Origin of the sequence: Blastococcus saxobsidens DD2, assembly GCF_000284015.1 — a bacterium.
GTDB classification, from domain to species: domain Bacteria; phylum Actinomycetota; class Actinomycetes; order Mycobacteriales; family Geodermatophilaceae; genus Blastococcus; species Blastococcus saxobsidens_A.
In genome coordinates this window covers 3,195,438-3,249,902 of the sequence record NC_016943.1, presented here as the reverse complement: position 1 = coordinate 3,249,902, position 54,465 = coordinate 3,195,438, and the positions used below count along the sequence as shown (strand labels likewise).

60 protein-coding genes (2 of these 60 running past the window's edge) are annotated in these 54,465 nt (G+C 74.1%); 30 read left to right on the top strand and 30 right to left on the bottom strand.

Features of this window, described 5'->3' with window-relative positions:
* A protein-coding gene (locus BLASA_RS15455) for a glycosyltransferase family 39 protein (protein WP_014377128.1) crosses the window boundary here: on the bottom strand, positions 1–1,288 show its 5' portion. It extends 161 nt beyond the left edge of the window; the window shows 1,288 of its 1,449 coding nt (coding positions 1–1,288); its start codon is at positions 1,286–1,288; the stop codon falls past the left edge of the window.
* Between the two features lie 118 nt (positions 1,289–1,406).
* Between BLASA_RS15455 and BLASA_RS15450 the strand changes: the two genes are divergently transcribed.
* The gene (locus tag BLASA_RS15450) at positions 1,407–1,652 is read left to right on the top strand and encodes a hypothetical protein (protein ID WP_014377127.1); all 246 of its coding nucleotides are present in this window, start codon (positions 1,407–1,409) and stop codon (positions 1,650–1,652) included.
* Positions 1,653–1,670: 18 nt separating this feature from the next.
* Here BLASA_RS15450 and BLASA_RS15445 read toward each other — a convergent pair whose 3' ends face one another.
* Positions 1,671–1,940 (bottom strand): DUF2277 domain-containing protein, encoded by a 270-nt coding sequence (locus BLASA_RS15445; protein ID WP_014377126.1) that lies wholly within the window; start codon positions 1,938–1,940, stop codon positions 1,671–1,673.
* A gap of 38 nt (positions 1,941–1,978) precedes the next feature.
* Here BLASA_RS15445 and BLASA_RS15440 point away from each other — a divergent pair, with 38 nt between their 5' ends.
* Both BLASA_RS15440 and BLASA_RS15435 read left to right on the top strand, forming a co-directional pair.
* Positions 1,979–2,389: a hypothetical protein gene (locus tag BLASA_RS15440; protein ID WP_014377125.1), complete on the top strand. Its 411-nt coding sequence runs from the start codon at positions 1,979–1,981 to the stop codon at positions 2,387–2,389.
* Positions 2,390–2,450: 61 nt separating this feature from the next.
* Entirely contained in the window at positions 2,451–3,350 is a 900-nt protein-coding gene (locus tag BLASA_RS15435) for an SDR family NAD(P)-dependent oxidoreductase (protein WP_014377124.1), read from the top strand.
* 48 nt (positions 3,351–3,398) lie between these two features.
* Here BLASA_RS15435 and BLASA_RS15430 read toward each other — a convergent pair whose 3' ends face one another.
* The 3 genes from BLASA_RS15430 to BLASA_RS15420 are packed head-to-tail and all read right to left on the bottom strand — an operon-like array spanning position 3,399 to position 6,504.
* The gene (locus tag BLASA_RS15430) at positions 3,399–4,994 is read right to left on the bottom strand and encodes a tripartite tricarboxylate transporter permease (protein WP_014377123.1); all 1,596 of its coding nucleotides are present in this window, start codon (positions 4,992–4,994) and stop codon (positions 3,399–3,401) included.
* Positions 4,994–5,506 (bottom strand): tripartite tricarboxylate transporter TctB family protein, encoded by a 513-nt coding sequence (locus BLASA_RS15425; protein WP_014377122.1) that lies wholly within the window; start codon positions 5,504–5,506, stop codon positions 4,994–4,996. Before BLASA_RS15425 ends, BLASA_RS15430 begins: the two co-directional genes overlap by 1 nt.
* Positions 5,503–6,504 (bottom strand): Bug family tripartite tricarboxylate transporter substrate binding protein, encoded by a 1,002-nt coding sequence (locus tag BLASA_RS15420; RefSeq protein ID WP_014377121.1) that lies wholly within the window; start codon positions 6,502–6,504, stop codon positions 5,503–5,505. The genes BLASA_RS15425 and BLASA_RS15420 overlap by 4 nt, the downstream gene beginning before the upstream one ends.
* Before the next feature lie 182 nt (positions 6,505–6,686).
* Between BLASA_RS15420 and BLASA_RS15415 the strand changes: the two genes are divergently transcribed.
* From BLASA_RS15415 to BLASA_RS15405, 3 genes are all read left to right on the top strand, one after another.
* The gene (locus BLASA_RS15415) at positions 6,687–8,306 is read left to right on the top strand and encodes a sensor histidine kinase (RefSeq protein ID WP_014377120.1); all 1,620 of its coding nucleotides are present in this window, start codon (positions 6,687–6,689) and stop codon (positions 8,304–8,306) included.
* Positions 8,303–8,989, top strand: a complete 687-nt coding sequence (locus BLASA_RS15410) for a response regulator (RefSeq protein ID WP_014377119.1) — start codon at positions 8,303–8,305, stop codon at positions 8,987–8,989. Before BLASA_RS15415 ends, BLASA_RS15410 begins: the two co-directional genes overlap by 4 nt.
* Positions 8,990–9,063: 74 nt before the next feature.
* Positions 9,064–9,456, top strand: a complete 393-nt coding sequence (locus tag BLASA_RS15405) for a universal stress protein (RefSeq protein ID WP_014377118.1) — start codon at positions 9,064–9,066, stop codon at positions 9,454–9,456.
* 2 nt (positions 9,457–9,458) lie between these two features.
* On the opposite strand, the gene BLASA_RS15400 is transcribed toward BLASA_RS15405, so the two are convergent.
* Both BLASA_RS15400 and BLASA_RS15395 read right to left on the bottom strand, forming a co-directional pair.
* Entirely contained in the window at positions 9,459–10,175 is a 717-nt protein-coding gene (locus BLASA_RS15400; protein ID WP_014377117.1) for a GntR family transcriptional regulator, read from the bottom strand.
* Positions 10,172–11,239, bottom strand: a complete 1,068-nt coding sequence (locus BLASA_RS15395; protein ID WP_014377116.1) for an Ldh family oxidoreductase — start codon at positions 11,237–11,239, stop codon at positions 10,172–10,174. Before BLASA_RS15395 ends, BLASA_RS15400 begins: the two co-directional genes overlap by 4 nt.
* Before the next feature lie 49 nt (positions 11,240–11,288).
* Here BLASA_RS15395 and BLASA_RS15390 point away from each other — a divergent pair, with 49 nt between their 5' ends.
* The 3 genes from BLASA_RS15390 to BLASA_RS15380 are packed head-to-tail and all read left to right on the top strand — an operon-like array spanning position 11,289 to position 13,152.
* Positions 11,289–11,600 carry a putative quinol monooxygenase gene (locus tag BLASA_RS15390; protein WP_014377115.1) on the top strand — a complete coding sequence of 104 codons (312 nt, stop codon included), beginning with the start codon at positions 11,289–11,291 and terminating at the stop codon, positions 11,598–11,600.
* Positions 11,597–12,067 carry a cupin domain-containing protein gene (locus BLASA_RS15385; protein WP_014377114.1) on the top strand — a complete coding sequence of 157 codons (471 nt, stop codon included), beginning with the start codon at positions 11,597–11,599 and terminating at the stop codon, positions 12,065–12,067. The genes BLASA_RS15390 and BLASA_RS15385 overlap by 4 nt, the downstream gene beginning before the upstream one ends.
* Positions 12,064–13,152: an isocitrate/isopropylmalate dehydrogenase family protein gene (locus tag BLASA_RS15380; protein WP_014377113.1), complete on the top strand. Its 1,089-nt coding sequence runs from the start codon at positions 12,064–12,066 to the stop codon at positions 13,150–13,152. The genes BLASA_RS15385 and BLASA_RS15380 overlap by 4 nt, the downstream gene beginning before the upstream one ends.
* 12 nt (positions 13,153–13,164) lie before the next feature.
* On the opposite strand, the gene BLASA_RS15375 is transcribed toward BLASA_RS15380, so the two are convergent.
* Together BLASA_RS15375 and BLASA_RS15370 are read right to left on the bottom strand one after the other, a co-directional pair.
* Positions 13,165–14,343 (bottom strand): MFS transporter, encoded by a 1,179-nt coding sequence (locus tag BLASA_RS15375; RefSeq protein ID WP_014377112.1) that lies wholly within the window; start codon positions 14,341–14,343, stop codon positions 13,165–13,167.
* Entirely contained in the window at positions 14,340–15,044 is a 705-nt protein-coding gene (locus tag BLASA_RS15370) for a GntR family transcriptional regulator (RefSeq protein ID WP_014377111.1), read from the bottom strand. The genes BLASA_RS15375 and BLASA_RS15370 overlap by 4 nt, the downstream gene beginning before the upstream one ends.
* A gap of 74 nt (positions 15,045–15,118) precedes the next feature.
* On the opposite strand from BLASA_RS15370, the gene rraA reads away from it, so the two are divergent.
* Positions 15,119–15,607 carry a ribonuclease E activity regulator RraA gene (rraA, locus tag BLASA_RS15365; protein WP_014377110.1) on the top strand — a complete coding sequence of 163 codons (489 nt, stop codon included), beginning with the start codon at positions 15,119–15,121 and terminating at the stop codon, positions 15,605–15,607.
* A 10-nt stretch (positions 15,608–15,617) separates the two neighbouring features.
* Here the strand turns inward: rraA and BLASA_RS15360 are convergent, their stop codons facing one another.
* On the bottom strand, positions 15,618–15,851 hold the full coding sequence (locus BLASA_RS15360) for a hypothetical protein (protein ID WP_014377109.1): 234 nt from the start codon (positions 15,849–15,851) through the stop codon (positions 15,618–15,620).
* 17 nt (positions 15,852–15,868) lie between these two features.
* Here BLASA_RS15360 and BLASA_RS15355 point away from each other — a divergent pair, with 17 nt between their 5' ends.
* Positions 15,869–16,498, top strand: a complete 630-nt coding sequence (locus BLASA_RS15355) for a hypothetical protein (RefSeq protein ID WP_014377108.1) — start codon at positions 15,869–15,871, stop codon at positions 16,496–16,498.
* A gap of 5 nt (positions 16,499–16,503) precedes the next feature.
* Here the strand turns inward: BLASA_RS15355 and BLASA_RS15350 are convergent, their stop codons facing one another.
* Positions 16,504–17,217, bottom strand: coding sequence for a dihydrofolate reductase family protein (locus BLASA_RS15350; protein ID WP_231839471.1), 714 nt, complete (start codon positions 17,215–17,217; stop codon positions 16,504–16,506).
* Positions 17,218–17,388: 171 nt separating this feature from the next.
* On the opposite strand from BLASA_RS15350, the gene BLASA_RS15345 reads away from it, so the two are divergent.
* Complete coding sequence (locus BLASA_RS15345; protein WP_014377106.1) at positions 17,389–18,813, top strand: NADP-dependent succinic semialdehyde dehydrogenase; 1,425 nt, start codon at positions 17,389–17,391, stop codon at positions 18,811–18,813.
* 39 nt (positions 18,814–18,852) lie between these two features.
* On the opposite strand, the gene BLASA_RS24600 is transcribed toward BLASA_RS15345, so the two are convergent.
* From BLASA_RS24600 to BLASA_RS15310, 7 genes are all read right to left on the bottom strand, one after another.
* A complete protein-coding gene (locus tag BLASA_RS24600; protein WP_014377105.1) occupies positions 18,853–19,047 on the bottom strand; it encodes a hypothetical protein in 195 nt (64 codons plus the stop codon).
* Positions 19,048–19,225: 178 nt separating this feature from the next.
* Positions 19,226–21,556, bottom strand: coding sequence for a heavy metal translocating P-type ATPase (locus BLASA_RS15335; RefSeq protein WP_014377104.1), 2,331 nt, complete (start codon positions 21,554–21,556; stop codon positions 19,226–19,228).
* The gene (locus BLASA_RS15330) at positions 21,553–22,485 is read right to left on the bottom strand and encodes a hypothetical protein (RefSeq protein WP_014377103.1); all 933 of its coding nucleotides are present in this window, start codon (positions 22,483–22,485) and stop codon (positions 21,553–21,555) included. Before BLASA_RS15330 ends, BLASA_RS15335 begins: the two co-directional genes overlap by 4 nt.
* A gap of 13 nt (positions 22,486–22,498) precedes the next feature.
* Positions 22,499–22,711 (bottom strand): heavy-metal-associated domain-containing protein, encoded by a 213-nt coding sequence (locus BLASA_RS15325; RefSeq protein WP_014377102.1) that lies wholly within the window; start codon positions 22,709–22,711, stop codon positions 22,499–22,501.
* Positions 22,712–22,735: 24 nt separating this feature from the next.
* Complete coding sequence (locus tag BLASA_RS15320; RefSeq protein WP_193345699.1) at positions 22,736–23,005, bottom strand: metal-sensitive transcriptional regulator; 270 nt, start codon at positions 23,003–23,005, stop codon at positions 22,736–22,738.
* Between the two features lie 96 nt (positions 23,006–23,101).
* Positions 23,102–23,455, bottom strand: coding sequence for a MerR family transcriptional regulator (locus BLASA_RS15315; protein ID WP_014377100.1), 354 nt, complete (start codon positions 23,453–23,455; stop codon positions 23,102–23,104).
* Between the two features lie 94 nt (positions 23,456–23,549).
* On the bottom strand, positions 23,550–24,047 hold the full coding sequence (locus BLASA_RS15310) for an Hsp20/alpha crystallin family protein (protein WP_014377099.1): 498 nt from the start codon (positions 24,045–24,047) through the stop codon (positions 23,550–23,552).
* A 186-nt stretch (positions 24,048–24,233) separates the two neighbouring features.
* Between BLASA_RS15310 and BLASA_RS15305 the strand changes: the two genes are divergently transcribed.
* The 4 genes from BLASA_RS15305 to BLASA_RS15290 are packed head-to-tail and all read left to right on the top strand — an operon-like array spanning position 24,234 to position 26,943.
* Positions 24,234–24,638, top strand: a complete 405-nt coding sequence (locus tag BLASA_RS15305; protein ID WP_014377098.1) for an STAS domain-containing protein — start codon at positions 24,234–24,236, stop codon at positions 24,636–24,638.
* 49 nt (positions 24,639–24,687) lie between these two features.
* The gene (locus BLASA_RS15300; RefSeq protein WP_014377097.1) at positions 24,688–25,956 is read left to right on the top strand and encodes a YibE/F family protein; all 1,269 of its coding nucleotides are present in this window, start codon (positions 24,688–24,690) and stop codon (positions 25,954–25,956) included.
* Between the two features lie 14 nt (positions 25,957–25,970).
* Complete coding sequence (locus tag BLASA_RS15295) at positions 25,971–26,624, top strand: class I SAM-dependent methyltransferase (protein ID WP_231839470.1); 654 nt, start codon at positions 25,971–25,973, stop codon at positions 26,622–26,624.
* On the top strand, positions 26,614–26,943 hold the full coding sequence (locus BLASA_RS15290) for a TraR/DksA family transcriptional regulator (RefSeq protein ID WP_014377095.1): 330 nt from the start codon (positions 26,614–26,616) through the stop codon (positions 26,941–26,943). The genes BLASA_RS15295 and BLASA_RS15290 overlap by 11 nt, the downstream gene beginning before the upstream one ends.
* Positions 26,944–26,949: 6 nt before the next feature.
* On the opposite strand, the gene BLASA_RS15285 is transcribed toward BLASA_RS15290, so the two are convergent.
* From BLASA_RS15285 to BLASA_RS15265, 5 genes are read right to left on the bottom strand one after another with little or no spacing between them, the layout of a single operon-like run.
* The gene (locus tag BLASA_RS15285) at positions 26,950–27,894 is read right to left on the bottom strand and encodes a glycosyltransferase family 2 protein (RefSeq protein ID WP_014377094.1); all 945 of its coding nucleotides are present in this window, start codon (positions 27,892–27,894) and stop codon (positions 26,950–26,952) included.
* The gene (locus BLASA_RS15280; protein WP_051005024.1) at positions 27,891–28,772 is read right to left on the bottom strand and encodes a glycosyltransferase family 2 protein; all 882 of its coding nucleotides are present in this window, start codon (positions 28,770–28,772) and stop codon (positions 27,891–27,893) included. Before BLASA_RS15280 ends, BLASA_RS15285 begins: the two co-directional genes overlap by 4 nt.
* Entirely contained in the window at positions 28,769–29,911 is a 1,143-nt protein-coding gene (locus tag BLASA_RS15275) for a prenyltransferase (protein ID WP_014377092.1), read from the bottom strand. The genes BLASA_RS15280 and BLASA_RS15275 overlap by 4 nt, the downstream gene beginning before the upstream one ends.
* Positions 29,871–30,662, bottom strand: a complete 792-nt coding sequence (locus BLASA_RS15270) for a class I SAM-dependent methyltransferase (protein ID WP_014377091.1) — start codon at positions 30,660–30,662, stop codon at positions 29,871–29,873. The genes BLASA_RS15275 and BLASA_RS15270 overlap by 41 nt, the downstream gene beginning before the upstream one ends.
* Positions 30,656–31,909 (bottom strand): glycosyltransferase family 4 protein, encoded by a 1,254-nt coding sequence (locus BLASA_RS15265; RefSeq protein WP_014377090.1) that lies wholly within the window; start codon positions 31,907–31,909, stop codon positions 30,656–30,658. The genes BLASA_RS15270 and BLASA_RS15265 overlap by 7 nt, the downstream gene beginning before the upstream one ends.
* Before the next feature lie 98 nt (positions 31,910–32,007).
* Between BLASA_RS15265 and BLASA_RS15260 the strand changes: the two genes are divergently transcribed.
* The 3 genes from BLASA_RS15260 to BLASA_RS15250 all read left to right on the top strand — a co-directional run bounded on the left by BLASA_RS15260 (position 32,008) and on the right by BLASA_RS15250 (position 34,321).
* Entirely contained in the window at positions 32,008–32,301 is a 294-nt protein-coding gene (locus BLASA_RS15260) for a Dabb family protein (RefSeq protein WP_014377089.1), read from the top strand.
* Positions 32,302–32,350: 49 nt separating this feature from the next.
* Entirely contained in the window at positions 32,351–33,109 is a 759-nt protein-coding gene (locus BLASA_RS15255) for a hypothetical protein (protein WP_014377088.1), read from the top strand.
* Between the two features lie 93 nt (positions 33,110–33,202).
* Complete coding sequence (locus BLASA_RS15250; RefSeq protein ID WP_014377087.1) at positions 33,203–34,321, top strand: DUF4192 domain-containing protein; 1,119 nt, start codon at positions 33,203–33,205, stop codon at positions 34,319–34,321.
* A gap of 15 nt (positions 34,322–34,336) precedes the next feature.
* Here the strand turns inward: BLASA_RS15250 and BLASA_RS15245 are convergent, their stop codons facing one another.
* Together BLASA_RS15245 and BLASA_RS15240 are read right to left on the bottom strand one after the other, a co-directional pair.
* Complete coding sequence (locus BLASA_RS15245; RefSeq protein WP_014377086.1) at positions 34,337–36,709, bottom strand: alpha/beta hydrolase family protein; 2,373 nt, start codon at positions 36,707–36,709, stop codon at positions 34,337–34,339.
* Between the two features lie 25 nt (positions 36,710–36,734).
* Complete coding sequence (locus BLASA_RS15240) at positions 36,735–37,460, bottom strand: metal-dependent transcriptional regulator (RefSeq protein WP_014377085.1); 726 nt, start codon at positions 37,458–37,460, stop codon at positions 36,735–36,737.
* A 152-nt stretch (positions 37,461–37,612) separates the two neighbouring features.
* Here BLASA_RS15240 and BLASA_RS15235 point away from each other — a divergent pair, with 152 nt between their 5' ends.
* Entirely contained in the window at positions 37,613–38,794 is a 1,182-nt protein-coding gene (locus BLASA_RS15235; protein WP_014377084.1) for an acetoin utilization protein AcuC, read from the top strand.
* Positions 38,787–41,486, top strand: a complete 2,700-nt coding sequence (locus tag BLASA_RS15230; RefSeq protein WP_014377083.1) for a bifunctional GNAT family N-acetyltransferase/acetate--CoA ligase family protein — start codon at positions 38,787–38,789, stop codon at positions 41,484–41,486. The genes BLASA_RS15235 and BLASA_RS15230 overlap by 8 nt, the downstream gene beginning before the upstream one ends.
* Positions 41,487–41,645: 159 nt before the next feature.
* On the opposite strand, the gene sigB is transcribed toward BLASA_RS15230, so the two are convergent.
* Both sigB and dtd read right to left on the bottom strand, forming a co-directional pair.
* Complete coding sequence (sigB, locus tag BLASA_RS15225; protein WP_014377082.1) at positions 41,646–42,632, bottom strand: RNA polymerase sigma factor SigB; 987 nt, start codon at positions 42,630–42,632, stop codon at positions 41,646–41,648.
* 281 nt (positions 42,633–42,913) lie between these two features.
* Positions 42,914–43,345 carry a D-aminoacyl-tRNA deacylase gene (gene dtd / locus BLASA_RS15220; RefSeq protein WP_014377081.1) on the bottom strand — a complete coding sequence of 144 codons (432 nt, stop codon included), beginning with the start codon at positions 43,343–43,345 and terminating at the stop codon, positions 42,914–42,916.
* A 261-nt stretch (positions 43,346–43,606) separates the two neighbouring features.
* On the opposite strand from dtd, the gene BLASA_RS23570 reads away from it, so the two are divergent.
* Entirely contained in the window at positions 43,607–44,965 is a 1,359-nt protein-coding gene (locus BLASA_RS23570) for a LysM peptidoglycan-binding domain-containing protein (protein ID WP_083878023.1), read from the top strand.
* A gap of 273 nt (positions 44,966–45,238) precedes the next feature.
* On the opposite strand, the gene BLASA_RS15200 is transcribed toward BLASA_RS23570, so the two are convergent.
* A complete protein-coding gene (locus tag BLASA_RS15200) occupies positions 45,239–46,621 on the bottom strand; it encodes a sensor histidine kinase (RefSeq protein WP_014377079.1) in 1,383 nt (460 codons plus the stop codon).
* Positions 46,618–47,295, bottom strand: a complete 678-nt coding sequence (locus BLASA_RS15195; RefSeq protein ID WP_014377078.1) for a response regulator transcription factor — start codon at positions 47,293–47,295, stop codon at positions 46,618–46,620. Before BLASA_RS15195 ends, BLASA_RS15200 begins: the two co-directional genes overlap by 4 nt.
* A 168-nt stretch (positions 47,296–47,463) precedes the next feature.
* Between BLASA_RS15195 and BLASA_RS15190 the strand changes: the two genes are divergently transcribed.
* The 5 genes from BLASA_RS15190 to BLASA_RS15170 all read left to right on the top strand — a co-directional run bounded on the left by BLASA_RS15190 (position 47,464) and on the right by BLASA_RS15170 (position 51,271).
* A complete protein-coding gene (locus BLASA_RS15190) occupies positions 47,464–47,796 on the top strand; it encodes a PepSY domain-containing protein (protein ID WP_014377077.1) in 333 nt (110 codons plus the stop codon).
* A 48-nt stretch (positions 47,797–47,844) separates the two neighbouring features.
* Positions 47,845–48,216 carry a hypothetical protein gene (locus BLASA_RS23565; RefSeq protein WP_014377076.1) on the top strand — a complete coding sequence of 124 codons (372 nt, stop codon included), beginning with the start codon at positions 47,845–47,847 and terminating at the stop codon, positions 48,214–48,216.
* Between the two features lie 261 nt (positions 48,217–48,477).
* A complete protein-coding gene (locus BLASA_RS15180; protein ID WP_014377075.1) occupies positions 48,478–49,662 on the top strand; it encodes a zinc-dependent alcohol dehydrogenase in 1,185 nt (394 codons plus the stop codon).
* Positions 49,659–50,633, top strand: coding sequence for an SDR family oxidoreductase (locus BLASA_RS15175; RefSeq protein WP_014377074.1), 975 nt, complete (start codon positions 49,659–49,661; stop codon positions 50,631–50,633). The genes BLASA_RS15180 and BLASA_RS15175 overlap by 4 nt, the downstream gene beginning before the upstream one ends.
* Positions 50,634–50,908: 275 nt before the next feature.
* Positions 50,909–51,271, top strand: a complete 363-nt coding sequence (locus BLASA_RS15170; RefSeq protein WP_014377073.1) for a nuclear transport factor 2 family protein — start codon at positions 50,909–50,911, stop codon at positions 51,269–51,271.
* A gap of 54 nt (positions 51,272–51,325) precedes the next feature.
* Here the strand turns inward: BLASA_RS15170 and BLASA_RS15165 are convergent, their stop codons facing one another.
* Positions 51,326–51,826: a winged helix-turn-helix transcriptional regulator gene (locus BLASA_RS15165; RefSeq protein ID WP_014377072.1), complete on the bottom strand. Its 501-nt coding sequence runs from the start codon at positions 51,824–51,826 to the stop codon at positions 51,326–51,328.
* 53 nt (positions 51,827–51,879) lie between these two features.
* On the opposite strand from BLASA_RS15165, the gene BLASA_RS15160 reads away from it, so the two are divergent.
* The 3 genes from BLASA_RS15160 to BLASA_RS15145 all read left to right on the top strand — a co-directional run.
* Positions 51,880–52,911, top strand: coding sequence for an LLM class flavin-dependent oxidoreductase (locus tag BLASA_RS15160; RefSeq protein ID WP_014377071.1), 1,032 nt, complete (start codon positions 51,880–51,882; stop codon positions 52,909–52,911).
* Positions 52,881–53,405: an SRPBCC family protein gene (locus BLASA_RS15155; protein WP_231839469.1), complete on the top strand. Its 525-nt coding sequence runs from the start codon at positions 52,881–52,883 to the stop codon at positions 53,403–53,405. Before BLASA_RS15160 ends, BLASA_RS15155 begins: the two co-directional genes overlap by 31 nt.
* A 247-nt stretch (positions 53,406–53,652) precedes the next feature.
* On the top strand, positions 53,653–54,465 hold the start of the coding sequence (locus BLASA_RS15145) for a BTAD domain-containing putative transcriptional regulator (RefSeq protein ID WP_014377069.1). It continues 2,214 nt past the right edge of the window; the window shows 813 of its 3,027 coding nt (coding positions 1–813); the start codon lies at positions 53,653–53,655; its stop codon lies beyond the right edge, outside the window.

Here is a 54,465-nt window from a genome sequence, read left to right as displayed (position 1 = left end):
CCGGGGCGTCGTCCGGGGGCAGGACGACGTCGGGCCGCAGCTGCGGGGCGGACGTGCGGACGTAGTGGTCCAGGCCGATCGCCGAGCGCTGGTCGGCGGCGACGATCGGCTCGCCGGCCTCGTGCAGCTCGGTCAGCAGCGCCACCACCTCGTCGGCCCGCTCGCGCGGCTCCCGTTCCGCCAGGGGCGCGGCGGCGAGCAACGAGCAGCCGAGCAGGACGACCGCGGCCGGCACCCGGGCCGCGCGCGGCAGGGACATCGCACCGGCGGCAGCGAGCACGCCCAGCCCCAGCAGGCCGGCCAGCAGGTAGCGGGGGAGGTAGACCGGCCGCACCAGCTCGGCGGCGAGCAGCAGCAGCAGCGGCACCACCACCCAGCTGGTGGCGACGACGCGGGCACCGCGGGCACGGACCGCGCCGATCACCGCCAGGACGAGGGCGACGTAGAGCAGGGGAGTGCGCCCGCCCGCCCACGCCTCCGCGGCCATCCCGACCAGCCGGCCGTCGGTGTCGCGCAGGTGCTCGGCGTTGCGCGCGCCGGTGCCGTTGAGCACGGCGAGGGCCACGAAGCCCACGGCCGGCAGGGCGGCCAGCGCCCCGGCGAGCACGACCGGGACCGCCCGCCGTCCACGCAGGAGCACTGCAGCGGTCACGAAGGCGGCCAGCACGGTGACCGCGTACCAGTGCGCCAGCCCCATGCCGGCCCCGGCCAGCCCGAACAGCAGCAGCCCCCGCGGCGCCTCCTGCAGCCAGCGGACCAGCCCGAGCGCCGTCGCTCCGGTGGCGAGCACGGCCAGCCCGTAGCTGCGGGCCTCGACGGACTGCTCGAGCACCAGCGGGTTCGCCGCGAGGACCAGACCGGCGAGGACCCCGGTGGCCCGGCCGGCGAGGCGGGTGAGCGCCCGGGTGAGCAGGGTGAGCCCACCCGCCGTGGCCAGGAGCGAGAGCACCCGCAGCGACGTGTCCCCGCCGAGCCCCGGGACGGCGTTCCACAGGTACATGACGAGGTAGTAGGGGGCGTTGTACGACGGCGGGACGTCGGCCAGGTAGCTGGTGGTGCCCACTCCGGTGGCGATCGCGGTGAGGATCTCGCCCAGCGGCAGGCGGCCCACCTCGGCGGTGAAGAGCTCGTCGAACCACAGGCCGTGCCCGGGCGCGAGCAGCACCACGCCCAGGACGGCCACGAGGAGCGCGGGCAGCAGCTCGACCGGCGACCAGCGGACCCCGGCATCGGCTCCGGCGCCGGCTCCGGCAGCGGCCTGTGATCTTACGTCCGTCGCCGTCGTCACCCCTGCAGGTTAGGCGACCCTCTCCTGGCCGCCGGGCACCCGGCCCGGCATGGTGCGGCAGCGGACGGTCCGCGAGCGCGAGGTGAACGCGTCGCCGTGGCGGGGTAGGAGCCCGAGCATGTCGATGTCCAGCCCGTTCGAACCGCACCTCGGCCGTCCCGACGACGGCATCCCCGCCGCCGACCCCGGGGCGGGCGCACCCCCGCCCGCCGAGGGATTCGGTCCCGCCGGGGAGGAACCCGACCGTCCCGCCGAGGCGACCCGGCTCCCGGCGGAGGGGGACGACGCGCCCGTCGACCCGCCGGAGGACCCGCCGTTCCGGACGCCGGACCCGCACGACATCGGGCCGGCGTCGGAGAACTGACCGACGCCGGCCGGACGGTCAGCTGCCGAAGCGGGCCGCTGACCGGGCGCGGGCCTTGGCCGCCTCGACCTCGCGGTCCTTGGGCGGTGCGGTGGTCACCAGGGCGTCCAGCAGCCGGGCCGAGGCGGCGGCCACCTCGGCCACCGCGCGGTCGAACGCCTCGGCGTTGGCCCGCGACGGCGTGGCCGTGCCGCTGATCTTGCGGACGTACTGCAGCGCGGCGGCGAGGATCTCGTCGTCGGCGGCGGGCGGCTCGAAGTGGGCCAGCGGGCGGATGTTGCGGCACATGCGCCGCAGCGTAGGAGTCGGGGAGGGAGGGGAGCGCGGTGCTCGTCGTGGTGGATGTCGCGAACGTGGTGGGCAGTCGTCCCGACGGCTGGTGGCGCGACCGGGCCGGGGCCGCCGGGCGGCTGCTGGCCCGGCTGGCCCGGCTGCCGGGTGCCACCGTGGCGGGGCCGGACGGGACGCCGCTGACCTGCACCGGCGTCGTGGCCGTCGTGGAGGGCGCGGCGCGGGACGTGGCGGCGCCGGACGGCGTCCGGGTGGTGCGGGCGGCCGGGAGCGGCGACGACGCACTGGTCGCGGCGGTGGCGGAGCTCGAGTCCCCGGTGCTGGTCGTGACCGCCGACCGGGGGCTGCGGGGGCGGCTGCCCGAACGGGCCGACCCGGCCGGTCCGGGCTGGCTGCTGGCGTGTCTCGACCGGCTCGACGGCATGATCGGCCGCACGACCGGGTAGCCCGCGACCCACATCGGGGCGGCCGGCGATGCGGCCCCCTTCCTGCTGGCGAGGAGAATCCGTGCCGATCCCCGAGGACACCGGAAGCCCGCTCACCGTCCTGGTCACCGGTGGTTCCAGCGGCATCGGCCGGGCCACCGCGGTGCAGCTCGGCGCGCGCGGCTTCCGCGTGGTGCTCGTCGCCCGCGGGCGGGAGGCGCTGGAGGCCGCCGCCGACGAGGTGCGGGTCGCCGGCGCCGCCGCGGTGCGCGTCTGCCCGGCCGACGTGCTGGACGAGGAGGCGGTCGCGGGGGTCGTCGCCGCGACGGTGGCGGAGTTCGGTCGCCTCGACGTCGTCGTGCACTCCGCCCAGGTGATGGCCTACGGCCGGATCGAGGACGTGCCCAAGGACGTCTACGAGCGGGTCGTCGCCACGTCGCTGAACGGCACCGCGACCGTGGCCCGGCAGGTGCTCCCGGTGTTCCGCCGGCAGCACACCGGGCACCTGGTGGTCGTCAACTCGCTGCTCGGCACCGTGACGACGCCGCTGCTGGGCAGCTACGCCGTCGCCAAGTGGGGGCAGCTGGCGCTGGCCCGGGTGCTGCAGCAGGAGACCCGGGACGAGCCCGGCATCTCCGTGTCGATCGTGCAGCCCGGCGGGGTCGACACCCCGATCTACGTGCAGGCCGCCACCTACGCCGGGGTCCACGGGTCGCCGCCGCCACCGGTGTACTCGGCCGAACGGGCGGCGCGGCGGATCCTCTCGACGATGGACCGGCCTCGCCGGGTCGTGCAGGCGGGGGTGTTCAACCCGCTGATCACCGCCGGCTTCCGGCTGCTGCCCGGCGTCTACGATGTGCTGGTCGAGCCGCTGCTGCGGCGGCTGGCGATGGCCGACGAGCCGGTCGGGCCCACGGAGGGCAACGTCTTCCGGTCGAATCCGGCCGGCAACGCCGTCGACGGGCGTTCGGGTGCCCGCTGAGTGACGGCCGGGGACGGCGGGCGCACCCGCCTTCCCCGGCCGTGGAGCTCAGGGCCGGCGGTCGTCGCCGCCGTCGCCCCGCTCGACCGACACCGACTCCGTCAGCCCGTGGTGGTGATGTGACTCGTCGATCACGTGCGCCGCCTCGGAGAGGACGGACCCCGCGGCCCTGCGGGGCAGCAGGCGGCGGACCAGCGGCCAGAGCAGCACCAGGACGACGATCACGTAGACGGTCACCGAGAGCGGGGTGACGAGCCCACCGAGGTCCCCGTCGCTGATCTGCAGCGCGGTGCGGAGCCGCTCCTCGGCGAAGGGCCCGAGGATCACCCCGATGATCGCCGGCAGCACCGGCAGCCCGTAGCGCCGCATCATGAAGCCCAGGCCGCCGATCGCCAGGAGCAGGAAGAGGTCGAACGGCGAGGCGTTGACCGCGTACGCGCCCAGCGCGGAGAAGAACAGGATGCCGGCGTAGAGGTACGAGCGCGGGATCCGCAGCAGCCGTGCCCACAGCGGCGCCAGGGGCAGGTTGAGCACCAGCAGCATCGTGTTGCCGATGAAGAGGCTGGCGATCAGGCCCCACACGAGCTCGGGTTCCGTGTCGAACAGCCGCGGTCCCGGCTCGATGCCGTAGGTCTGGATCGCGACCAGCAGGATCGCGGCGGTCGCGGTCGTCGGGAGCCCCAGCGTCAGCAGGGGGACCAGGCCACCTGCGGCCGAGGCGTTGTTGGTCGCCTCCGGTCCGGCCACGCCCTCGATCGCGCCGTGGCCGAACTCCTCGGGGTGCTTGGAGAGCTTCCGCTCCGTGACGTAGGAGAGGAACGTCGGGATCTCCGCACCGCCGGCCGGGACGGCGCCGAAGGGGAAACCGATCGCGGTGCCGCGCAGCCAGGGCTTCCAGGACCGCCGCCAGTCGTCGCGGCTCATCCGGCCGCTGCCGACGGGGATGATCTGGATCGGCGCCCGGCGCAGGTGCGCGGCGGTCCAGAGGGCCTCGCCGACCGCGAAGAGCCCGACCGCGACGATCACGATGTCGATGCCGTCGGCCAGCTCGGGGATGCCGAAGGTGAGCCGCTGCTGGCCCGAGGTCGCGTCGATCCCGACCAGGCCGATCGTCAGCCCGAGCCCCAGGGCGGCGAGGCCGCGCACCCGGGAGCTGCCGAGCACGGACGTCACCGCGATGAAGGCCAGGACGATGATGGCGAAGAAGTCCGCCGGGCCGATGAGGAGCGCGATCTCCGCGACGGTCGGCGCGAGCAGCGCCAGCAGCAGCGTCGCGATGGTGCCGGCGACGAACGACCCGATGGCGGCGGTGGCCAGCGCCTGGGCCGCCCGCCCCCGTTTCGCCATCCGGTTGCCCTCGATGGCGGTGACCACCGACGCGCTCTCGCCCGGCGTGTTCAGCAGGATCGAGGTGGTCGACCCGCCGTACATGCCGCCGTAGTAGATGCCGGCGAACATGATCAGCGCGCTGGTCACCGGCAGGGCGTAGGTCAGCGGGAGCAGCAGGGCGAGCGTCATGGCCGGCCCGATGCCGGGCAGGACCCCGATCGCGGTGCCCAGCAGCACGCCGAGGAAGGCGTACAGGATGTTCTCGGGGGACAGGGCGGTGCCGAACCCGTTGATCAGTTCACCGAGCGCGCCCATCAGAGGATCCCTCTCAGGATGCCCACGGGCAGGGCGATGCCCAGCCCGAGGACGAACAGGTACCAGCTGCCGACCGACAGCACGAGCGCGATCACCACGTCCCTGACGTAGTGCCGGCTGCCGAGTGCGAAGGCGGCTCCCCAGAAGAGGATCGCCCCCGAGATGGGCCAGCCGAGGCTCTCGATGAGCAGCGCGTTGGCCGCGAACGCCGCCACCAGCAGCGCCATGGTGGCCCAGTCGCTGCGACCGGTCAGGTCGACGTCCTCGCCGCCCTCCGGTTCGCCGCGCCCGCCGCGCGCGATGTCGACGGCCAGGACGACGGCGACGATCACCAGCAGACTTCCCACGACCAGGGGCACCGCCTTGGGCCCGACCGGACCCCGGACGATCAGGCTCTCCGGCAGGAGCAGCGCCTGGACGATGACCAGGACTCCGAGCGCGCCGAGGAACAGGGCCACGCCGAACTCGGAGCGGCCCTGCTCCTCGGTGCTGCCGAGGGCGGCAGAGCTCACGCCAGCCCCAGCTCGCCCAGGATCGTCTGCACGCGCTGGCTCTCCTCGCTGAGGAACTCGCTGAACTCGTCGCCGGTCAGGAAGGCGTCGGTCCAGCCGTTGGTCTCCAGCGCCTGCTGCCATTCCTCGCTGTCGTGCATCTCGGTGATGAGGTCGACGTGGCGCTGGGTCTCCTCCTCGGAGATCCCGGGTGCGGCGACGACGCCGCGCCAGTTGGTGAAGATCAGGTCGACGCCCTCGTCGGTCAGCGTCGGCGCGTCCACACCCTCGACGGGCTCCTCGCTGGTGACGGCCAGGATGCGCACGTCACCGGCGGCTGCCTGCTCGGCGACCTCGCCGATCCCGGTCGCACCGAAGGCGATCTGGTTGCCGAGGATCGCGGCCAGCAGCTCGCCGCCACCGTCGTAGGAGACGTAGTTGACGGTGGTCGGGTCCAGGCCCACGGCGTCGGCGAGGAGCATCGGCGTCAGGTGGTCGGGGCCACCGGGGTTCGACGCGCCGCCGACCGGGACGGCGCCCGGGTCGGCCTTCCACGCCTCGATGAGCTGGTCCAGCGTCTGGTAGGGGGAGTCGGCCGGGACGACGATCGCCTCGGACTCCTCGATCAGCCGCGCGATCGGCGTGGTGTCCTCGAGCGTCGCCTCGGACTCGTTGGTGTACGAGGCGCCGACGACGCCCAGGCCCATCTGCATCAGCAGATCGGCGTTGCCGTCCTCGTTCACCAGCCGCTGGAGGCCCACCGTGCCGCCGGCGCCCTCGAGGTTGAACACCTCGATGCCGCTGGCCAGCTCGACGTCCTCCATCGTCTTGGCCACGACGCGGGCGGTGGTGTCGTAGCCGCTGCCCGGGGAGTTCGGGACCATGACCCGGAGCCCGCTGACCGGGCCGTCACCGCCGTCCGACGCGGCGCCGCCTTCGGCGGTCGTGCCGCAGCCGGTGAGCACGAGCCCGGCGGCGACGGCGCCGACGGTGAGCTTCCGCAGGGAAGCAGTGCGCATCTTGTCCTCCTGAGTGTCCGGTGGTTGGCCACCGCCTGGAGGGAAGATCGCAACGGCTGTGGGGGCTGTCACCCTTGCGTGCGCAATGAGCTTTGTGGTCCTTGTGTCCACGACCACGGCGGTGGTGGGGTCCGGGCAGGATCTGCCGTGGAACGCCCCCGTCCCGACGTCAGGAGTAACCCGTGCCCCGGCGGCTCTCACTCGCCGGCCAGCTGCTGGCGCTGCAGGTGGTCATCATCTGCGTCGTGCTCGTGGGCGTCGCGGCCGTGACGGTGGCGCAGTCCACCAAGCGGGCCCAGGACACCGAGGGCCGCCGCGCGCTGGCCGTCGCCGAGACGCTGGCCAACGCCCGGATCTTCCGCGAGGCGGTGGCCGAGGGCGGAGAGGCCTACATCCGCGTGGCGGCGGAGAGCACCCGCAGCGTCTCCGGCTCGGCGTCGGTCGTGGTGGCGCTGGCCGACCGCACGGTGATCGCCAGCGCGGACCCGGATCAGCTGGGCACCCGTTTCCCGATGGGTGACAGCACCGTGCTCGAGGGCCGGGCCTGGGTGGGAGAGCGGGAGCTCGACGGCGACCCGGCCGCGGTGGCGATGGTCCCCGTGCTCACCGGGCCCGAGCGGGAGTCCGCGGGCTTCGTGGCGGTGACCCGGCGCTACCCCTCGGTGATGGACGGGCTCGCCGCGGCCGCGCCCAACCTCCTGACCTACCTCGGCCTGGCCAGCGCGATCGGGATCGTCGGGTCGCTGCTGGTCGCGCGCCGGGTGAAACGGCAGACGCTGGGGTTGGAGCCGGCCGAGATCACCGGCCTGGTGGAGCACCGGGACGCCATGCTGCACGGCATCCGCGAGGGAGTGGTCGGACTCGACCTGCGGGGACGGGTCACGCTGATCAGCGACGAGGCGATCCGGCTGCTGCGGATCCCCGGCGACGCCCTCGGCCGTACGCTGGAGGACCTGGGCGTGGGCGAGGAGATGCGCGATGCGCTGCTCTCCGGCGAGGTCGAACGGGACCGGGCGGTCGCCAGCGCCGGCCGCGTGCTCGTGGTGAACCGGCTGCCGATCGCCAGCCGGGGGCGGCCGATCGGCTCGGTCACCACGCTCCGCGACCGCACGGAGCTGCTCGAGCTGCGCCGGGAGCTCGACCTCACCCAGCACGTCACCGACACCCTGCGCGCCCAGGCCCACGAGTTCAGCAACCGGCTGCACACGATCGCGGGCCTGATCGAGCTCGGGGAGGCCGACGAGGCGGTGCGCTTCGTGCACCGCATCAGCTCCAGCCGGTCGGAGTTGATCGGCGCGGTCACCGGCGCGGTGCTCGATTCCTCGGTGGCCGCCCTGCTGATCGCCAAGGCCAGCCAGGCCGCCGAGCTGGGCGTCGAGCTGCGCATCGCCCCCGACTCCGCGCTCCCGGTCCTCGACGGGGAGTTGAGCGCCGACGTCGCGACCGTCGTCGGCAACCTGGTGGACAACGCCATGGACGCGGCTGCGGCGTCGCCGCAGCAGTGGGTCGAGGTCTCGCTCGGCGTCGTCGACGGGGAGGTGGAGGTGGTCGTGCAGGACTCCGGGCCGGGGGTGCCGCCGGGGATGGAGCGGGAGGTGTTCCGGCGGGGGGTGTCGACCAAGAGCGCGTCCCTGCGGACCGGGCCCGCCGACCCCGACCAGCTGTCGAAGGAGCGGGGCATCGGTCTCGCGCTGGTGCACCTGGTGTGCACCCGGCGCGGCGGTGAGGTGACGGCGTCCTCGGACGACATCTCCACGTTCACCGCCCGGCTGCCCGTCGAGTCGGCGGTGATGAGCTCGTGATCGGCGTCCTCATCGTCGACGACGATTTCATGGTCGCCAGGGTCCACGCCGGCTTCGTCACGGCCCTGGACGGCTTCGAGGTGGTCGGTACGGCCGCATCGGGGGCCGACGCGCTGGCTGCGGTCGACCGCCTGGCGCCGGACCTGGTGCTCCTCGACGTCTACCTCCCGGACATGACGGGACTGGACGTGCTGCGCCGGCTGCGGGCGGCCGGGTCGTCGGTCGACGTCATGGTCATCAGCGCCGCCCGCGACGTCGACAGCATCCGCAGCGCGCTGCACGGTGGCGTCCTGCACTACCTGGTGAAGCCGTTCGACCGCCGGGCCTTCGAGGAGCGGATGCGGCACTACGCCCGGGTGCGGGCCGACCTCGACGTCCTGGACCAGGCCGCGCAAGCCGACGTCGACCGGGTGTTCGCCGGTGCCCGCGGCACCGCGGCGGCGCCCGTGGCCACGCCCAAGGGCATCGCGCCGGAGACGCTCGAGCTGGTGCGTACCGCGCTGGGCGAGGCGGGGGCCGACGGCCTCTCGGCTTCCGAGTGCAGCGAGCGGACCGGGCTGGCCCGGGTGAGCGCCCGGCGCTACCTCGAGCAGCTGGTCGCCCAGGGGGAGGCCGACGTCCGCCAGCGGTACGGGAGCGCCGGCCGGCCCGAGCGCCGGTTCACCCTCCGCTCGGCGCGCTGAGCGGACGCAACGACCGAAACGACCGTTAGCTGCGCAATGCTGCCCCGCCGCTCCGGATCGGCCAGGATGCCCGCATGACCATCGTCGTGGGCTACGTCCCCACCCCCGAGGGCGAGGCAGCTCTGGCCGCCGGCATCCGCGAGGCACGGCTGCGGGAGGAGCCGCTGCACGTCGTCAACACCACCCGGGGCGACTCGCTGGTGGATCCGCGGTTCGCCTCGACCGAGGCGCTGGCGACCGTCCGGGAGACGCTGGAGCAGTCGGGCATCGTCTTCGAGATCGATCAGCAGGTGGGACACGTCCCCGCCGAGGAGCTGGTCGAGGTCGCCGACCGCGTGCAGGCGAGCATGCTGGTGATCGGCCTGCGGCGTCGCACACCCACCGGCAAGCTGATCACCGGCAGCTCGGCGCAGCGCATCCTGCTCGACGCGCACTGCCCGGTCCTGGCGGTCAAGGCCGGCCACTGACCTCAGGTCAGCGCGTCGAGGCCTGCCGCGGGGGTCGCGGCGAGGTTGCGGAAGATCGTCGCCACGCTGTCGACCAGGTGGCCGGCGGTCAGGGCGGCGGCCGTGTCGGCGTCCCCGCGCAGCAGCGCGTCGCAGATGGCCAGGTGCTCGGTGAGCGAGACGTCGACGCGCGCCGGGTCGACGTGCGAGAGGTTGCGCAACCGCGCGGTGTGCGGGCGCAGCTCGCCGATGGTCCGCCGCAGGTGCTCGTTGCGGGTCGCCCCGATGACGGCCCAGTCGAAGCGGTCGGCCAGCGCGTAGAAGTCCCGGGCGCGGGACGGCGACGCGGCGCGCCGCTGGATGCGGGCGAACTCGGTGCGCATCGCGGTGAACGACCGGCGGACGGCGGGGTCGCCGGCCGCGGCCCCGGTCGCCTGGCGGATCGCTTCCGGCTCGAGCAGCGCCCGGAAGTCGAACAGGTCGCGGACGCTCTGCAGGGACACCCGGGACACGCGGGCGCCCTGCCGGGGGACGAGGTCGACCAGCCCCTCGGCGGCCAGCCGGCGCAGCGCCTCACGGACCGGCGTCCGGGACGCACCGGTGCGCTCGACCAGCCAGAGCTCCGACAACGGGGTGCCGGGAGCCAGCTCCCCGAGCTCGATCTCCTCCTTGAGCTGCCGGTGCACCAGGTCGGCCTTGCTGGCCTCGTTCGGCGAACCGGGGACCGTCCCGGCGGTCATCTCGACCCTCCGGCGGGGAACGGCACTCCGGTCTCCTCGGCCAGCACGCACAGCTCGGTCACCGACCGGTCGGCCAGCTGGACGCCGCCGGCGGCCAGGTTCGCCGTCTCGGCGCGGTCTTCCACCTCGCCGGGGTGGAACACCTCGTCGAAGCCCTGGGCGAGCGGCACGTCCTTGACCTCGTCGATCAGCTGCCGCACCCGCTGCTCGTAGCCGGCGGGGTCGCCGAAGGCGGCCGGGTCGAGGACCAGGAAGAGGTGGCCACAGCCGCTGGGTCGGTCGGTCTCGTACGGGCCGTGCACGCCGGTGCCCACCGCGCTGCCCGTGAGCGCACCCGAGAGCACGTCCATCAGGAAGCTGATCGCGTAGCCCTTGTGACCGGCCATCGGCAGGATCACGCCCAGCACCCCCTCGGCCGGGTCGGTGGTCGGCGCGCCCTCGGCGGTGAGCGCCCAGTCCTCCGGGATCGGCTCGCCGCGGTTCTGCGCCAGGTAGATCTTGCCGCGGGCCACGGCGGTGTTGGCGATGTCGACCGCCACGACCCGGCCGTCCGGGCCGGGCGCGGCGATCGACCACGGGTTGGTGCCGATCCGCTTCTCCCGGCCACCCCACGGCGCCATCGCCGGGCTGGCGTTCGTGGTGAGGACGGCGACCAGCCCGTCGGCCGCGGCGCGGCGGGTGAAGTACATGGCGGTGCCGAAGTGGTTGGAGTTCCGGACGCCGACGACGCCGACGCCGTGGGCGCGGGCCCGCGCGCTCGCCAGCCGGCGGGCGCGGTCGGCGAGCACCTGACCGATGCCGTCGCGCCCGTCCAGCAGCAGGAGCGGGCCGGTGTCGGAGAGGACGGCGGGGTCGGTGACCGCCCGCATGACCCCCGAACGCAGCCGGGCGGCGTACCAGGGAAGCCGGAGCAGGCCGTGTGACTGGTGGCCCCACAGATCGGCCTGGACGAGGCTGTCGGCGACCAGGGTGGCGTCATCGGCGGGCACGCCGAGTGACACGAGCACCTCGGTGCCGAAGGCCCGGAGCTCATCCACGGCAAGCCGCGCGGGATTGGATGCCATGCTGTATACAGTAACGCATACATAGCCTCGAAGGATCGGAGAGCAGCGGATGTTCAGCCTGGTGGTGCAGATGGAGGTGCAGCCGGAGCGGCGGGACGAGTTCCTGGCCGGCATGGCGGCCAATGCGGAGGCGTCGGTCCGCGACGAGCCGGGCTGCCTGCGGTTCGACGTCTGCTCGGTGGAGGGCGACGACAACCGCTTCGTCCTCTACGAGCTCTACACCGACGCGGCCGCCTTCGCGGCGCACAAGGCGGCACCGCACTTCGCGCGGTGGCGCACCGTCGCCGAGCAGGTGCTCGTCGCCCAGGTCAACACCCCGGGCCAGCTGCTGGTCACCCACACCGCCGAGGAGTCCGCATGAGCACCGTGCCCGCGTCCCAGCCCGCCCCTCCGTCGATGGTGCTGCGGCCGGAGGACATCGAGCGCTTCGACCGCGGCAACGGCGTCGCCACGATCCCGTTCGTCGGCAGGTGGAACTGTGAGAGCAACCGGGTGACCACCGGGATGACCGTCTTCTCGCCCGGCACGGGGATCCCGCTGCACTCGCACAACGTCGAGGAGACCGTGCTGGTCTTCGAGGGCGAGGCGACCGCCGTCGTCGGCGACGAGGAGTTCGACCTGGTCGCCGGCCAGGCCACCTGGGTGCCGGCCGGTGTTCCGCACTGCTTCCGCAATCGCGGCGAGGGGTCGATGACCATCTACTGGGTCTACGGCGGCCGCGCCGTCACCCGCACCGTCACCGCGACCGGCGAGACGTTCGAGCACCTCTCCGACGCCGACCGCGGCGCTGGACCCGTGCGCCGGGGCGAGGGCGCAACCCCGGCATGAGCGCGCTGCCGGGACGGCCCTACCGGCTCGGCGTCCTGCCGGGCGACGGCATCGGTCCGGAGATCGTCCCCGCCGCCGTCCGAGCGGTTGACGCCGCGCTCGCCGCCGCCGGCACCCCACCGGTCCAGTGGCAGGAGTTGCCGCTCGGGGCCGCCGCGATAGAGACGCACGGCAGTGCGCTGCCGGCGGTCACGGTCGAGACGCTGGCCGAGCTCGACGGCTGGCTGCTCGGCCCGCACGACAGCGCGGCGTACCCCGAGCCGCACCGGTCGCGGCTCAACCCGAGCGGAGCGCTGCGCAAGCACTTCGACCTCTACGCCAACATCCGCCCGGCCCGCGGCCTCGAGGGCGGCACGGCGATCGCGCCGGACACCGACCTGGTGATCGTCCGGGAGAACACCGAGGGGTTCTACGCCGACCGCAACACGTACGCCGGCTCCGGGGAGTTCATGCCCGCGCCGGATGTCGCGATCGCGATGGGTGTGTTCACCCGCCCGAAGATCGAGCGGATCGCGCGGGTCGCGTTCGAGCTGGCCCGGCGTCGGCGGAACAGGCTCACGATCGTGCACAAGGCGAACGTCCTGCAGCTGACTTCGGGGCTGTTCAAGCGGGTGTGCCTGGACATGGCCGAGGGCTACCCCGACGTGGCGGTGGACGACCTCCACATCGACGCCATGACGGTGCACCTGCTCCGGCGGGCGGGGACGTTCGACGTCGTCGTCGCGGAGAACATGTTCGGCGACATCCTCTCCGACCTGACCGGCGAGCTGGCCGGTTCGCTCGGCATCGCCCCGTCGCTGAACGCCTCCGACGACCGCGCGATGGCGCAGGCCGCCCACGGGTCGGCACCCGACATCGCCGGGACGGGGCTGGCCAACCCGATCGCGATGATCCTGTCCTCGGGGATGCTGCTGGACTGGCTGGGCACCCGCTTCGGCGACGACCGGGTCGCCGACGCGGCGGTCCGGATCGAGGCCGGCGTCCGGACGGCCGTGCGGGACGGGGTGAGCACCCCGGACCTGGGTGGCACCGCCTCCACGGGGGAGTTCGCCGACGCCGTCGTCGAGCGGATCGCCGCCGCCTGAGACCCGGCCGGCTCAGGGGCCGGGGCGGCCGTCCACGGCGAGCCGTCGCGCCGCGACCCCGACGACCGCGAGCGCGGCGGCGGTGGCCCACAGGACGCCGGCCGCCCCCACCCCGACGGCGACCAGGCCGACCGTGCTGGGGATGAGGACCTGGCCGAGCCGGTTGCCCGTGAGCCGCAGGGACATGGCGCGGCCACGCAGCCCCGCAGGGGCGACCTCGGCGAGCCACGACATCGTGAGCGGCTGCCCGACGCCCAGCCCGAGGCCGAGCAGCACGACGACGGCGGCCATGGCGGCCGGGGGGAGCGGGACGCCGACGACGGCCATCGCCACCGCTGACAGCGCCACGCTCACGATCATCAACCGGCGTCGGCCGACCAGGGCGACGAGGCGGCCGAGGAACACGCGCGAGGTCATCGAGGCCACCGCGCGCAGGGTCAGCAGGAGCCCCACGAAGCCCGCCGCCAGGCCGCGATCGGCCCCGAGCGCGGGCAGGTAGACCAGCGTGATGTCGACGGCGGCCAGGACGACGCAGCTGATCAGCAGTGCGCGCAGCAGGCCGGGCAGTCGCAGCAGCGTGCCCATCCCACCGTGCCCGGCACCGGCTCCGACCCCGTCGTGGGCCGGCATCCGGAGGAACGCGGTGCAGGCCAGCAGGGCGACTCCCAGCGCGGTCGCCGTCAGGAAGATCGGCTCGGTGGCCGGGATCGCGCCCGAACCGCCGATCAGCGTGATCAGCGCCGGTCCGGCCGCCTGGCCGAGCGAGGCGGCGAAGGTGTAGTAGCCGAAGGCGGTGTCGAACCGGCCGGGGCCGGCGGTGTTGGCGACGGCTGCCTGCTGACCCACCACCGAGAGCAGGTGGCCGGTGCCCAGCACGACGCTGCCGACGACGAGCCCGGTGGTGCCGCCCCGCTCGGTGGCGAAGACCGCACCGGCGAGGGTCATGAGCACCGCGCCGACGAGCATCACCCGCCGCTCACCGAAGCGGTCGGTCGCCTGGCCCGACGGCACGGCCAGAACCAGCGGGACGACGGCGAAGGATGCGGCGAGTGCGCCGAGCCAGGCCGTCGGCACGTCCAGCTCGAGCGCCCGGTAGGCCGACGTGGGGCGCAGCACGAAGGTGATCACCTGGGTGAGCACCGAGTGCAGGAGCAGCAGCGCGAGCAACCGCCGTCCGGGGCCGGCGCTCACGTGGTGGAGCGGTCGGTGCCGGCGCCCTCGTCGGCCAGCCGATCGGCCGACCGGGCGCCGAGGCTGGTCTCCACGTGTCGGCGCATCCGCTCCGCCGCGGCCTCCGCATCCCGATCACGGACGGCCTCGAGGACCAGCCGGTGCTCGGTCGCCCGGGCGTGGCGGTCGGCCTCGCTGCGCCCGACCTCGAGCGCGTGCCGCCGGTAGCGGTCCGTCTTCACCCAGAGGCCGTCGAGCGTCTGCACCAGCAGGGCGTTGTGGGAGGCACGGTGGACCGCCGCGTGGAAGCGGTGGTGGCTCTCCAACTGGGCGGCGGAGGGGTGGGTGGTCAGCGCCTCGAGGCCGGCGAGGGCGGCCGCGATCTCGGCGAGGTCGGCGTCGGTCCGGCGGTGCGCGGCGAGGGACGCGGCCAGTGGGTCGAGGGCGCTCCGCAGTTCCAGCAGGTCGCGGGCCTCGGTGGCATCCAGGGGGCGCACCCGGGCGTCCCGGTGCGCATCGAGCTCGACCAGCCCCTCCTGCTTGAGCCGGCGGAGCGCCTCCCGCAGGGGCGTGGTGCTCATGCCGATGGTGCGGGCCAGCGCGGCCTGCGGCAGGACGGCGCCCGCCGCCAGCTCACCGGAGAGGATCAGGGTGCGGATCCGGGCGTAGGCCACGTCGCCCTTCGTCATGAAGGCGCGGTCGTCCCCTGGACACTCGGCCACGACGCTCCTCCTCTCGCGACGGTCGTCGCTATAGGCCATAACGAAGGTCCTGCCGCCTTCGAGAGCGAGTGCTCGTGTCGATCCCCGCCACCACCGACCTCTGCGACGCCGACGCCGAGGCCCAGGTCTGCGAACCGGTCTTCCGAGCATTCGGCGGCCGGCCGGCGTTCGCCGGCCCGATCACCACGCTGAAGGTCTTCGAGGACAACACGCTCGTGCGCGAGGCGGTCGGCCGGCCGGGCGCGGGCCGGGTGCTCGTCGTGGACGGCGGGGGATCGCGCCGGTGCTCCCTGTTCGGCGGGAACCTCGCGGTCGCCGCCGCGACGAACGGCTGGGCAGGAGTGGTGGTGCACGGCTGCGTCCGCGATGTCGCCGAGCTGGCGGCTCACCCCATCGGCGTGCGGGCGCTCGCCTCGTTCCCGCGCAGCAGCGAGCCGGGCCTGCACTCGGGTCAGGCCGGGCTGCCGGTGCGCTTCGCCGGGGTGCTCTTCCGCGAGGGAGCATGGCTGTGCGCGGACGAGGACGGCATCGTGGTGCTGCCCGGTGACCCGTCGGCCGGTTGAGCGGAGCGGGTCAGCAACGGCGGAGCACCCGGGCCAGGCGGTGCTTCCGGCCGGCAGTCAGCTCGGCCACCGGGACGGGCTCCGCCTCCGGGACAGCGGCGAGGGCCGCGTGCCGTTCGTGCAGGCGGGCGCGGACGTCGTCGGCCGCGTACGCACGGCGCTGCCGCTCGTCACGGGCCAGCACGGTGCCGGTCGCGGCGACGCCGGCGAGCCCGGCCAGTCCCAGGAGCTTCCAGAGGCGCACGTCCGTAACGTAGCGCCGTGCCCCCGCTGACCCTCGACGAGGCGGTCGACCTCACCCGCACCGGCGACGTCTGGATCTTCCGCGGCGCCTCGGTCGCCGACCGGGCGATCCAGACCCTCACCAACGCCCCGGTGAACCATGTCGGCATGGCCCTGGTGCTGGAGGACCTGCCGCCGCTGCTCTGGCACGCCGAGCTCGGCCGGTCGCTGCCCGATGTGTGGACCGGCCGGCACCAGCGCGGAGTCCAGCTGCACGACCTGCGCGACGCCGTGCTGACCTGGCGGCAGAAGTACGGCCAGCGCGTCTGGCTGCGCCAGCTCGTCGGCCCCGCCGACGACGGCGGCGTGACCCCGGAGATGGAGGACGCCGTCCTCCGGACGGTCGCCCGCATGGACGGCCGGCCCTTTCCGACCACCCGGCACCTGGCCGGCGGCTGGGTCAACGGCCGGCTGCGCCGGAGCACCACCACCGAGGCGGTCTACTGCGCCGAGCTGGTGGCCGCCACCTACACCGCGATGGGGCTGCTCAGCGGCGACCGGCCGCGCAACTGGTACGACCCGGGCAGCTTCTGGTCCGGCGACGAGCTCCACCTCCAGCAGGGGACCGCGCTGGGCCCGGAGATCCCCGTCGACGTCCCGGCGGCCTGAGGGCGCTACCGCCGCACCCGGTAGGTGCTCTGCACCATCCCGCCGGCGAAGCTGCGCGTGCCGACGTGCTCGAGCGGCACGTCGGCGGCCAGCTCGCCGAACGGCGTCAGCCCCGTGCCGATCAGCACCGGGATCCGCGACAGCGTGAGGTCCGCGACCAGCCCGGCCGCGAGGAACGCGTGCACCGTCCGGCCGCCGTCGACGTACACCCGCCGGTACCCGGCCGCGTCCAGCGCCGTCACGGCCTCGTCCAGCGACCGGTGCACGGTGATCCGCGGATCGGCGCCAGCGGGTAGCGATGTGCTCAGCACGTGCACCGGCTTGCCCCGGTAGGGCCAGTCGGCGAACGGCGCGATGAACTCGTAGGTGGCGCGGCCCATGACGAGGGCGTCGATGCCGGAGAGGAACTCGGCGAACCCGAAGTCGCCGCCGTCGCCGTCGTCCGGTGCACCACCGGTCTCACCGCCGCCGGTCTCGCCGCCGCCGGTGAGCCAGGAGAGGTCGCCGTCGAGGCGGGCGATGAACCCGTCGACGCTCATGCCGAGGAAGACCGAACCGGTGAAGGAGACGTCCATGCCGCGCAGCGTGCCGGACGGGTACGACAGCCGCGGTCGGCCAGCAGCACGCGCGGCGGCCCGCCGGTGCCGCGCGCCGCCCGACAGGGCGGTGCCGCCCGCACCCACCGGCGTGTCCGGCCCGGTCGCCAGGGTGTCGAGCATGACGGCGGCACGTGGGCGGACGAACGGGGGATCGCGCCTCCGTGCCCGAGCCGGTTCTGCCCGGACCGGGCAGGCTGGTACCCAGGGGCTCCGCAGCCCGCGCCCGCCGACCACCGCCGACCTCGGCAGCGCACCCGCCGCCGGACCACCACACGCACAGGGGAGAACACCATGGCCATCGCCACGATCAACCCGGCCACCGGGGAGACGCTCAAGACCTACGAGCCCCTCACCGAGGAGGCGCTCGAGGAGAAGCTCGCCCGTGCGGCCGCCGCGTTCGCGCGCTACCGGCTGACCTCACCGCAGCAGCGGGCCGGCTGGCTGTCCGCTGCGGCCGACGCGCTGGACGCCGACGCGGACGCCGTCGCCGAGCTCATGACCACCGAGATGGGCAAGACCCTCGCGTCGGCCAAGGCGGAGGTCGGGAAGTGCGCGACGGCGCTGCGCTGGTACGCCGAGCGCGGGCCGGCCTTCCTCGAGCCCCAGGTCAAGGACGCCGCCGCGGTGGGCGCGGCGCAGGCCTACGTGGTCCACCAGCCGCTCGGCGTGGTCCTGGCGGTCATGCCGTGGAACTTCCCGCTCTGGCAGGCGATGCGGTTCGCCGCGCCGGCGCTGATGGCCGGCAACGTGGGGCTGCTCAAGCACGCGAGCAACGTGCCGCAGACCGCGCTGTACCTGGAGGAGCTGTTCCGCAAGGCGGGCTTCCCCGACGACGTCTTCCAGACCCTGCTGATCGGCTCGGGGACCGTCGAGCAGGTGCTGCGCGACGACCGGGTGATCGCCGCGACGCTCACCGGCAGCGGTCCGGCCGGGCAGTCCGTCGCCGCGATCGCCGGCGACGCGCTGAAGAAGACGGTGCTCGAACTCGGCGGGTCCGACCCGTTCATCGTCATGCCCTCGGCCCACCTGGACACCGCCGCCGGGGTGGCCACGACCGCCCGCAACCAGAACAACGGGCAGAGCTGCATCGCGGCCAAGCGCTTCTTCGTGCACCGTGACGTCGCCGGGGAGTTCACCCGGATGTTCGCCGAGAAGATCGCCGCCCTGACCGTCGGGGACCCGATGGCCGAGGAGACGCAGATCGGGCCGCTGGCCACCGAGTCGGGGCTGCGTGACGTCGAGGACTACGTCGCCGACGCCCGCAGCAAGGGGGCGACGGTCGTCGTCGGCGGGGAGCGGGTGGACCGGCCCGGCTGGTTCTACCAGCCCACCCTGGTCTCCGACGTGACCCCGGAGATGGCGATGCATTCCGAGGAGGTGTTCGGGCCGGTCGCGGCGCTGTACACCGTGGACTCGCTGGAGGAGGCGATCGAGCTCGCCAACAGCCACGTCTACGGGCTGGGCTCGAACCTCTGGAGCGAGGACGCCGACGAGCGGGCGCAGTTCGTCCGCGACATCGCCTCGGGCATGGCGTTCATCAACGGGATGACCGCCAGCTATCCCGAGCTGCCCTTCGGCGGGATCAAGCAGAGCGGCTACGGCCGGGAGCTGACCGACGTCGGCATGTACGAGTTCATGAACGCCAAGACGGTCTGGGTCGGCGGCCCCAGCAGCGAGCAGGCCAAGGGGAACACCGCCGGGTCCGCCGCGGAGTGAGCTCCCCGGCCGGGCCGTTCTCAGGGACCCGGTGCCGCGCTACCGGCGCCGTACCCCCGCGACGGACCGGCCGGCCAGCACGCGGGCGAGCCAGAGCCAGTCCCGCGGGAACCCCGGGTCGACCACCGCGGCGACCGCGGCCGGACGCGCGAGCAGGAGCAGGCCGGCGGCGAGCCCGGCGACCGAGACCCACCGGGCAGCTCGTCGCCGACCGTGGCCGAGCGCACTACTCACCGTGACACCCGTGAACGGGAACGGATAGGTGCGGACGGTCTGTCTCTGCCCCGCGGTGGTGGGCAGAGACAGACTGTGCGCGGGGAAACCTGTGGACCGGGTGGAGGTCTGCGCGCAGTCGGCCGCTGCTCACCGGGGGGAGCAGCCGCCGACTGTGCGAAGAGCACCTCCGGCGGCCTCAGCTCCGGCTCGGCGCCGCCACCTGCTCGTCGGCCGGGTGCCCACCCGCGACAGCCAGGGTCGCGTCGCGGTTCTCCGGCAGTGGTGCGAAGCCCCGCAGCCGCAGGCTGTTGGAGACGACGAACACCGAGCTGAACGCCATGGCGGCACCGGCGATCATCGGGTTCAGCAGGCCCGCGGCGGCCAGCGGCAGCGCGGCCACGTTGTAGGCGAAGGCCCAGAACAGGTTGCCCTTGATCGTGCCCAGCGTCCGGCGGGACAGCCGGATCGCGTCCGCGGCCACCCGGAGGTCGCCACGCACCAGGGTCAGGTCGCTGGCCTGGATGGCGACGTCGGTGCCGGTCCCCATCGCCAGGCCCAGGTCGGCCTGGGCCAGCGCCGGGGCGTCGTTCACGCCGTCGCCCACCATGGCCACGGTGCGGCCCTCGTCCTGCAGCCGCCGCACGACGGCCACCTTGTCCTGCGGGAGCACCTCGGCGATCACCTCGTCGATGCCCACCTGGGCGGCGACGGCGCGGGCGGCCTTCTCGTTGTCGCCGGTGAGCAGGATCGGGGTCAGCCCGAGGGCGCGCAGCTGGGCGACGGCCGTCGCAGAGGTCGGCTTGACCGCGTCGGCGACGACGAGCACCCCGCGGGCCGCGCCGTCCCAGCCGACCGCGATCGCGGTCCGGCCGGCGTCCTCGGCCTCGGCGACGGCCCGTTCCAGGTCGGCGGGAAGGGCCAGCGACCAGTCGGCCAGCAGACGCCGTCGTCCGACCACCACCGCCGAGCCCTCCACCACCCCGTGCACGCCGAGGCCCTCGACGTTGGCGAAGTCGCTCACCGCGGGAAGGTCACCGGTGCGCTCGGTCGCGGCGCGGGCCACGGCCTGGGCGATCGGGTGCTCCGAGGCCGCCTCGAGGGCGCCGGCCAGGCGGAGGACCCGGTCGGCGTCCTCCCCGGCGGCGGGGACGACGTCCAGCAGCGTCATGCGCCCGGTGGTCACCGTGCCGGTCTTGTCCAGGACCACCGTGTCCACCCGTCGGGTCGACTCGAGCACCTCCGGCCCCTTGATCAGGATGCCGAGCTGCGCGCCGCGGCCGGTGCCCACCATGAGCGCGGTGGGCGTGGCCAGCCCGAGCGCGCAGGGGCAGGCGATGATCAGCACGGCCACCGCGGCGGTGAAGGCGGCCGGCAGGCCGGCGCCGGTGCCGATCCAGAAGCCGAGGGTCGCCACGGTCAGCGCGAGCACGACCGGCACGAAGATCCCGGAGATCCGGTCGGCGAGCCGCTGCACCTCGGCCTTGCCGTTCTGCGCGTCCTCCACCAGCCGGGCCATCTGGGCGAGCTGGGTCTCGCTGCCCACGCGGGTGGCGCGGACGACCAGCCGGCCGCCGGCGTTGACCGTGCCGCCGGTGACCGGGTCGCCGGGGCGGACCTCGACCGGCACCGACTCGCCGGTGAGCATCGAGGCGTCGACGGCGGACGAGCCCTCGGTCACCTCGCCGTCGGCGGCGATCCGCTCGCCGGGCCGGACGACGAACAGCTCGCCCACGCCGAGCTCGCCGACCGGGACCCGCTGCTCGGTGCCGCCGCGCAGCACCGAGACCTCCTTGGCGCCCAGCTCCAGCAGCGCGCGCAGCGCCGCGCCGGCCCGGCGCTTGGACCGCGCCTCGAACCAGCGGCCGGCCAGGATGAACGTCGTCACCCCGGCCGCGGCCTCGAGGTAGATGTTGGCGCTGCCGTCGGTGCGGGCGATGGTCAGCTCGAACGGGTGCGTCATGCCGGGGACGCCGGCGGTGCCCCAGAACAGCGCGTACAGCGACCAGCCGAAGGCCGCCAGCGTGCCCAGCGACACCAGGGTGTCCATGGTCGCCGCGCCGTGGCGCAGGTTGGTCCAGGCCGCCCGGTGGAACGGCGCGCCGCCCCACACCACCACGGGGGCGGCGAGGGTCAGCGACAGCCACTGCCAGTACTGGAACTGCAGCGCCGGCACCATCGCCATGAGGATCACCGGGACGCTCAGCAGGGTGGAGACCACGAGGCGGGTCCGCAGCGCGTGCACCGGGGCGTCGGCGGGGTCGGCCTCGGCCTCCGCGGGGATCTCCGGCCGCGGGGGCTCGGGGAGGCGCGCGGAGTAGCCGGTCTTCTCGACCGTGGCGATCAGGTCCCCGGTGTTCACGCCGTCGCCGTAGCTGACCTTCGCCTTCTCGGTCGCGTAGTTGACGGTGGCGGTGACGCCGTCGAGCTTGTTGAGCTTCTTCTCCACCCGGGCGGCGCAGGAGGCGCAGGTCATCCCGCCGATGAGCAGCTCGACGTCGGTGGTGGTGCCTGCGGGTGCGGTGGTCATGATCCGTGCTCCTCGTGCGAGGCGGCGGGAGGCCCTCCGGCGGGCACCGTGAACTCCGCCGTGTGCACGGCGTCGCCGTGCCGGAAGTCCAGGAACAGCCGGTAGGTACCCGTCGACGGGGCGGTGGTGGCGAACTCGACGTGCGGCCCGGGTGCGGGCTGGACCTCGTCGTGCTCGGCGGGGTGCACGTGCAGGTAGGCGAGGTCGCCGTCGCGCAGGGCCACCAGGTGCCCGTAGGCCCCGAGGTGGGGCTGCAGGTCGGTGACCGGCACGCCGTCGCGGCTCACGCTGAACGTCAGCTCCGACTCCGAGCCCGGCGTCAGCCCGCCGGTGAGCACGACCGTGTAGCCGTCGACCTCGGCCACCGCCGACGGTTCCGGCAGCGGCTGCGGGTCGTAGCTGCCCGGGACGGCGAGGTCGGCGCCGAGCACGCGGTTCTCGCCGTCGGCGGCGGCGGTGAAGTCGGCGAACAGCCGCCAGCTGCCCGGCTCCAGCGCGAGGGGGGCCCGCCAGACGCCGTCGGCACCGAGCTCGGGGTGGACGTGCTGGTAGCCGGTGAGGTCGCGGCGCACGGCGATCAGGTGCAGGTCGGCCTCGTGGTCGGCCTCGTACCCCCTGACCGGCGAGCCGTCGGGGCCCAGCACGGTGAAGGCGACAGGGGTGGCGGAGCCGGCGGGAGCGGTGTCCGCGGCCAGGTCGAGGGTGTAGCCGTCCTCGGCGACCTGGAGCCCGGCCGGCAGGTCCGCAGGCGCGGGAGCGGCGGCCTCGTGACCGCCGTCCCCGTGCCCCGCGTCGGCCGCGGCGTGCCCGGGCGCGGGGGAGTCGTCCCCCGCGCCGACCGGCCCCACCGCGGATCCGACGCCGACCGCCGCGCCGAAGACGGCGACGAGGCCGACGGCGAACGCGGCGATCTTCGTGGGTGTGTTCATGGCGCCGGCCGCGTCAGCGGCCGCCCACCTCGTATCCGGCCTCCTCGACGGCGGCGCGGACGGCAGCCTCGTCGACCGGCTGCTCGCTGGTCAGGGTCAGCCCGCCGGTGGCGAGGTCGACCTCCACACCGGTGACACCGGGCAGCTGCGAGACCTCCTCGGTGACGGAGGTGACGCAGTGCGCGCAGGTCATGCCGGTGACGGTGTAGCTGGCGGTGGTGGTCATGGGGTCCTCCCGGGAGGTGGATGGTCAGGAGCGGACGAGGCGGGCGATGGCGTCGGTGGCCTCGCGGACCTTCTCCTCGGCCTCGCGGCCGCCCGCTCGCGCGGCGTCGACGACGCAGTGGCTGAGGTGTTCCTCGAGCAGCCCGAGGGAAACGGCCTGCAACGCCTTCGTCATGGCCGAGACCTGGGTGAGGATGTCGATGCAGTACTTCTCGTCCTCGACCATGCGCTGCAGACCGCGGGCCTGGCCCTCGATCCGCCGCAGGCGCTTGAGGTAGTCGTCCTTGCGGTGGATGTAGCCGTGCGCGTGGTCGTGGCCGCTGCAGCCACCCTCGGTGGTCTCCACGTCGTCCCTCCTGTCGGCGCCGCGGGTCCGCGACGTCGCGAGGAACTATACCCCCCTAGGGTTTCCGACGCCAGGGTCGGGATCGCCGTCCTCCCGGAGCCGCGCCAGGTCGGCCTGGGCGGAGGTCAGCTCGTCCTGCAGCCCGACGATCAGCTCCGCCGATGCGAGGAGGTGGCCGTCGTCGAGGAGGCCGCGGACGCGCGCGGCGAGGGTGAGCTGCTGGCGGGAGTAGCGGCGGTGGCCGCCGGGGGAGCGGTGCGGGTGCAGGACGCCGGAGCTGTCGAGACTGCGGAGGAAGGCCGCCTGGACGCCGAGGAGCTCGGCCGCCTGGCTCATCGTGAGGGCCGGGTAGTCGGGGTCGTCCAGCCGGCGCAGCGGGCTGGGGTGCTCGGGATCCACGGGGCGGGCTCCTGTCGTCGTCAGCGGGCCGGACGGCGCAGGGGCCGGGCCCCGGACGGGCCCGGCCCCTGCGCTGCTGCCGGTCAGGTCGCGGTCAGCTCTCGACCGCCTTGGTCTCGTGCTGCGACTCGCCCTCGATGGTGCGGCCCTCGACGGCCGTGGGTACGTCGGCGCGGGTCACGGTGATCTTGCGCGCCTTCGCCTTCTCGGCCACCGGGATGCTCACGGTCAGCACGCCGTCGTGGTAGCTGGCCTCCAGTCGGTCGGTGTCCAGGCTGCGGCCGAGCACCAGCTGGCGGGTGTAGCTGCCGAACGGCCGCTCGGCGACGGCCCACTCCGCGTTCTCCAGCTGCGGGACCGAGCGCTCGGCGCTGACGGTCAGGGTGTTGCCCTCGACCGAGAGATCGATCGAGCCCGGGTCGACGCCCGGCAGGTCGAAATGGGCGACGAAATTGTCGCCGACCCGATAGGCGTCCATCGGCATCCCCGACAGCTGGCGGGCGGTGCCGGTTCCGGCGCGGCCGGTGAGCTGGTCCAGCGCGCGGAAGGCGGCGGACGTGGCGGCGAACGGGTCGTAAGCGGTCAGCATCATGGCTGGGACCTCCTGCACAGTCGTTCTGGTGTTCGCTGCCCGAGGTAGGAACCTCTAGTGGCGAATGGAGATTACCTCGCTCGGTCACCGAGGTAAACATCCACTGGGCGAGAACATCTCCTGGTCCCTGTCGCGGACCTCCCTCCGGCAGGCGTGAACCGGTGCCGGGCGGGGCAGGAGGGGCCCGTGGAGGAGACGACCAGCGCCACCCCGCAGGCAGCGCCCGACCGCCCCGTCCCGGACGCAGAGCCCACCGTCGCGCACACGGTCGAGGGCAAGACCGCCCGGCTCAGCATCACCGGTGAACTCACCGACACCGCCCGGCGCCCGCTCGTGCGCACCGTCACCGACGTGCTCCTGGCCGAGCACTCGCTGCGCCGGGTCGAGCTGGACCTGCGCGGGGTGACGTTCATGAGCTCCTCCGGCCTCGCGGTGCTGGTCCAGGTCCAGAAGCTCGGCGTGCCGCGCGGCATCGAGACCGTGCTCGTGGACCCGCCGCCGTCGGTGGCCCGCCCGCTCCAGCTCACCGGCCTGTGGCACCGGTTCACCATCGCCGAGGCCGGCGGTGAGCGGGCGGCCGAGCAGTCCTAGCCCGGTGTGGGGTGCGGGCCGGCGGCGACCGGGCTCCTAGCCTGACCGGGTGTCGTCCACCCACGCCCACAGCCACGGTCCCGACCCGGACGCGCCCCCGCCCACCGAGGAGGCGCTCGGCCGACGGCGCCGCGCCGTGTGGCTGATGCTCCTCATCCTGGTCCCGGCCGCGCTGGCCACGGTGATCGGGCTGGTCGCCCTGTGGCCCGACGGCGAGCCCACCCGCGCCGAGCAGGCGGCGACCGAGGCGCTGCCGCCGGGGACCACCTATCCCGACGGCCGGGTCGCCTCGGTGGAGCCGTACGACTGCGGCATCGAGGGACGGGCACAGACGTGCGCGACCGCGGTCGTGGAGATCCTCGACGGCGACGGGGCCGGGGACTTCGTCCAGCTCGAGCTCGACGCGGTGGTGGTGGCCAACGGGGTGGAGGAGGGCGACACCCTCGTCCTCACCCGCGACGCCGCGGCGGAGGGCGGTGCCGCGTACCTGTTCTACGACTTCGCCCGCGACGCCCCGATGATCACCCTGGCGATCGTCTTCGCCGTCGTCGTGGGGCTAGTCGCCCGGCTGCGCGGCCTGGCGTCGCTGCTCGGTCTGGCGTTCGCCTTCTTCATCCTGCTGCGGTTCGTCCTCCCGGGCCTGCTCGGTGACACCTCGCCGGTGCTGGTCACCCTCGTCGGCTCCGCGGCGATCATGTTCGTCGTCCTCTATCTCGCGCACGGTTTCTCGGCCCGCACGACGACGGCGCTCGTCGGAACCCTCTTCGGGCTGACGCTGGTCGCCGTCATGGGGGCGCTCTCGGTGGCCACGGCCCGGCTGACCGGGCTGACCAGCGAGGAGACCGTGACCCTGCAGGGCTACGACCCGACGCTCGACTTCTCCGGGTTGGTGCTCGCCGGGATCGTGGTGGCCGGCCTCGGGGTGCTCAACGACGTCACGATCACCCAGGCGTCGGCGATCTGGCAGCTGCACGAGGTCGATCCGTCGATGACCTGGCGAGAGCTCTACACCCGCGGGATGACGGTGGGCCGCGACCACATCGCCTCGACGGTCTACACGATCGTCTTCGCCTACGCCGGTGCCGCGCTCCCGCTGCTGCTGCTCTTCGAGGTCTACTCCCAGCCCTGGAACGTCGTCCTCACGTCGTCCGCGTTGGCCGAGGAGGTCATCCGCACGATGGTCGGCGCCATCGCACTGGTGCTCGCCGTGCCGGTGACCACCGCCGCGGGCGCCTTCTTCGCGAAGGCCGCCGACACCCAGGCCGGAGCCGCCACCGAGCGCTCGGTGACCGCGCTGCGCGCCCGGTTCGCCCGATGAGCGAGGCTGATCCCGTGCCCCCGACCCTGCTCCCGCCCGTCCCGTCCCTGAGCACCGAGCTCCTCGCCGCCGCGCAGGCCGCTCCGGGCTTCATGCCCGACGACGAGGGCCGCGCCCTGTACGAGGCGGCCCGCGCCGTCGCCGTCCCCGGGCCGCTGCTCGAGGTGGGCAGCTGGATGGGCAAGTCCGCGCTGTACCTGGCCGCCGCCGCGCGGGAGACCGGCCGGCAGGTGGTGACCGTCGACCACCACCGCGGCTCGGAGGAGCACCAGCCCGGCTGGGAGTACCACGACCCCTCGCTGGTCGACCCCGCGGTCGGGCGGATCGACACCCTGCCGCACTTCCGCCGGACCGTCGCGGAGGCCGGGGTCGAGGACGTCGTCGTCGCCGTCGTCACCCGGTCGGAGACGCTGGCCCCGCTGTGGGGCACCCCGCTCGCGCTGCTCTTCCTCGACGGCAGCCACACCGAGGAGTCCGCGCGCCGCGACCAGGACGCGTGGGTGGCCAAGCTGGCGGTGGGCGGCACCCTGGCGATCCACGACGTCTTCCCCGACCCGGCCGAGGGCGGGCAGGCGCCCTACGGCGTCTACCGGCGGGTGCTGGAGTCCGGCGACTTCGCGGAGCTTCCCGGCACCGGCTCCCTCCGGCTGCTGCGCCGTGAGCGCTGACCCGCTCGGGGCGGAGCGGGCGGCGGTGCTCGCGCAGATCGAGGCGCTGACCCGGGAGTTCGACGAGGTGGTCGCCGCCTCCAAGGCGTCCAACGCCGATGACGAGCACGACCCGGAGGGCGCCACGATCGCCTTCGAGCGCCAGCAGGTGGCCGCCCTGCTGCAGCAGGCCCGCCGGCGACTGGCCGACGTCGACGCCGCCGTCACGGCCGTGGAGGCCGGCACCTACGGCCGGTGCGAGCGCTGCGGCCGGCCGATCGCCGCCGAGCGGCTGGAAGCCCGCCCGACCGCCCGCACCTGCATCAGCTGCGCCCGCTGAGGGTCGCTAGCTGACGTACTTGCGGGCCGCCGACTTCTTCTGGGCGGCCTCCAGGGCGGCGAACCGGGCCTCGGCGTGCGGGGGCAGCACCCGCCGCTCGCGCAGCACCCACGGCAGGCCCCGGATGGCCTGGACCAGCCCCTGCAGCGTCACCCGGTCGCGCGGCACCGTCCGCAGCAGGTGCACGGTGCGCCGCAGCGCCGGGCGGAACGGGCGGCGCAGCCACGTCGTCCACAGGGTGTTCCGGATGCCGTCCGCGCGCCGCTTGTGCGGGTCGCGGGCGGTGCTCGCCTGGTGGTGGACGGTCAGGGCCGGCAGGTAGCAGAGCTCCCAGCCGCGGGCGGCCAGGTCGCCGGCCATGAGCTCCTCCTCGCCGCCCAGCCAGAGCCGTTCGGAGAACCCGCCGACCTCCTCGAACGCCTCCCGCCGGAGCACGGAGGCCCCGGCGAGGAACGATCCGAGCGCCGGACCGGGCAGCCAGTCGGCGCCCCGGACGGGCGAGTCGCGCAGTTCGGCGACGATCGGGTCCTCGGAGCCGCCCGGCTCCACCAGGATCCGGGCGGTCACGATCGCCAGCCGGGGATGGGCGTCGAGGGTGTCGGCCGCCGTGCGGAGCGCGCCGGGTTCCCACCAGGTGTCGTCGTCGCAGAAGGCCACGTAGGGGGTGTCCAGCCGGGCCACCCCGAGGTTGCGGCCGACGGCGCCCAGGTTCTCCGGGCTGGCGATCAGCTCCACCTGCGGGAACCGCTCGCGGACGGCGTCGGCGGTGCCGTCGGTCGAGCCGTTGTCCACCACCACCACGTGCGGCTGCTCGGGCAGGGCGACCAGGCGCTCCAGCGCCAGCAGCAGCTCGTCGCGGCGCTGATGGGTGATGACGACGACGGCGACGCGGGGATCCGGGTCGAGAGGGCGGTCCCCGGACCGCCGGATGCCGGACTCGGTGGTGGTCACGACCCGTCCTCCTGGAGGCGGCGCAGGTCGGCCAGCACGCCGGGAGGGACCGGCCGTCGCCGGCGCAGCGCGGCGGGCAGGTCCGGCGCCGCCCGCAGCAACCCTTCGATCCCCGGCCGGCCCGCCAGCACCGCCCGCCCGGCGGTCCGAGCCAGCTCGCCGGCCGGCAGGCGCATCGCCGCGGTGAGGAGCCGGCTCCGCCAGATGCCGGTCTGCCGGCGGGTCGGCGCCTCGCGCTGGGGGGAGGGGTGGTGGTGGATGGTCACCTCGTCGACGTAGGACAGCCCCCACCCGGCGCTGGCCAGGTCCAGGGCCACCCGCTCCTCCTCGCCGGGGAACCGCACCACCGGGTCGAAGCCGCCGACGGCCTCGAAGGCCTCGGTCCGGACCAGTGCGGCGCAGGCGACGAACCCGAGCAGCGAGGGGCCCGGCAGGTCCGGTGCCGTGCCCAGCGGGCTCCGGGCCATCTCCGTGCACACGGTGTCCAGCCGCTCCTCCGGACCGACCAGGATCCGTGCGTTGAGCAGGGCCAGCCGGGGATGGGCGCGCATGATCGCCACTGCGCGCGCCAGGTCACCCGGGGCCCACCACGAGTCGTCGTCGGCGAAGGCGATGAACGGGGTCTGCGCCTCCGCGGCCCCCAGCGTGCGCCCGTGGGCCCCCTCGTTGCGGTCCAGCACGAGCAGGCCCACCTCGGGATGGGCCTGGCGCACCGCGGCGAGGGTGCCGTCGGTCGATGCGTTGTCGACGAGCACCACCGGCGCCTCGTGGCGCGGCAGCGTGGCCAGCAGGTCCGCCCGGCGGTTGCGGCTGGCGACGACCACCGTGACGTCGGGCTCGTCCGGGCGGGAGCGCTCGGTCTCGGGCAACGTGGTCATGAGGAGACCCTGCCCGCAGACCCGGGGAGCCAACCGGGATCCGGGATGCCTTGCCCCGGCGTCCCGGCGGCGGGGAGCGCACCGGGATCGGCGAACAGCCCGGCGGCGCCCGAGGCCCCGGAGAGGGCGTCGGCCGCCAGGACCACCGCCGCCGCGGTCCAGGTCGTCCGCTCGATCGGCCAGCGGGCGTCGTCGGGGTAGACGTACCCCGTCCAGTACGCGCCGTCGTCGTCGCGCAGGTGCTGCATCGCCGCGACCTGCTCCAGCGCCGCGTCGCGCTGTCCGGCGGCGACGAGGGCCAGGGCGAGCTCGCAGGTCTCGGCGCCGGTCACCCAGGGCCGGTCGGCGACGCAGCGGATGCCCAGGCCGGGGACGACGAACCGGTCCCAGCCCTCGGCCAGCAGGTCGCCGCCGGCCGCACCGGTGACCGCGCCGCCGAGGACGGGGTAGTACCAGTCCATCGAGTAGCGCGACCGGTCGGCGAAGTACTCCGGCCGCTCCCGCAGCGCGCTGCCGAGGTCGGCGACGGCCAGCTCCCAGTCCGGCTGCGCCTGCCCGACGAGGTCGGCCAGGGCCAGCCCGCAGCGCAGCGCCTGGAACAGGCTGGCGTTCCCGGTGAGCAGCGCCAGGTCGTCGGGGGTGCCGTCAGGGCGCAGGGCCCAGCCGATCCCGCCGCCGGGCAGCCGCATGCGGACGACCAGGTCCAGCGCGGCCCGCACCACCGGCCACAGCTCGACGACGAGCGCCTCGTCACCGGCGGCCAGCCAGGAGTGCCAGACCCCGACGGCGAGGTAGCCGGCGTGGTTGCTCTCCGCGGCCGGGGCGGACTCCACACCGGCGCGGTACTCGGCGGCCCAGCTGCCGTCGGCCCGCTGCCGGGCAGCGAGCCAGCGGTAGGCCGCCACGGCGCGGGCGTGCTCGCCGGCGACGTCGAGTGCCATCGCCGCCTCGACCGAGTCCCAGGGATCCAGCTGGCCGGTGCGGAACCACGGCAGGGCGCCGTCCCGGGACTGCTCACCGGCGATCCAGGCGACCGTCTGCCGCACCTGGTCGGCGCCGAGCACCCCGGGCAGCTCCGGCAGCAGGAGGCCCGCCCGCTCAGCCGGCGGCAGCGGACCGCTCCCGCTGTCCGGTGACACCGAAGACCCGCGCCGGGGACGTCGCGGCGGTGGGCTTGTCGGCGTAGACGACGAAGCTCTTGCCGAACAGCGGGTCCAGCAGCCGTTCGGCGGTGCGGGTCAGCCACGGGCGGTGCGTGAGGTCCCACACCAGCAGCCGGTGGTAGGCGCGCACGAGCGGGGACTCCTTCTCCACCCCGACGGCGCACTTCAGCCACCAGAACGGCGCGTGCAGGGCGTGCGCGTGGTGGCTGGCGCCCGGCACCAGGCCGGCGGTGGCCAGCCGGGCGCGCAGGACGTCGCCCCGGTAGATGCGGATGTGCCCGCCCTCGTTGGCGTGGTACTCGTCCGACAGCGCCCAGCAGACCCGTTCGGGGCCGTAGCGGGGGACGGTCACCGCGACCCGACCGCCGGGCTTCAGGACCCGGAAGATCTCGGCCATCGCCGTGGCGTCGTCGGGGATGTGCTCGAGCACCTCCGACGCCATCACCCGGTCGACGCTGGCGTCGGGGAAGGGCAGGTGCAGCAGGTCACCGCGGACGACCTCGTAGCGGGCAGCTGTGCCATCGCCCGCCCGCCCAGCCTCGCCGGCCTCGGCGATCGCGCCCAGCCAGAGCTTCGTCGTCTCGACCTCCGGCTGCCCCCAGTCGACGGCGACGACGCGCGCACCCCGGCGGTAGGCCTCGAAGGCGTGCCGGCCCTCGCCGCACCCGAGGTCGAGGACGGTCATCCCGGGCCGCAGGTCCAGGCGGTCGTAGTCGACGGTCAGCACTGCTTCCCCTTGCGCTCGAGGACGGCGGCGTACCAGTCGGCGGTCCGCTCGGCCGTGGCCCGCCAGGTGTAGGTGTCGAGGACCCGCCGCCGTCCGGCGCGGCCGAGCTGCTCGGCCAGGGACGGGGAGTCCAGGACCAGTTTCAGCGCGGCGGTGAGCTCGCCGACGTCGCCGGCGCGCACCCGGAGGCCGGCCTCGGTGCCGACCACCTCGGGCAGCGCCCCGGCGTCCGTGGTGACCAGCGGGGTGGCGCACGCCATGGCCTCGATGGCCGGCAGCGAGAACCCCTCGTACAGCGAGGGGATCGCCACCACGGTCGCCCGCTGGAAGAGGCCGATCAGCTCGGCCTCGGGCACCGGGCCGGTGAACCGGACGGCGTCACGGAGCGACAACCGGTCCAGCGCCGCTTCCGCAGGCCCGCCGGGACGGGCCGTGCCGACGACGGTCAGGTGGACCGGCCGCTCGGTGCGCAGCTTGGCCAGCGACTCGAGCAGGTGCACCAGGCCCTTGAGCGGGACGTCGGCGCTGGTGACGGCGAGGATCGAGTCCGTCTCGCGGACCTGCCCGGCCGGCGGTGGGGTGAACCGGTCCGGGTCGATGCCGACCGGGACGACCTCGATCCGCTCGGGAGCGAGACCCATGTGCTCGCAGATGTCCCGGCGCGAGTTCTCCGAGACGGTCGTGACCCCGTCCAGGTGCTGGACCACCCGCGCCTGCATGGCGGTGAAGGCGTACCAGCGGTGCAGCGTCAGCCTGCGCCGCAGCGTCGGCGCCGCAGCCAGTTCCAGCCGGCGGTCGATCGCCACGGGGTGGTGGACGGTGGCGACGGTCGGGATCCCGGCGCGCACCAGCCGCAGCAGCCCGTAGCCCAGCGACTGGTTGTCGTGCACCACGTCGAACCGGTCGCGGCGCGGCAGCACGTGGCGGGCCGCGCGCAGGGTGAAGGTGAGCGGCTCCGGGAAGCCGGCGGTGCACATCGTGGCCCACTCGGCGACGTCGATCCAGTCGCGGACCTCCGAGGGGCGGGGCGTGCGGAAGGGATCGGGCTCCCGGTAGAGGTCCAGGCTCGGCACACGGGTGAGCGGGACGCCGTCGTCGAGCTCGGGGTACGGCTGGCCGCTGAGCACCTCGACGCGGTGCCCGAGCTCGGCCAGCTCGCGGGACAGCGCCCGGACGTAGACGCCCTGGCCGCCGCTGTGCGGCTTGCTCCGGTAGGACAGCAGTGCGATGCGCAACGACCGTCCCATGGGAACGGACTCTAACGACCGGGTCCGGGCATTCGGCTACCAGCCGGTAACGCCCGCTCCCGGGGCTCGTCGGCCGGGGCGCTGGCACAGTGGGGCGCATGATCCGTCACGTCGTGGTCTTCACCTGGTCCGCCGACGCCGACGCGGAGCGGCGGGCCACCACCCTCGAGGCGCTGCGCGGCCTGCGGCGCGAGGTGGGCGGGATGTCGTCGCTGGTCGTCGCCGACGACGCCGGGCTGGTCGACGGGAACGCCTCCTCGGTGCTCGTCGCGGACTTCCCCGACGCCGAGGCCTTCTACCGCTACGCGCAGGACCCGGTGCACCTCGCCGTCATCGCCGAGCACGTCCGGCCGATCCTGGCCGCCCGCAGCGCCGTCCAGTACCGCATGTGAGACGTCGCGGCCTGGGATGTCCCGGTCCGCGGACGGCTACGTTCGGGGCATGTCGTCTGCCTACCGCCTCCCCTGGAGGCTGCTCGCCGGACTGGCCTCGACCGTCCTGCTCGCCGGCTGCGGAGGGGACGAGGAGCCCGGGGGCAGCCCGGCGGCCACCTCCACCTCGACCGCCACCGCCACGTCGACGCCGGCCGACGAGCCCCGCGAACCTGATCTGGCCTCCGGACTCCTGCCGGCCGAGGCGTTCGGGCCCGAGGCCACGGTCGTCGCGGTGTCGCCGGAGCAGCTGGAGCAGGGCGCGGGCCTCGCCGCCGAGGCCGAGGAGCTGCAGATCACCCCGGAGAGCTGCCGGGCCACGGTCGACGGCATGCAGCCCGACATCTACGACTTCGAGGACATCGCCGCCCAGACGGCCACCACCGGGGCCTCGTCGACCGTCGAGATGCTCATGCGTGGTGGTCCGCTGGAGGACACCGTCGCCCAGCTGGCCGAGGCCGCAGAGCGCTGCCCGACGGCGCAGATGACCTCGCCGGAGATCGGTCAGGCGACCGTCACCTTCGAGAACCTCCCGGTCGAGGACCTCGGCGACGGCGCGGCCCTGCTGCGCTACACCACCTCCCTCTCCGCACCCGACGGTTCGCAGGTCTCCCTGCCCACCCTCATCGGCGCGGTGGAGGACGGCGACCGGCTGCTGCTCCTGGTCAACATCGACGCCGGTCAGGACCCGGCCGCGGCCACGGACCCGGCCGCCTTCGCCGATCTCCTCGAGCAGGCATACGAGGCGCAGGCCGACGCACTGGGCTGACCGGTCGGGCGCCGACCGTCCACAGCCCGCGGCGGCATCCACAGATGCCCTCGGCGGGCCCCGGCCGCGCCCGCCGCCGGACAGGGTCGGGGCATGGACGCTCCCGCCGACGCGTACGGCACCGACCGCCCCGAGGTCCGGATCTCCGATCCGGGGGAGGTGGTCGCCGCGCTGCCGCACCTGCTCGGGTTCCACCCGCGGGAGTCGGTGGTCCTGGTCGGACTGGGCGGCCCGACCGGCGGGCGGGTCGGCCTCACGGTCCGGGGCGACCTGCCACCGGCCGGAGCTGCCGGCGCGGCGGCACGCCAGCTCGTGGCGAGCCTGCGCAGCGACGCGCCGACCGCCGCGCTGCTGGTCGTGGTGTCGGACGACCCCGACGACCTCGACCCGAGGGGCGGTGACGAGGGGGCCGACGGCGCCCTGGTGAGCGGCACCCAGCTGCCGCACCGGCCGCTGGTGCACGAGCTGCTGCTGGTTCTGTCGGCGGCGGACCTGCCGGTGCGGGACGTGCTGCTGGTGCGTCGCGGTCGCTGGTGGTCCTACGACTGCCCCTACCCCTGCTGCGCCCCCGCGGCGGGGACCCCGCTTCCGGATGGCGTGAGCGAGCTGGCCGTGGCGGCGGTCGCCACCGGGCAGGTGGTGGCCGCCGACCGGGCCGCGCTGTCTGCCCGCATCGCCGCGCCGCCGGGCGCGCGCGGGGGCATGCGGGCCGCCTGCACCCGGGCGGCCGCCCGGCGGACGGCCCGGCTCGGGGCGGTGGGCCCGGCGGTGCTGACCGACGAGTCGTGGGCCGCACTGGTCCGGGCGGTCGCCCGGTGCCGTCCGGGTCCGGGAGGCGGCGGTCCGCTGGAGGACCACGAGGTCGCCGACCTGCTGTGGGCCCTGCGCGATCCGCAGGTGCGTGACTCCGCGCTCCAGCTCGCGCTGGGTGCCGACGCGGCAGCGGCGGAGACGCTCTGGACGGAGTGCACCCGGCGGGCGCCCGCGCCGCTGGACGCCGCACCGGCCACCTTGCTGGCCGTCAGCGTCTGGCTGCGCGGGGACGGCGCCATGGCCAACGTCGCGCTGGACCGCGCCATGGACAGCGACCCCGACCTCGCGTTGGCCCGGCTGCTCAGCCAGGGGCTCGCGGCCTGCCTCCCGCCGCGGGAACTGCGCGCCCTCCTCGAGCAGGCAGCCGGCGCGGGCGGCCCCGCCCGCCGGCCGGCCTGACCGGAGGTGGGCCCCTCACAGCAGCTCGGGCCGCCGCCACTCCTCGCCGAGGACGTGTTCGGCCAGGAAGCTGAGCACGGTCGAGTACCAGACCTGCGAGTTCCCCGGCGTCAGGACCCAGTGGTTCTCGTCGGGGAAGTACAGGAACCGGGACGGAATTCCGCGCTTCTGCAGCCCGTACCAGAGCGACAGCGCCTCGCCGATCGGCACGCGGTAGTCCTTGTCGCCGTGGATCACCAGCATCGGCGTGCGGATCTGGTCAACGTACCGGTGCGGCGAGTTCTGCTCGTAGCGGCGCGGTTCGGTGAACGGGTCACCGAACTCCTTCTCCCAGTAGTAGGCCGAGTCGGTGGTGCCGGTGAACGCCTCCAGGTTCCACAGGCTGGCGTGGGTCACGATCGCGGCGAACCGGTCGGTCTGCGTGGCGATCCAGTTGGCCATGTAGCCGCCGAACGAGCCGCCCATCGCCGCCGTGCGGCTCGCGTCGATGTCCGGGCGCTGCTCCGCGGCATCCACGGCCGCCATGAGGTCGGTGTAGGGCGCCTCGCCCCACTCGCCCCAGCCCCGGCGGACGAAGTCCAGGCCGAACCCCTGGGAGAGCGCGGGATTGGGCAGCAGGACCGCGTACCCCTGGGCCGCCAGGACCCATGGGCACCAGCGCCACGACCACGAGTTCCAGCTCATCAGCGGACCGCCGTGGATCCACAGCACCAGCGGTGCCGGCCGCTCCGCCGACGCCCCCTCGGGCAGGACCAGCCACGACTGCACCTCGGCCCCGTCGGTGGTGGTCGCGCGCAGCTCGTGCAGCGTGCCCGGGAGGCCCTCCACCGTGGCGGGGCCAGGGAGCGGCTCGGGGTCCTGCATCGGCGCCGACGGGTCCAGCCGGACCGGCACCGGCGGCGAGTCGTAGGCCGACCGGAGGGCGTACAGGGCGGTGCCGTCGCGGGCCACCTGCAGGTCGCTGTAGGCACCGTCCCCGGTCAGCCGCACGGGCTCCCCGCCGTCGGCCGGCACCCGGAACACCGCGTGCCGGCCGTCGTCGTCCGCGAGGAAGTAGACGGCGCTGCCGTCGGCGCTGAACTGCGGCGCGCTGGGCCACCGGTCGAAGTCGGGCGTGAGCTCCCGGACGGTGCCGTCGGCGACGCTCACCAGGAGCAACGTGTAGTCCGGCGGTTCGGCGTAGGACGACATCGCCTCCCGCACGCACACCAGCTGGGCGCCGTCGGGGGAGAACGCGGCGGCGTAGACGTCGGCCAGCGGGTCGTCGACGAGCACCCGGGTCTCGCCGGTGGCCGTCTCCGTGAGCACGAGCCGGCTGCGCCGTCCGGCCGGCCCGTCCGGCACGTCCTCGGCGCGGACCAGGCCGGCCCCGTCGGGGGACAGGGCGATGTCGTCGCCGGCGCCGGTGGGCGGCAGGGCGTCCGGGGTGAGGTCGCGCAGCTGGGCCGGCGTGCGCCCGGTGGGCTCCTCGTCGGCCGGGAGCCGGCCGGCCCAGAACACGTGCGGGCTCGCAGGACCGAGGTCGTGGTCCCAGAACCGGACCGGGTAGGCCTCGTGCAGGACGGCCGAGACGCCGGCGTCCTCCCGCTTCTTCCGCCGCTCCTGGTCGGCATCGGGGTCGGAGCCGCCCGGCAGGGTCGGGGCGACGACCACCACGTCCCCGGTGTCGGCGGAGACGGCGAACGAGCTGATCCCGCCGGGGCGACCGAGGGCCGGCCGGGCCTCGCCGCCCTCGGCGGGCAGGCTCCACAGCGCCGGCGTGGGCTCGTCCTTGGAGTCCGTGCCCGGATCCGGCCGGGCGGAGAGGAACAGCAGCGAGCCGTCGGGAGCCCATCGAGGGGCGGACTCGCCGGGCGTGCTGCGGGTCAGCCGCCGGGCCGGACGTCGCCCCTGCGGGTCCAGTTCCCAGAGTGCTGACTGCCACGTCTTCCGGTCGGGGGCGAGCGTGTGCAGCGAGACGGCCAGCCGCGACCCGTCCGGCGACAGGGCCAGGGCACCGATCCGCGGGATCGCGACGAAGTCGGGCAGGTGGTGGAACGGTGTGGGTGAGGCCTCGGGGGCCGGGTCGGCGGGTTCAGCGGTGGAGGAGCTCACCGGGGCCTTCTCTCGCGAGGGAGCAGGATTCCGCCCCACCGTAGTGAGCCGGGTGCTGCTGCCGCGCTGCCGCGGCTCAGCGCGGCGGAACGGTCGGCGCACGGCCCGGGCCTGCAGGAACGCCTCCGGCGGAAGCTCCTCCAGCTCCGTCGTGACCGCCTGCACCGGGATCGTGGCGGCGTCGAGGTCACCCGCCGGGACCCGCAGGACCTCCGCGCCGTCGTCCCGGCGGGTGGCGACGAGGTCGTGCGCCGCCGTGCTCCCGGGGTCGGTGGTGGCTGGTTCCGCGGTCACCCGGTCTTCCTGGCGCGGCAGCGGCTCAGAGCAGCGGCGCGGCCTCGAGCAGGGTCAGCTCCTCGTCGAGCGCGCTCACGAACATGTGCTGGGCGACGCCGGCGGGGAGCACGTAGCCGTCGAGACTCACCGACCCGTCGACGAGCTGAGCGGTCTTCCTGACCCCGGGTCGGACGCCGTGCTCCGCGAGGGCACGCAGCAGCGGCGGGTTCTCCTGCAACTGCTCGCTGATCCGCCGGATGACGACCGGCCGGCCCTCGGCCGTGGCCGTGGTCGACAGCAGGGTGAGCGAGTCGAGCACCGTGGAGGTCTCGCCACCCACCGGCTCGTCGCCGCGCAGCGCCTCCAGGCCCGGGATCGGGTTGCCGAACGGCGAGACCGTCGGGTTGCCGAGCAGCGAGAGCAGGCGGCGTTCGACCGCCTCGCTCATGACGTGCTCCCAGCGGCACGCCTCCTCGTGGACGTCGGCGTAGTCCAGCCCGATGACGTCGACGAGGAGGCACTCGGCCAGCCGGTGCTTGCGCATGACCGCGGTGGCCAGCTGCCGACCGTGGTCGGAGAGCTGCAGGTGCCGGTCGCCCTCGACCGTGAGCAGCCCGTCCCGCTCCATGCGGGCGACCGTCTGACTCACCGTGGGGCCGCTCTGGTGCAGGCGTTCGGCGATCCGCGCGCGGAGGGGGACGATGCCCTCTTCCTCCAGCTCGAAGATGGTGCGGAGGTACATCTCCGTGGTGTCGATCAGGTCGTTCACAGGTACTCCTCCGTGTCGGCGGCCAGTCTACGGGGCGCAGGACTCCGGACGGGGTGGCCGAGCCGGTCTCGGGGCCGTACGTGCGGGAACCGGACCCGGTAGCGTCCGGCGGGAGCAGGCGCGCCCGGCCGGGTTCGCCGGGGGAGGGGTCGATGAGCGACTCGGTGGCGGTCGTCTGGGACGACGCGTTGCTCGGCTACACCATGGGCGGCGACCACCCGCTGCACCCGGTGCGGCTGGACCTGACCATGCGGCTGGCCGACAGCCTCGGCGTCCTGGCCACCGACCGGCTGCGAGTCCTCACCCCGACCCCCGCCGGGGAAGACCTGCTGACCCTCGTGCACGACCCGCGCTACCTCGAGGCCGTCCGGCAGGCGCCGTTCGTCCCCGACGTCGGCCACGGCATGGGCACCCCCGACAACCCCGTCTTCCCCGACATGTACGACGCCGCGGCCCTCATCACCGGCGGCAGCGTGCTCGCCGCCCAGCAGGTGCACAGCGGCGCCGCACAGCACGCGGTCAACATCTCCGGCGGCCTGCACCACGCCATGCGGGACCGGGCGTCCGGCTTCTGCGTGTTCAACGACGCCGCCGTCGCCATCGCCTGGCTGCTGCGGCAGGGCTACGAGCGGATCGCCTACGTCGACCTCGACGTCCACCACGGCGACGGCGTGCAGACCGCGTTCTACGACGATCCCCGCGTGCTCACGGTGAGCATCCACCAGACGCCGCTGACCCTGTTCCCGGGCACCGGCTACCCGGAGGAGACCGGCGACGCCGAGAAGGCACTGGGCAGCGCGGTGAACCTGGCCCTGCCCAACGGCACCGACGACTCCGCCTGGCTGCGCGCGTTCACCGCGGTCGTGCCCAGCGTGCTCCAGGCGTTCCAGCCGCAGATCATCGTCACCCAGTGCGGCTGCGACGCCCACCACGAGGACCCGCTGGCCGACCTCGCGCTCACCGTCGACGGCCAGCGCGCCGGCTACAAGGCCATGCACGAGCTGGCCCACCAGCTCTGCGACGGCCGGTGGATCGCCCTCGGCGGCGGTGGCTACGGGCTGGTGCGCTGCGTGCCCCGCGCCTGGACCCACCTGCTCGCCGAGGTCAGCGGCACCCCGCTGGACCCGGCCACCGAGATCCCGGAGTCCTGGCGCGAGGACGTGCTCCGGCGCGGGCTGCGGGCCCGGCCACCCACGCACATGACCGAGGGCGGGTACACCGGGTTCTCCCGCTGGGACAGCTTCAGCGAGTCCCGCGTCGACCGGGCGATCATGCGCACCCGCCGCGCGAGCTTCCCCTACTTCGGTCTCGACCCGGACGACCCCCGTGACTGAGCCCACCGGCGCCGAGGACCAGCAGAACCCCACCCCGCCGCCGGGCTGGGAGGCCGACATCGTGGCCGCCGACGGCGGCACGGTGCACCTGCGGCCGATCTGCCCCGACGACGCCGAGGGCCTCAACGGCCTCATGGACCGCAGCAGCGACCAGACCCGCTACTACCGGTTCTTCGGCCCGATGAAGCGGCTCTCCGACCGCGACCTGCACCGCTTCACCCACGTCGACCACGACCGGCGGGTGGCCTTCGTGGTGATGCTGGGCGACCAGATCATCGGGGTCGGCCGCTACGACCGGTACCCCGGCACCGACGACGCCGAGGTGGCCTTCCTGGTCGAGGACGCCCACCAGGGCCGCGGGCTGGGGTCGGTGCTGCTCGAGCACCTGGCCGCCGCCGCCCGGGAGCGCGGCATCAAGCGGTTCGTCGCCGAGGTGCTCGCCCAGAACAGCAAGATGGTGCGGGTCTTCCGGGACGCCGGTTACAAGGCCGAGCGCTCCTACGAGGACGGCGTCGTCCACCTGACCTTCCCCATCGAGCAGACCGAGGACGCCCTCGCCGTCGCCTACGAACGGGAGCAGCGCAGCGAGTCCCGGTCGATCGGGCGGCTGCTCACGCCGTCGTCGGTGGCCGTGGTCGGCGCCAGCAACGACGACGGCAAGATCGGCAACGCCGTGCTCCGGCACCTGCTCGACTACGGCTTCGCCGGCCCGGTGTACCCGGTCAACCCCGGTGCCCGCCACGTCCGCGGCGTTCCGGCCTACGCCGACATCGAATCCATCCCCGACGACGTGGATCTCGCCGTCCTGGCGGTCCCGGCGGACGAGGTCGCCGGCGTCCTGGAGTCCTGCCGCCGCAAGCGCGTGCGCGGGCTGGTGGTCATCTCCGGCGGGTTCGGCGAGGCCGGCCCCGAGGGGCGCGCGGCGGAGCGGGAGCTGGTCGCCGCCGCGCGGGCCTCCGGCATGCGGGTGGTCGGTCCGAACTGCCTGGGCATCGTCAACACCGATCCCGAGGTGCGGCTGAACGCCAGCCTTGCGCCGATGGTGCCCGGCCGTGGGCGGGTCGGCTTCTTCGCCCAGTCCGGCGCGCTCGGCGTGGCGCTGCTCGAGCGGGCCCGCAGCCGGGGCATCGGGCTGTCCACCTTCGTCTCCGCCGGCAACCGGGCCGACGTCAGCGGCAACGACCTCCTGCAGTACTGGGCCACCGACCCCGGCACCGAGGTGGTCCTGCTCCACCTGGAGAGCTTCGGCAACCCGCGCAAGTTCGCCCGGCTGGCCCGCACGGTGGGGCGCACGAAGCCGGTGGTCGCGGTGAAGAGTGGCCGGCACGTGGGGGTCACCCCGGGTCTGGCGGGGACCTCGGTGGCCGTGCCGGAGCAGTCGGTGGCCGCGCTGTTCGCCTCGGCCGGCGTGATCCGGGTCGAGACGGTGGCGCAGTTGTTCGACGTCGGCACGCTGCTGGCCCACCAGCCGCTGCCGCCGGGCAACCGGGTCGCCGTCGTCGGCAACTCCACCGCGATCGGGGTGCTGGTCGCCGACGCCGTCCTCGAGGAGGGCATGGAGCTGTCGCACGAGGCTCCCGTGGACATCGGCGTGCGCGGCACGCCCGAGGAGTTCCGGGCCGCGCTGCAGGCCGCGGTCGACGACGACAGGGTGGACGCGGTCGTCGCGGTCTTCCTGCCGCCGCTGATGGCCGGGTCCCAGGAGTACGGCCCGGCGCTGCGCGAGGTGTCGGTGAACTCGCCGAAGCCGGTCGTCGCCAGCTTCCTGTCCACCGAGGGCATCCCACCGGAGCTGACGGTGCCCGACGAGCAGGGCATGCCCGCGCGCGGATCGGTCCCGTCGTACAGCACCCCGGAGCGGGCGGTCATCGCGCTCGCCAAGGCCACCGAGTACGCCCGCTGGCGGCGCCGCCCGGTCGGCGAGCAGCCGGAGCTCCCCGACGTCGACGAGGCCGCCGCCGAGGCGATCGTGCACGGCGCACTCGCCGAGTCGCCCGGCGGCCGCGAGCTGACCGACGACGAACTCATCGGCCTGCTCGCCGCCTACGGGGTGCCGCTGCTGGGCACCCGCAGGGTCGCCGACGCCGAGGCCGCGGTGGCCGCCGCGGACGCGGTCGGCTACCCGGTCGTGCTGAAGTCGACGGCGCCCTGGCTGCGGCACCGCTCCGACCTCGGCGGCGTGCGCCTGGACCTCGCCGACGCCGAGGCCGTCCGCACGGCGTTCGCCGCGATCCCGTCCGGTGACCCCGTCATCGTCCAGGAGATGGCGGCGCCGGGTGTGGCCACCGTGGTGGAAATCGTGGACGACCCGTCGTTCGGCGCGCTGGTCAGCTTCGGCCTCGGGGGAGTGGCCACCGACCTGCTCGGCGACCGCGCCTACCGCACGCTGCCGCTCACCGACCTCGACGCCGCGGAGCTGGTCCGCTCACCCCGGGCGTTCCCGCTGCTGAACGGCTACCGGGGGTCGGAGCCGGTCGACCTGGCGGCGCTGGAGGAACTGCTCCTCCGGGTCGCGCGGCTGGCCGACGACCTGCCGGAGGTCCTGCGGCTGACGCTGGAGCCGGTGATCGTCGGCCCGGCCAACCCGTGGCACGGTGGCCGCTCCCTCGTGGTCGCCGGCGGAACCGCGCTGGTCGGCCCGCCGACCGCTCGGGTCGACCCCGGTCCCCGGCGGATGCGCTCGCCGGTCTGAGCCCCATCGTCCTGACTCACCACCACGGGTCCTGGCTCACCACCACGGGTCCTGGCTCACCACCGGAGCTGAGCCACGACCCGGAACGATCAGGTGACCTGATCAACGACGCAGCGAGGGCCGGCCACCCGCAGGTGACCGGCCCTCGTTGTGCATCGTCTACGCCAGGTAGTCGCGCAGCGCGTCGGCGCGCTGCGGGTCGCGCAGCTTGGCCATCGTCTCGCGCTCGATCTGGCGGACCCGCTCGCGGGACAGCCCGAACTGCTTGCCGATCTGCTCCAGCGTCCGGGGCTGGCCGCCGTCCAGGCCGAACCGCAGGACGACGACGTCGCGCTCGCGGTCCTCCAGCGTCGACAGGACGGTGCGCACGTCGCCCTTCATCATCTGGAAGGCGACGGCATCCTCGGCGACGGCGGCGTCGGCGTCCTCGATGAAATCGCCGAGCCGGGACTCCTCGTCCGTGCCCACGGTCTGGTCGAGGCTGACCAGGTCACGGCTGTACTCGAGCAGTTCGACGATCCGCTCCTCGGGCAGGTCCAGCTCGAGACCCAGCTCCTCGGCGGTGGGCTCCCGCTCCAGCTCCTGGTGCATCCGCCGGCGGGTCCGCACCACCTTGTTGACCTGCTCGGCCAGGTGGACGGGCAGCCGGATGGTGCGGCCGGAGTCGGCCATGGCACGGGTGATCGCCTGCCGGATCCACCAGGTGGCGTAGGTGGAGAACTTGAAGCCCTTGGTGTAGTCGAACTTCTCGACCGCCCGGATGAGACCGACGTTCCCCTCCTGGATGAGGTCCAGGAACGTCATGCCGTGGCCGGTGTAGCGCTTGGCCACCGAGACGACCAGTCGGAGGTTGGCCTCCAGCAGGTGGGCCTTCGCGGCCTTGCCGTCGGTCGCCAGCGTCTTGTAGTCCCGCTTGCGGGCCGGGGTGAGGCCCTGCTGCTCGGCGAGCAGCCGCTCGGCGTAGAGGCCGGCCTCGATCCGCTTGGCCAGCTCCACCTCCTGCTCCGCGGTGAGCAGAGCGGTCTTGCCGATGGTGTTGAGGTAGACGCGCACCAGGTCGGTGGAGACCAGGCCGCTGGTGTCGGGCTCCCGGCGGGGGGCGCGCACGTCCAGGGTGTCGGTGGGGGAGGACTGCAGCAGCGTCACGGTGGGTCTTCGTCCTTGCCTTCGATTCGGATGCATCCGCCGGCGTCGTCGGGCGGCGGAGCGTCATCCAGGCGTGGAGCGGGGGCCACGGCTACGGGGTCACCGGCCGGTCCCGCCCTTGTCTGTCCGGTGTGGTACGCCCTGCACAACGGCTGCCACGGGGTCCGGTGTTCCGCAATTCGACCGTTCACAGCAAACCGACAGGGAGTGTTGTGGGCCACCCTCCGGTACCCGGCAGCGCCAGATACGAGACATGTCATTCGTGTGACGGGCTGCTGCGGTCAGACCTCCAGGAGCAGGGTCATCGGTCCCTCGTTGACCGACGAGACGCTCATGGCCGCGCCGAAGATCCCGGTGGCCACGGTGGCCCCCCGACGGCGGAGCTCGGCCACCACCTCGGCCACCAGCGGCTCGGCGGCCTCACCCGGGGCGGCAGGCTGCCACGACGGCCGCCGCCCCTTCCGGGTGTCGGTGTGCAGCGTGAACTGACTGACCACGAGGACGGGCAGTCCGAGGGTGGCGGCCGACTCGGCGCCGTCCGGGCCGGGGAAGACGCGCAACTCGTGGATCTTCCGGGCCATCGCCCGGGCGGCGGCCTCGTCGTCGTGGTGGCCGACTCCGACCGGTGACAGCAACCCCGCGCCGATCCGGCCGACGACGGTGCCCTCAACAATTACAGCGGCTGTACTGACCCGGCTGACGACGGCGCGCACCGGGTCATTCTCCTGAGCGCACGGACTGCCGGCGCGTCGGCTCCGGAACTCTCCGCAACCGTTGACGCGCGAACGTCGATGCGGGCGGGACGTCCCCGATGGCGCCGGAGTTGGCTCGCGGGTGTGTCCTGGGCTGTGGGCGCGGGATTCGGTGACACTCTCGTGAAGGCCGTTCCGATACTGGTCTGGCACGTTCGGTCTCCGTGACGGCTGTGCCAGCCTGGGGCAGCACGCAGATCCCGAGACCGAGGGGGAACGGCAATGCGCGCGATCGGTGTGCGTCCGACGGATCGACGACGACTCGGTGGGCGGTTGGCGGTGCTGGTCGCCGCGGTGCTGGTGCTGTGCACGGGGCAGGCGCTCGCCGGTCCGGCCGCGGGTGCGGCCGGCTGCCCCGCCCCGGTCCGCGCCGTCCTGGACACCACACCGGCCACCGTGGACCGCACCGTGGCGCTGACCTTCGACGACGGGCCGCTGCCGCAGAACACGCCTGACGTGCTCGACGCGCTGCGGTCCCGGGGCGTCCAGGCCACGTTCTTCGTGCGAGGAGACCACGCCTCCCGCTACCCGGATCTGATGCGGCGGATCCTCGCCGAGGGGCACGCCATCGGGAACCACACCTGGTCCCACCCCTCCCTGGACCGACTCTCCCCGGCGGACCGCGTGGCCGAGATCGAGCGGACGACGCGGGCGATCGTCGACGCGACCGGCACGCGGCCGTGCTTCTTCCGTGGGCCGTTCGGCGTGCACCACAGCGAATCGATCGCCGGCCTGGCGTGGGACCGAGGGATGACCGTCGTCGACTGGTCCTTGGACACCCGCGACTGGTCGACGCCGTCGGCCTGGAGCCCGTCGTTCCAGCAGCAGATCGTCGATCGGGCCACCTCGCCGGGGAGCGCGCACCCCATCGTGCTGATGCACGACGGCGGCGGCTACCGGCAGAACACCGTGGCTGCACTCGACGAGGTCATCTCCTACTACGCCTCCCGCGGCTACACCTTCACCGACCCGCTGGGGCGGGCGATGCCCGCCGGGGACGGCGGGTCGGGCAGCACGTACGTCGTCCGGCCGGGGGACACGCTGGGCTCGATCGCCTCCCGTCACGGCGCGAGTTGGCGGGAGATCTACGCCGCCAACCGGGCCACCATCGGGCCGAACCCGAACCTCATCCAGGTCGGCCAGCGGCTGACCATCCCCGGCTCCGGTGGCGGCTCGGGTGGCGGTCCCAGGAGCGGGGCCGACGACGGCAGGTCGGGCAGCACGTACGTCGTCCGGCCGGGGGACACGCTGGGCTCGATCGCCTCCCGTCACGGCGCGAGTTGGCGGGAGATCTACGCCGCCAACCGGGCCACCATCGGGCCGAACCCGAACCTCATCCAGGTCGGCCAGCGGCTGACCATCCCCGGCTCCGGTGGCGGCTCGGGTGGCGGTCCCAGGAGCGGGGCCGACGACGGCGGGTCGGGCAGCACGTACGTCGTCCGGCCGGGGGACACGCTGGGCTCGATCGCCTCCCGTCACGGCGCGAGTTGGCGGGAGATCTACGCCGCCAACCGGGCCACCATCGGGCCGAACCCGAACCTCATCCAGGTCGGCCAGCGGCTGACCATCCCTGGCGGCTGAGCCGGGCGGCGGTCCGTCCGCGGCCCGGGCCATGGCCTCCGCGCCCGCGGAGGGTCGCGGCCATCCCCCATCGGGTCGACCGGGTGTTCGCGCCGGCTCCCGCACGGCGAGTTGCTCGGCCGCGGCCCGCTGGCGCTGCTGATCGGGATGCTGCTGGTCCAGCACATGCGTCGACGAAGCAGTGGAGCGGCCGGGCGCCCCGGCGCGCGCGTCACCCGGGAGGGCCACGCCGTCTCTCTACGACGGGCGCCGCAGCCAACTGAGCGGTGGGGTTCAGCCGGCGAGCGGAAGGCGGATGAGCAACCGGGCACCGGGGGCGGCGTCCTCGATGCTGACCTCTCCGCCGTGCTGCAGGACGACGTCGCGGACGATGGCCAGGCCCAGGCCAGTTCCGCCGGCGTCGCGGCTGCGGGCGTCGTCGAGGCGGGTGAAGCGGTCGAACACGCGCTCCCGCTGATCGACGGGGATGCCAGGGCCGTCGTCGGTCACGGTGAGCAGCGCCCGGTCGGTCGCGGTCAGCGCGACGGCCACGGTGGTGCCGGCGTGCCGGAGCGCATTCCCGAGCAGGTTCTGGACGACGCGGGTGAGCGCGTCCCGGTCGCCGATGATCCGGGCGCCGGAGACCGCGGAGGTGTCGAGGCGCAGCGCGGTGTGCGCACGGACGCGACCGACCGTCTCCAGGACGAGCTCGTCGAGGTCGACCTCGTCGCGGGCGAGGGGCACACGGGCGTCGATCCTGGCCAGGCGGAGGAGGTCGTCGACCAGCCGGGACAGTCGCTGGGCGTCCTCGGTCAGCGCCGGAAGCTGATTGCGCCACGACGGGTCGTCGTGCAGCGCGGCGACCTCCAGTTGCGTGCGCAGGGACGCCAGGGGGCTGCGGATCTCGTGGGCGGCGTCGGCGACGAACTCCCGCTGTCGTCGGATGGCGGCCTCGGCCCGGCCGAGCAGCGCGTTGAACGTGACCGCGAGCCGGGCGAGCTCGTCTCCGCCGGCGGGGACGGCGAGCCGCCGGTCCAGCGCGTCGCCGGGGATGTCGGCGGCCTGCCGGCGCAGCGCCTCCACCGGGCGGAGCGCCCGACCCGCCAGCAGCCACGTCAGGACGGCGAGGACGACGACCACCGCCGGCGCGCCGATGGCGAGCGCGGAGACCAGCTCCTCGACGCTCTCCTCGGCGTCGTCCAGCGGTAGCCCGACCTGGACGAGGACCCGTTGCCCGTCCGGTGCGGTGACCGGGAGGGTGAGCACGCGGTAGGGCTCGTCCTGCTCACCGGGCAGGGCGAGCCCCTGCTGGGTGACCAGTTCGAGGCCGGTGCCTGCCGGGGCCCTCAGCAGCGGCCGGCCGTCCGGCAGCTCCACGGAGGAGGCCAGGACGGCTCCATCCTCGTCGACGACGTGGACGACCTCGTCGTCGTCGCCGGCGAGCGACGACTCCGCCGAGCTGCCGGAGGTGATCGTCGCGGCTACCCGCTCGGCCCGGTCGAGGGCGGCCTCGTCCACGCTCGCCAGCAGCGCCGACTCGAGCCGGACGGTGAGCAGCACCGCTGCCAGCGTGATCGCTGCTGCGATGACCACGACCGCGGCCGTGGTCAGCCGCGCGCGCAGGGAGCGACTTCGCACCCACCCGGTCAGGCCGCGCGGTCGTCGGGTGGTGTTCATCCGCCGGTGGCCTCGATGCGGTAGCCGACGCCGCGCACGGTCTCGATGCTCGTGCAGCCGAAGGGGGCGTCGATCTTGCGCCGGAGGTAGCCGACGTAGACCTCGACGATGTTCGGGTCGCCGGCGAAGTTCTCGTCCCACACCTCGGCCAGCAGCTCGGACTTCGCCACTGCGTCACCCGCGCGCCGCATCAGGTGCTCGAGCAGCGCGAACTCCCGGGCGGTCAACGACAGCTCGGTGTCCCCGCGCCGCACCCGGTGCGCGGCCGGGTCCAGGACGAGGTCGCCCACGACCAGCTGCGCCGGTCGCTCGGGGACTCCCCGCCGCACGAGTGCACGCAGCCGGGCCACCAGGACGACGAACGGGAACGGCTTGGTCAGGTAGTCGTCGGCGCCCAGGTCGAGGGCATCGGCGATGTCGTACTCACCGTCCTTCGCCGTCAGCATCAGCACCGGCGTCCACACCTGGCGGGCCCGGAGCTCGCGCAGCACGTCGTACCCGGAGCGGCCCGGCAGCATGATGTCCAGGACGATGGCGCCGTAGCCGCCCAGCAGCGCCCGGTCCAGACCGGTCACGCCGTCGCCGGCGACGTCCACCGAGAAGCCCTCGGCGTGCAAGCCACGGGCCACGGCGGCCGCCAGGTTCCGCTCGTCCTCGACCACCAGCACCCGCACCCGCGCACCTCCCTTCGAGCGTCAGTGTCCGTTCTGCCAGACCGGTGCTGAGAAGCAGCTGAGAGGGACGGGCCGGTTCCTCCCCGCTTCTCAGCATCCGCTCAGCGGGACCGGTCGACACTGGGTGTTGCCCCCGACGAGGGGTTCATCCCGAATCCTGGAGGAGACATGAAGAAGAGCACCCGATGGACCTTCGGCGGTGCCGCGGCCGTCCTCGTGCTGGCCGGCGGGGGTGGCGTGGCCCTCGCCACCGCAGGTGACGACGAGGACGCGCGCCCCGACGTCGCCATCACCGGCGACGCCCTGGAGCAGGCCAGCGAGGCCGCCCTCGGACATCTCGGCGAGGGCGAGGTCACCGACACCGAGGTCGGCGACGAGGAGGGCTACTACGAGGTCGAGGTCACCCTCGACGACGGCGGTCAGGTCGACGTCCACCTCGACGAGGACTTCACCGTGCTCGGCGACGAGCGCGACGGCGAGGATCCCGGCGACGACGACTGATCGCCGCCGCACCGGAGCCACGCAGCAACCGACCCTGGAGGAGACGACGTGAACAGCAAGGTCAAGGGCGCCACCCTCGGCGCCGCGGCCCTCGCCGCGGTGGTCATCGGCGGGACGCAGATCGCACAGGCGGAGAACGACGCTCCTCCGCAGGCAGACGCCGTCGTCGGCGAGGACGGCACCGAGGTGCCCGAGGACGACGCCGGCGAGGAGGACGAGCAGGTCACCGGACCGGACCGCGACGAGGCCGGCGCCGCCGCCCTCGAAGCGGCCGGCGCGGGGACCGTCACCGAGGTCGAGGTCGCCGACGAGGGCGACACCGGCTACGAGGTCGAGGTCCGGCTCGACGACGGCAGCTTCGTCGAGGTCGCGCTCGACGAGTCGTTCACCGTCGTCTCCGTCGAGGACGACGACGACTGACCGCTCCGGAACGCAGGGCAGGGCAAGGCGGCGGATGCCGCCTCGCCCTGCCCTGCCATCTGCGCCACGAGGGCGACCGGCCGTCGTCGCTCGCACTTTTCGCGGTGGTCGCGGTCGCCGTGTCGCCGGACCGAGGGCGACGGTCGTCACGGGACCGACATGTTCCCGTCCGGTCCGGACCGCATGTCGTTCCCGGTGCCGGGTAGCGCCCACGGTGGTACCGGTCTTCCGACGGAGACACCGACTGGACGGAGTGACGTGATGAAGGCGCTGACATGGCAGGGGACGGGCAAGGTCTCGGTGGAGACGGTGCCCGACCCGGTGATCAGGGAACCGACCGACGCGATCGTGCGGATGACGTCGACGGCGATCTGCGGATCGGATCTGCACCTCTACGACGTCCTCGGGATGTACTTGGACAAGGGCGACATCATCGGCCACGAGCCGATGGGGATCGTCGAGGAGGTCGGGTCGGAGGTCACGCACGTCAAGCCCGGTGACCGGGTGGTGATCCCGTTCAACATCTCCTGCGGGCACTGCTGGATGTGCACCCACGGCTACATGGCCCAGTGCGAGACCACGCAGGTCCGTGAGCAGGACAAGGGCGCGGCGCTGTTCGGCTACACGAAGCTCTACGGCCAGGTGCCGGGCGGGCAGGCCGAGTACCTGCGCGTCCCGCAGGCGCAGTTCGGCCCGATCAAGGTGCCGCAGGAGCACGCCGACGAGCGGTGGCTGTTCCTGTCCGACATCCTGCCCACGGCCTGGCAGTCGGTGAAGTACGCCGACGTCGGCGAGGGCAGCACGTGTGCGGTCATCGGGCTCGGCCCGGTCGGCCAGTTCGCCGCGCGGATCGCGAAGTACCTGGGGGCCGAGCAGGTCATCGCCGTGGACAGCGTCCCCGAGCGCCTGGAGATGGCCCGCCGGCACGGGATCACGGTGCTGGACGAGAACGAGGTCGACGACGTCCCGGCCGCGATCCACGAGTTCACGGGCGGGCGCGGTGCCGACGGCGTCGTCGACGCGGTCGGGATGGAGGCGCACGGCACGCCGTTCCAGGAATTCGCCCAGAAGGCCGCCGGCACGCTGCCCGACCCGCTGGCGCGCAAGGCGACGGAGACATTCGGGATCGACCGGATGGCGGCCATGCGCACGGCGTTCGACTCCGTCCGCCGCGCCGGCTCGGTGTCGCTGATCGGCGTGTACGGCGGCGAGGCCGACCCGATGCCGATGATGCAGCTGTTCGACAGGGGCGTCACCATGCGCATGGGCCAGGCCCACGTCAAGCGCTGGATCGACGACATCATGCCGGCGCTGCAGGACGACGCCGATCCGCTGGGCGCCGAGGACCTCACCACGCACAAGCTCTCGCTCGACGAGGCCCCGCACGGCTACGAGATCTTCAAGAACAAGGAGGATGGCTGCATCAAGGTCGTGCTCAAGCCGTGAGGCGGGGCGTCGACCTCCGCGGCGCCACGGTGGTCGTGACCGGAGCGTCGAGCGGTATCGGCCGGGCCGCCGCGCAGCGGTTCGCCGAGAAAGGGGCCGACGTCGTCCTGGCCGCGCGCGGCGGCCCGTCGCTCGACGAGGCAGCGGCCGAGTGCCGGTCGGCGGGCGTGCAGGCCGTCGCCGTGCCGACCGACGTCGCCGACAGCGATGCGGTGGAGCAGCTGGCCCGGCGCGCGGTCGAGCAGTTCGACCGCATCGACGTCTGGGTGAACGCCGCGGCCGTCATGGCCTACGGCGCGATCGGGGAGGTGCCGGTCGAGGCGCAGCGCCGCATCATGGAGGTGAACCTCCTCGGCACGATGCAGGGCGCGCGGGCGGCGCTGCCGGTGCTGCGGCGGCAGGGCCGCGGCGTCATCATCAATCTCGCCTCGCTCTACGCCCGGATGACCTCGCCGTACGTCAGCGCCTACGCGACCAGCAAGTTCGGGATCTTGGGGTTCTCCGAGGTCCTGCGCCAGGAGCTCAAGAGCGACCGGGGGATCCACGTCTGCGTGGTGCTGCCCGGCTCGATCGACACGCCCATCTTCCGGCACGCGGCGAACTACACCGGGCGCGAGATCAAGCCGGTGCCCCCGGTCTCGTCGCCCACGCGGGCGGCCCGGGCCGTCGTGCGCTGCGCGGAGCACCCACGCCGGGAGGTCACGGTCGGCCAACTGCACCACGTCGCCTCGTGGGGGCACGGGCTGCTGCCGCGCACGTACAGCGAGCTGGCCCCACTGGCGATGCGCCTGGTGGCCCTCGGCAAGGAACCCGCATCGCACGACGACGGGAACCTGTTCACACCGCAACCGGACCTCGACGGGGTGCGCGGCGGCTGGCGCAACCGCTTGGCTCGAGCAGCCGTGGGTGCGGGTGGGGTCGCCGCCGCGGCCGGGATCGCCGGTGCGGTCCGGCGGGCCGGCGATCGCTGAGCCGGCGCGCGAGCATGGTTCCCGACGAGCACGTGATCGGCTCCCGGGGCGGCCTGCGGCGGTACCCGTCGGTGCCGGAGGCGCTGCGCCTGCCCCTCGCCGGCAGCACCGGGGAGGAGGGCCGTGCGTGACGTCGCCGTGATCCGTGGGCCACACCGGGACGGGGGGCGCGGGCCGGTGGCCGCGTTCGCCGCGCACGCCTCGGCCTGTGGTCCGCACGCCGGAGGACATGGCCGCCCAGCTCCGCTGGGTGGCGCCGACGGAAGGGAGTGCACATGACGGAGGACCTGCGGGGTCGCTCGGCCGAAGAGGTCTTCGCCGACCATCTCCGGTTGGCCGGCGAGCACCGCTTCGAGGACGACATCGCGCGCAACGTCGCACCCGGATGCGTCGTGCTGGAACGGCGGGGCGTGTTCCGTGGCCACCACGGAGTGCGCGAACTCGCGCGGCTGCTGGCCGCGGAACTCCCTGACGCGCCCTTCACCTACACCACTGCGCTTGTCGACGGACGGCTCGCCTTCCTGGAGTGGACCGCCGAGAGCGACCGCGCCCGCGTCAGGGACGGCGCTGACTCCTTCGTCATCGAGGACGGGTGGATCGTCGCCCAGACCATCCACTACACGGTCGAGGCGATCTGACGGTCTCGTTCCCGCCGGTGCCCACCGGCGGTGTGGCCCAGGACGCCGACGTCGTCAGCCGGCCCCGTCACCTCGTGCAGCGGCGGCAGTGGTGGCGGCCTGCTCCGGGTGGCCCGGACCGGCCTGGGCACGGACCTGGCGGATGTCGAGGGCGTGCTCGCACTCGCTGCAGATGACGACGGCATGCATGTCGCAGCCGCAGGTGGTGTGGTGCAGCACGAGCGGGGTGCCCTCCGGGCCGGTCAGCCAGCGGTCGCCCCAGGCCGCCATCGCCGCCAGGACCGGGTAGACCTCCCGGCCCTTGTCGGTCAGCCGGTACTCGTGGCGCACCGGCCGCTGCTGGTACTCCACCCGGCGCAGCAACCCCTCGTCGACGAGGAGGGCCAGCCGCCCGGCCAGGATGTTGCGGCCGATGCCCAGGGCTCGCTGAAACTCCTCGAACTGCCGGATCCCGAGGCAGGCCTGGCGGATGACCAGGAGGTTCCAGCCGTCCCCGAGGATGTTGACGGCCCGGGCGATGGTGCAGGGCCAGGCCGACGTGTCAGTGCGCGTCACGACGACAGCGTAGTGCGTTGCTCGAAGGAACTCACCCCGCTACGTTCGCCCTCATGCGGATAGCGGTCGCGGTCAGCGGTGTCGGCGAGGACGATCTGGCGTTCGTCCTGGAGGCCGAGCGCCTCGGTGCGGACTCGGTCTGGCTGGCCGAGGCGTGGGGGTACGACGCCTTCACCCCACTGGCCTACCTCGCCGCCAGGACCAGTCGGATCCGGCTGGCGACCGGCATCGCCCAGCTCGGTGCACGCACACCGGCGCTACTGGCCATGTCGTCGATGTCGATGCAGGCGCTGTCCGGCGGCCGGTTCCTGCTCGGCCTCGGCACCAGCGGCCCCCAGGTGATGGAGGGCTGGCACGGCGTGCGCTTCGACGCACCCCTGGCGATGACCCGGGAGACGATCGAGATCCTGCGCACGATCACCGCCGGGGAACGCCTCGTGCACGACGGTGCTGTGTACCCGCTGCCGCTGCCCGACAGCGCCGGCCGGGCGATCAGGTCGATGGCCCCGCCGGTCGCGGTGCCGGTCTACCTGGCCGCGATGGGTCCCAAGAACCTCGCCCTGACCGGCGAACTCGCCGACGGCTGGCTGGCCAACGCGTTCATGCCCGAGACGGCCGCCGCGTTCCTCGAGCCGCTGGCCGCCGGAGCCGCCCGGGCGGGGCGCTCCGTGGCCGACCTGGACATCGTCGTCCCGGTGGGCGTGGAGGTCACCGGCGACGAGGAGGAGGCCGCCCGTCGGCACGCCCGCGGCTACGCCTTCACCATCGGTGCGATGGGCAACCGCACCCGGAACTTCTACAACGCCGCCTTCGAGCGACAGGGCTACGGCGACGACGTCCGCGCGGTGCAGGAGCTGTGGCTGGCCGGCGACCGGGAAGGAGCGGCCGACCGGGTTCCGCTGGACATCGGCCGGCGCACCAACCTGCTCGGCCCCCGGGAGGTGCTGCGCGAACGGATCGCCCTCTACCGCGCCGCCGGTGTGACCACTCTCCAGGCCAAGCTCACCGGGTCGCTGGACGACCGGCTGACCACCCTCGGCACGCTGCTGGAGCTGTGCGCCGAGCCCGCCGGGCAGCGGGGCTGAGCGCCGTGCGGTACGCGGACGGGCCGACCGTCGAAGTGCGGGTGCTGGTCGACGCCCCGGTGGCCGAGGTCTGGGCGCTGGTCAGCGACATCGGCACCCCCGTGCGGTTCTCGGCAGAACTGCAGGAGGTGCGCTGGCTCGACGAGGAGCGGTTCGTCGGGCGCAGCGCCCATCCGGCGATCGGGGAGTGGGAGACCACCTGCACCGTCGTCGCCCACCAGCCCGAGCGCGCGTTCGGCTGGGTGGTCGGCGACCCCGCGCACCCGTCGGCGGAATGGCGGTTCGCTCTCGAGCCGGACGGCGCGCGCACCGTGCTCCGGCAGTGGATGCGGATGGGGCCGGCCCGGTCGGGGCTGAGCACCGCCATCGAGGCGCACCCCGACAAGGAGGAGCGCATCGTCGCGCGCCGCCTGGAGGAGCACCGGGCCAACATGCAAACCACGGTCGACGGCATCAGGGACATGGCCGAGGCTCGCCAAGCGCCCCCCGCCTGACCGGGCGGGGTCGCTCTCACCGGGTGATCCCGCGCGCCGTGGGCAGCCGCCGGGCCGAGGTGCGCGTCTCCGGACCCTTGTGGCTCCGGATGGGTGGCGAGGCTGGCCGTCGGCAGGACGCCGCCGCCGACGAGCTGCTGAGCCGCGACCCGCTCGCCCTGCTGCTCGGGATGCTGCTCGACCAGCACATGGAAGAACGAAGCACACCTCCCGCGGCCGCTGGGCGCCCGATACCGTCGTCGGGGCGATGAACGGGCAGTCACGTCCAGAGGGGCCGGCGCTCCGGTTCGGGATCCTCGGTGCGCTGCGCGTCGAGGTCGGCGGCGACGAGCTCCGGCTCGGCAGCCGCAAGCAACGTGTCCTGCTGGCGGCGCTGCTCGCCGAGGCCGGAGCGGTGATCTCCACCGACCGGCTGGCCGACATCCTGTGGGGCGAGGACCAACCCGACGGTCCGGCCGGCGCGATCCAGACCCAGGTCTCCCGGCTGCGGGGTGCGCTCGCGCGCGGGGGCGGTGCCCCCGCCCGGGACGTGCTCGTCACGCGCCCCGGGGGCTACGCCGTGATCGTCGCGCCCGACCGGGTCGACGCCGGTCGCTTCGAGCGGCTGCTCGCGGAGGTGCGCGCCGCCCCGGCACCGCGGGCGAGGGTCGAGCTGACGGGGCGGGCGTTGAGGCTGTGGCGGGGACCACCGCTGCCTGAGTGCGATCACGCGCGCGCGATCGCGGAGGCGGCGCGTCTGGCGGAGCTGCGCTGGGTGGCGGTCGAGCTCCGTGCCGACGCGATGTTGCGCCTGGGGCGCCACCAGGATGTCGTGGCCGAACTCGAGGTGCCGATCGCCAGCCACCCGCTGCGCGAACAGCTGCGCGGCCTGCTGATGGTGGCGCTGTACCGCGCTGGGCGGCAGGCGGACGCGCTCGCCACCTACCGGGAACTGCGCGAGACGCTGGCCGGTGACCTGGGGATCGAGCCGTCGGCGGTGTTGCGCGAGCTCGAGCGGGCGATCCTCCTCCAGGCCGAGCACCTCCCGTGGCCGGCGCCGCCGGTCGAGGGCGGCGTGGAC

Excerpts from the sequence above, each read along its gene's own strand:
- BLASA_RS15450 (WP_014377127.1), top strand. The coding sequence starts at position 1,407 with ATGTCGATGTCCAGCCCGTTCGAACCGCACCTCGGCCGTCCCGACGAC.
- BLASA_RS15445 (WP_014377126.1), bottom strand. The coding sequence starts at position 1,940 with ATGTGCCGCAACATCCGCCCGCTGGCCCACTTCGAGCCGCCCGCCGCC.
- BLASA_RS15430 (WP_014377123.1), bottom strand. The coding sequence starts at position 4,994 with ATGGGCGCGCTCGGTGAACTGATCAACGGGTTCGGCACCGCCCTGTCC.
- BLASA_RS15420 (WP_014377121.1), bottom strand. The coding sequence starts at position 6,504 with ATGCGCACTGCTTCCCTGCGGAAGCTCACCGTCGGCGCCGTCGCCGCC.
- BLASA_RS15405 (WP_014377118.1), top strand. The coding sequence starts at position 9,064 with ATGACCATCGTCGTGGGCTACGTCCCCACCCCCGAGGGCGAGGCAGCT.
- BLASA_RS15400 (WP_014377117.1), bottom strand. The coding sequence starts at position 10,175 with ATGACCGCCGGGACGGTCCCCGGTTCGCCGAACGAGGCCAGCAAGGCC.
- BLASA_RS15395 (WP_014377116.1), bottom strand. The coding sequence starts at position 11,239 with ATGGCATCCAATCCCGCGCGGCTTGCCGTGGATGAGCTCCGGGCCTTC.
- BLASA_RS15390 (WP_014377115.1), top strand. The coding sequence starts at position 11,289 with ATGTTCAGCCTGGTGGTGCAGATGGAGGTGCAGCCGGAGCGGCGGGAC.
- BLASA_RS15385 (WP_014377114.1), top strand. The coding sequence starts at position 11,597 with ATGAGCACCGTGCCCGCGTCCCAGCCCGCCCCTCCGTCGATGGTGCTG.
- BLASA_RS15380 (WP_014377113.1), top strand. The coding sequence starts at position 12,064 with ATGAGCGCGCTGCCGGGACGGCCCTACCGGCTCGGCGTCCTGCCGGGC.
- BLASA_RS15350 (WP_231839471.1), bottom strand. The coding sequence starts at position 17,217 with ATGCTCGACACCCTGGCGACCGGGCCGGACACGCCGGTGGGTGCGGGC.
- BLASA_RS15345 (WP_014377106.1), top strand. The coding sequence starts at position 17,389 with ATGGCCATCGCCACGATCAACCCGGCCACCGGGGAGACGCTCAAGACC.
- BLASA_RS15335 (WP_014377104.1), bottom strand. The coding sequence starts at position 21,556 with ATGACCACCGCACCCGCAGGCACCACCACCGACGTCGAGCTGCTCATC.
- BLASA_RS15330 (WP_014377103.1), bottom strand. The coding sequence starts at position 22,485 with ATGAACACACCCACGAAGATCGCCGCGTTCGCCGTCGGCCTCGTCGCC.
- BLASA_RS15325 (WP_014377102.1), bottom strand. The coding sequence starts at position 22,711 with ATGACCACCACCGCCAGCTACACCGTCACCGGCATGACCTGCGCGCAC.
- BLASA_RS15310 (WP_014377099.1), bottom strand. The coding sequence starts at position 24,047 with ATGATGCTGACCGCTTACGACCCGTTCGCCGCCACGTCCGCCGCCTTC.
- BLASA_RS15280 (WP_051005024.1), bottom strand. The coding sequence starts at position 28,772 with ATGACCACGTTGCCCGAGACCGAGCGCTCCCGCCCGGACGAGCCCGAC.
- BLASA_RS15265 (WP_014377090.1), bottom strand. The coding sequence starts at position 31,909 with ATGGGACGGTCGTTGCGCATCGCACTGCTGTCCTACCGGAGCAAGCCG.
- BLASA_RS15260 (WP_014377089.1), top strand. The coding sequence starts at position 32,008 with ATGATCCGTCACGTCGTGGTCTTCACCTGGTCCGCCGACGCCGACGCG.
- BLASA_RS15255 (WP_014377088.1), top strand. The coding sequence starts at position 32,351 with ATGTCGTCTGCCTACCGCCTCCCCTGGAGGCTGCTCGCCGGACTGGCC.
- BLASA_RS15250 (WP_014377087.1), top strand. The coding sequence starts at position 33,203 with ATGGACGCTCCCGCCGACGCGTACGGCACCGACCGCCCCGAGGTCCGG.
- BLASA_RS15235 (WP_014377084.1), top strand. The coding sequence starts at position 37,613 with ATGAGCGACTCGGTGGCGGTCGTCTGGGACGACGCGTTGCTCGGCTAC.
- BLASA_RS23570 (WP_083878023.1), top strand. The coding sequence starts at position 43,607 with ATGCGCGCGATCGGTGTGCGTCCGACGGATCGACGACGACTCGGTGGG.
- BLASA_RS15200 (WP_014377079.1), bottom strand. The coding sequence starts at position 46,621 with ATGAACACCACCCGACGACCGCGCGGCCTGACCGGGTGGGTGCGAAGT.
- BLASA_RS15190 (WP_014377077.1), top strand. The coding sequence starts at position 47,464 with ATGAAGAAGAGCACCCGATGGACCTTCGGCGGTGCCGCGGCCGTCCTC.
- BLASA_RS15180 (WP_014377075.1), top strand. The coding sequence starts at position 48,478 with ATGAAGGCGCTGACATGGCAGGGGACGGGCAAGGTCTCGGTGGAGACG.
- BLASA_RS15170 (WP_014377073.1), top strand. The coding sequence starts at position 50,909 with ATGACGGAGGACCTGCGGGGTCGCTCGGCCGAAGAGGTCTTCGCCGAC.
- BLASA_RS15160 (WP_014377071.1), top strand. The coding sequence starts at position 51,880 with ATGCGGATAGCGGTCGCGGTCAGCGGTGTCGGCGAGGACGATCTGGCG.